Source organism: Mycobacterium europaeum, from assembly GCF_002102155.1.
In the GTDB taxonomy this organism is placed as follows: domain Bacteria; phylum Actinomycetota; class Actinomycetes; order Mycobacteriales; family Mycobacteriaceae; genus Mycobacterium; species Mycobacterium europaeum.
Window position 1 is genome coordinate 1 of sequence record NZ_LQOU01000012.1, and the last position, 57671, is coordinate 57671.

52 protein-coding genes and 3 pseudogenes (1 of these 55 running past the window's edge) are annotated in these 57671 nt (G+C 68.8%); 35 read left to right on the forward strand and 20 right to left on the reverse strand.

Features of this window, described 5'->3' with window-relative positions; genetic code table 11:
* From AWC03_RS05840 to AWC03_RS05880, 9 genes and pseudogenes are all read left to right on the forward strand, one after another.
* Positions 1 to 347, forward strand: a pseudogene (locus AWC03_RS05840) (hypothetical protein); the annotation flags it as partial.
* 154 nt (positions 348 to 501) lie between these two features.
* Positions 502 to 2241: pseudogene (locus AWC03_RS05845) on the forward strand (DUF3556 domain-containing protein); the annotation flags it as partial.
* 119 nt (positions 2242 to 2360) lie between these two features.
* Positions 2361 to 3788 (forward strand): phytoene desaturase family protein, encoded by a 1428-nt coding sequence (locus AWC03_RS05850; protein ID WP_085239583.1) that lies wholly within the window; start codon positions 2361 to 2363, stop codon positions 3786 to 3788.
* A gap of 114 nt (positions 3789 to 3902) precedes the next feature.
* Complete coding sequence (gap, locus tag AWC03_RS05855; RefSeq protein WP_085239584.1) at positions 3903 to 4934, forward strand: type I glyceraldehyde-3-phosphate dehydrogenase; 1032 nt, start codon at positions 3903 to 3905, stop codon at positions 4932 to 4934.
* Between the two features lie 12 nt (positions 4935 to 4946).
* A complete protein-coding gene (locus AWC03_RS05860; protein ID WP_085239585.1) occupies positions 4947 to 6194 on the forward strand; it encodes a phosphoglycerate kinase in 1248 nt (415 codons plus the stop codon).
* Positions 6191 to 6976, forward strand: a complete 786-nt coding sequence (gene tpiA, locus AWC03_RS05865) for a triose-phosphate isomerase (RefSeq protein ID WP_085239586.1) — start codon at positions 6191 to 6193, stop codon at positions 6974 to 6976. The genes AWC03_RS05860 and tpiA overlap by 4 nt, the downstream gene beginning before the upstream one ends.
* 30 nt (positions 6977 to 7006) lie before the next feature.
* Positions 7007 to 7240: a preprotein translocase subunit SecG gene (gene secG / locus AWC03_RS05870; protein ID WP_040624202.1), complete on the forward strand. Its 234-nt coding sequence runs from the start codon at positions 7007 to 7009 to the stop codon at positions 7238 to 7240.
* A gap of 45 nt (positions 7241 to 7285) precedes the next feature.
* Complete coding sequence (gene ppc / locus AWC03_RS05875; RefSeq protein ID WP_085239587.1) at positions 7286 to 10093, forward strand: phosphoenolpyruvate carboxylase; 2808 nt, start codon at positions 7286 to 7288, stop codon at positions 10091 to 10093.
* Positions 10094 to 10109: 16 nt separating this feature from the next.
* On the forward strand, positions 10110 to 10919 hold the full coding sequence (locus AWC03_RS05880) for a DUF1206 domain-containing protein (RefSeq protein ID WP_085239588.1): 810 nt from the start codon (positions 10110 to 10112) through the stop codon (positions 10917 to 10919).
* 10 nt (positions 10920 to 10929) lie between these two features.
* Here AWC03_RS05880 and AWC03_RS05885 read toward each other — a convergent pair whose 3' ends face one another.
* Genes AWC03_RS05885 through tkt form a run of 6 tightly spaced genes read right to left on the reverse strand, consistent with a single transcriptional unit; the run spans position 10930 to position 17772 of the window.
* Positions 10930 to 11319 carry an ATPase gene (locus AWC03_RS05885; RefSeq protein WP_085239589.1) on the reverse strand — a complete coding sequence of 130 codons (390 nt, stop codon included), beginning with the start codon at positions 11317 to 11319 and terminating at the stop codon, positions 10930 to 10932.
* A gap of 27 nt (positions 11320 to 11346) precedes the next feature.
* Positions 11347 to 12102: a 6-phosphogluconolactonase gene (pgl, locus tag AWC03_RS05890; RefSeq protein ID WP_085239590.1), complete on the reverse strand. Its 756-nt coding sequence runs from the start codon at positions 12100 to 12102 to the stop codon at positions 11347 to 11349.
* Positions 12099 to 13010, reverse strand: coding sequence for a glucose-6-phosphate dehydrogenase assembly protein OpcA (gene opcA / locus AWC03_RS05895; protein WP_085239633.1), 912 nt, complete (start codon positions 13008 to 13010; stop codon positions 12099 to 12101). Before opcA ends, pgl begins: the two co-directional genes overlap by 4 nt.
* A complete protein-coding gene (zwf, locus tag AWC03_RS05900) occupies positions 13007 to 14551 on the reverse strand; it encodes a glucose-6-phosphate dehydrogenase (protein WP_085239591.1) in 1545 nt (514 codons plus the stop codon). The genes opcA and zwf overlap by 4 nt, the downstream gene beginning before the upstream one ends.
* Complete coding sequence (gene tal, locus AWC03_RS05905; RefSeq protein ID WP_085239592.1) at positions 14548 to 15666, reverse strand: transaldolase; 1119 nt, start codon at positions 15664 to 15666, stop codon at positions 14548 to 14550. Before tal ends, zwf begins: the two co-directional genes overlap by 4 nt.
* A gap of 15 nt (positions 15667 to 15681) precedes the next feature.
* On the reverse strand, positions 15682 to 17772 hold the full coding sequence (gene tkt / locus AWC03_RS05910; protein ID WP_085239593.1) for a transketolase: 2091 nt from the start codon (positions 17770 to 17772) through the stop codon (positions 15682 to 15684).
* A 256-nt stretch (positions 17773 to 18028) separates the two neighbouring features.
* Between tkt and AWC03_RS05915 the strand changes: the two genes are divergently transcribed.
* Positions 18029 to 18955, forward strand: a complete 927-nt coding sequence (locus tag AWC03_RS05915; RefSeq protein ID WP_085239594.1) for a heme o synthase — start codon at positions 18029 to 18031, stop codon at positions 18953 to 18955.
* A gap of 9 nt (positions 18956 to 18964) precedes the next feature.
* Here AWC03_RS05915 and AWC03_RS05920 read toward each other — a convergent pair whose 3' ends face one another.
* Positions 18965 to 19939 (reverse strand): quinone oxidoreductase family protein, encoded by a 975-nt coding sequence (locus tag AWC03_RS05920; protein ID WP_085239595.1) that lies wholly within the window; start codon positions 19937 to 19939, stop codon positions 18965 to 18967.
* Between the two features lie 19 nt (positions 19940 to 19958).
* On the opposite strand from AWC03_RS05920, the gene AWC03_RS05925 reads away from it, so the two are divergent.
* The gene (locus AWC03_RS05925; RefSeq protein WP_085239596.1) at positions 19959 to 20606 is read left to right on the forward strand and encodes a hypothetical protein; all 648 of its coding nucleotides are present in this window, start codon (positions 19959 to 19961) and stop codon (positions 20604 to 20606) included.
* Here the strand turns inward: AWC03_RS05925 and AWC03_RS05930 are convergent.
* The 4 genes from AWC03_RS05930 to mptB form a co-directional block, all read right to left on the reverse strand.
* Positions 20556 to 21509, reverse strand: a complete 954-nt coding sequence (locus AWC03_RS05930; protein ID WP_085239597.1) for a COX15/CtaA family protein — start codon at positions 21507 to 21509, stop codon at positions 20556 to 20558. The genes AWC03_RS05925 and AWC03_RS05930 overlap by 51 nt on opposite strands.
* Before the next feature lie 116 nt (positions 21510 to 21625).
* Positions 21626 to 22381, reverse strand: a complete 756-nt coding sequence (locus tag AWC03_RS05935; RefSeq protein ID WP_085239634.1) for an ABC transporter permease — start codon at positions 22379 to 22381, stop codon at positions 21626 to 21628.
* 20 nt (positions 22382 to 22401) lie between these two features.
* Entirely contained in the window at positions 22402 to 23337 is a 936-nt protein-coding gene (locus AWC03_RS05940; protein ID WP_085239598.1) for an ABC transporter ATP-binding protein, read from the reverse strand.
* Between the two features lie 73 nt (positions 23338 to 23410).
* On the reverse strand, positions 23411 to 25123 hold the full coding sequence (gene mptB / locus AWC03_RS05945; RefSeq protein ID WP_085239599.1) for a polyprenol phosphomannose-dependent alpha 1,6 mannosyltransferase MptB: 1713 nt from the start codon (positions 25121 to 25123) through the stop codon (positions 23411 to 23413).
* A gap of 130 nt (positions 25124 to 25253) precedes the next feature.
* Between mptB and AWC03_RS05950 the strand changes: the two genes are divergently transcribed.
* Positions 25254 to 26057 (forward strand): HugZ family pyridoxamine 5'-phosphate oxidase, encoded by an 804-nt coding sequence (locus tag AWC03_RS05950; protein WP_249025830.1) that lies wholly within the window; start codon positions 25254 to 25256, stop codon positions 26055 to 26057.
* An 82-nt stretch (positions 26058 to 26139) separates the two neighbouring features.
* Here AWC03_RS05950 and AWC03_RS05955 read toward each other — a convergent pair whose 3' ends face one another.
* Positions 26140 to 26430, reverse strand: coding sequence for a hypothetical protein (locus AWC03_RS05955; protein WP_085239601.1), 291 nt, complete (start codon positions 26428 to 26430; stop codon positions 26140 to 26142).
* 225 nt (positions 26431 to 26655) lie between these two features.
* On the opposite strand from AWC03_RS05955, the gene AWC03_RS05960 reads away from it, so the two are divergent.
* Genes AWC03_RS05960 through AWC03_RS05990 form a run of 7 tightly spaced genes read left to right on the forward strand, consistent with a single transcriptional unit; the run spans position 26656 to position 32951 of the window.
* Positions 26656 to 27465 (forward strand): helix-turn-helix transcriptional regulator, encoded by an 810-nt coding sequence (locus AWC03_RS05960; RefSeq protein WP_211279211.1) that lies wholly within the window; start codon positions 26656 to 26658, stop codon positions 27463 to 27465.
* A complete protein-coding gene (gene sufB, locus AWC03_RS05965) occupies positions 27462 to 28919 on the forward strand; it encodes a Fe-S cluster assembly protein SufB (RefSeq protein WP_085239603.1) in 1458 nt (485 codons plus the stop codon). The genes AWC03_RS05960 and sufB overlap by 4 nt, the downstream gene beginning before the upstream one ends.
* Complete coding sequence (gene sufD, locus AWC03_RS05970; RefSeq protein ID WP_085239604.1) at positions 28919 to 30106, forward strand: Fe-S cluster assembly protein SufD; 1188 nt, start codon at positions 28919 to 28921, stop codon at positions 30104 to 30106. The genes sufB and sufD overlap by 1 nt, the downstream gene beginning before the upstream one ends.
* Entirely contained in the window at positions 30103 to 30888 is a 786-nt protein-coding gene (gene sufC, locus AWC03_RS05975; protein ID WP_085239605.1) for a Fe-S cluster assembly ATPase SufC, read from the forward strand. The genes sufD and sufC overlap by 4 nt, the downstream gene beginning before the upstream one ends.
* A gap of 2 nt (positions 30889 to 30890) precedes the next feature.
* Positions 30891 to 32132 (forward strand): cysteine desulfurase, encoded by a 1242-nt coding sequence (locus AWC03_RS05980; RefSeq protein ID WP_085239606.1) that lies wholly within the window; start codon positions 30891 to 30893, stop codon positions 32130 to 32132.
* Positions 32129 to 32629 (forward strand): Fe-S cluster assembly sulfur transfer protein SufU, encoded by a 501-nt coding sequence (gene sufU, locus AWC03_RS05985; protein ID WP_085239607.1) that lies wholly within the window; start codon positions 32129 to 32131, stop codon positions 32627 to 32629. The genes AWC03_RS05980 and sufU overlap by 4 nt, the downstream gene beginning before the upstream one ends.
* Positions 32604 to 32951, forward strand: coding sequence for a metal-sulfur cluster assembly factor (locus AWC03_RS05990; RefSeq protein WP_055405537.1), 348 nt, complete (start codon positions 32604 to 32606; stop codon positions 32949 to 32951). The genes sufU and AWC03_RS05990 overlap by 26 nt, the downstream gene beginning before the upstream one ends.
* A 52-nt stretch (positions 32952 to 33003) precedes the next feature.
* Here AWC03_RS05990 and AWC03_RS05995 read toward each other — a convergent pair whose 3' ends face one another.
* From AWC03_RS05995 to AWC03_RS06005, 3 genes are all read right to left on the reverse strand, one after another.
* Complete coding sequence (locus AWC03_RS05995) at positions 33004 to 33738, reverse strand: DUF5666 domain-containing protein (RefSeq protein ID WP_142278331.1); 735 nt, start codon at positions 33736 to 33738, stop codon at positions 33004 to 33006.
* A 111-nt stretch (positions 33739 to 33849) separates the two neighbouring features.
* Complete coding sequence (locus tag AWC03_RS06000) at positions 33850 to 34632, reverse strand: DUF5666 domain-containing protein (protein ID WP_085239636.1); 783 nt, start codon at positions 34630 to 34632, stop codon at positions 33850 to 33852.
* A gap of 85 nt (positions 34633 to 34717) precedes the next feature.
* Entirely contained in the window at positions 34718 to 36544 is a 1827-nt protein-coding gene (locus tag AWC03_RS06005) for an acyl-CoA dehydrogenase (protein ID WP_085239608.1), read from the reverse strand.
* Between the two features lie 251 nt (positions 36545 to 36795).
* Here AWC03_RS06005 and trxA point away from each other — a divergent pair, with 251 nt between their 5' ends.
* The 4 genes from trxA to AWC03_RS06025 all read left to right on the forward strand — a co-directional run bounded on the left by trxA (position 36796) and on the right by AWC03_RS06025 (position 40426).
* Complete coding sequence (gene trxA, locus AWC03_RS06010; RefSeq protein ID WP_085239609.1) at positions 36796 to 37149, forward strand: thioredoxin; 354 nt, start codon at positions 36796 to 36798, stop codon at positions 37147 to 37149.
* Positions 37150 to 37668: 519 nt separating this feature from the next.
* On the forward strand, positions 37669 to 38478 hold the full coding sequence (locus AWC03_RS06015; RefSeq protein ID WP_085239610.1) for an enoyl-CoA hydratase: 810 nt from the start codon (positions 37669 to 37671) through the stop codon (positions 38476 to 38478).
* Positions 38479 to 38508: 30 nt separating this feature from the next.
* Entirely contained in the window at positions 38509 to 40137 is a 1629-nt protein-coding gene (locus AWC03_RS06020; RefSeq protein WP_085239611.1) for an ABC-F family ATP-binding cassette domain-containing protein, read from the forward strand.
* A gap of 91 nt (positions 40138 to 40228) precedes the next feature.
* The gene (locus AWC03_RS06025) at positions 40229 to 40426 is read left to right on the forward strand and encodes a helix-turn-helix domain-containing protein (protein ID WP_085239637.1); all 198 of its coding nucleotides are present in this window, start codon (positions 40229 to 40231) and stop codon (positions 40424 to 40426) included.
* A 13-nt stretch (positions 40427 to 40439) separates the two neighbouring features.
* Here AWC03_RS06025 and AWC03_RS06030 read toward each other — a convergent pair whose 3' ends face one another.
* Both AWC03_RS06030 and AWC03_RS06035 read right to left on the reverse strand, forming a co-directional pair.
* Positions 40440 to 41054: a TetR/AcrR family transcriptional regulator gene (locus AWC03_RS06030; RefSeq protein WP_085239612.1), complete on the reverse strand. Its 615-nt coding sequence runs from the start codon at positions 41052 to 41054 to the stop codon at positions 40440 to 40442.
* 20 nt (positions 41055 to 41074) lie between these two features.
* Entirely contained in the window at positions 41075 to 43894 is a 2820-nt protein-coding gene (locus tag AWC03_RS06035; RefSeq protein ID WP_169716509.1) for an aconitate hydratase, read from the reverse strand.
* Positions 43895 to 44095: 201 nt separating this feature from the next.
* Between AWC03_RS06035 and AWC03_RS06040 the strand changes: the two genes are divergently transcribed.
* The 6 genes and pseudogenes from AWC03_RS06040 (at position 44096) to AWC03_RS06065 (ending at position 50320) form a co-directional block, all read left to right on the forward strand.
* A complete protein-coding gene (locus tag AWC03_RS06040) occupies positions 44096 to 44638 on the forward strand; it encodes an Rv1476 family membrane protein (protein WP_085239614.1) in 543 nt (180 codons plus the stop codon).
* Positions 44639 to 44879: 241 nt separating this feature from the next.
* Positions 44880 to 46317 (forward strand): annotated as a pseudogene (gene ripA / locus AWC03_RS06045) (NlpC/P60 family peptidoglycan endopeptidase RipA).
* A 25-nt stretch (positions 46318 to 46342) separates the two neighbouring features.
* The gene (ripB, locus tag AWC03_RS06050; RefSeq protein WP_085239615.1) at positions 46343 to 47080 is read left to right on the forward strand and encodes an NlpC/P60 family peptidoglycan endopeptidase RipB; all 738 of its coding nucleotides are present in this window, start codon (positions 46343 to 46345) and stop codon (positions 47078 to 47080) included.
* A gap of 152 nt (positions 47081 to 47232) precedes the next feature.
* Entirely contained in the window at positions 47233 to 48366 is a 1134-nt protein-coding gene (moxR1, locus tag AWC03_RS06055) for a chaperone MoxR1 (RefSeq protein ID WP_085239616.1), read from the forward strand.
* A 38-nt stretch (positions 48367 to 48404) separates the two neighbouring features.
* Positions 48405 to 49316, forward strand: coding sequence for a DUF58 domain-containing protein (locus tag AWC03_RS06060; RefSeq protein ID WP_420845646.1), 912 nt, complete (start codon positions 48405 to 48407; stop codon positions 49314 to 49316).
* Positions 49313 to 50320 carry a VWA domain-containing protein gene (locus tag AWC03_RS06065; protein ID WP_085239618.1) on the forward strand — a complete coding sequence of 336 codons (1008 nt, stop codon included), beginning with the start codon at positions 49313 to 49315 and terminating at the stop codon, positions 50318 to 50320. Before AWC03_RS06060 ends, AWC03_RS06065 begins: the two co-directional genes overlap by 4 nt.
* A 62-nt stretch (positions 50321 to 50382) precedes the next feature.
* On the opposite strand, the gene AWC03_RS06070 is transcribed toward AWC03_RS06065, so the two are convergent.
* Complete coding sequence (locus AWC03_RS06070) at positions 50383 to 51222, reverse strand: type IV toxin-antitoxin system AbiEi family antitoxin (RefSeq protein WP_085239619.1); 840 nt, start codon at positions 51220 to 51222, stop codon at positions 50383 to 50385.
* Positions 51223 to 51314: 92 nt separating this feature from the next.
* Between AWC03_RS06070 and fabG1 the strand changes: the two genes are divergently transcribed.
* From fabG1 to AWC03_RS06085, 3 genes are read left to right on the forward strand one after another with little or no spacing between them, the layout of a single operon-like run.
* Complete coding sequence (fabG1, locus tag AWC03_RS06075) at positions 51315 to 52082, forward strand: 3-oxoacyl-ACP reductase FabG1 (protein ID WP_085239620.1); 768 nt, start codon at positions 51315 to 51317, stop codon at positions 52080 to 52082.
* A gap of 47 nt (positions 52083 to 52129) precedes the next feature.
* Entirely contained in the window at positions 52130 to 52939 is an 810-nt protein-coding gene (inhA, locus tag AWC03_RS06080; protein WP_085239621.1) for an NADH-dependent enoyl-ACP reductase InhA, read from the forward strand.
* A 22-nt stretch (positions 52940 to 52961) separates the two neighbouring features.
* Entirely contained in the window at positions 52962 to 53978 is a 1017-nt protein-coding gene (locus AWC03_RS06085; RefSeq protein WP_142278332.1) for a ferrochelatase, read from the forward strand.
* Between the two features lie 140 nt (positions 53979 to 54118).
* On the opposite strand, the gene AWC03_RS06090 is transcribed toward AWC03_RS06085, so the two are convergent.
* Together AWC03_RS06090 and AWC03_RS06095 are read right to left on the reverse strand one after the other, a co-directional pair.
* On the reverse strand, positions 54119 to 54811 hold the full coding sequence (locus AWC03_RS06090; protein ID WP_085239623.1) for a rhamnosyl O-methyltransferase: 693 nt from the start codon (positions 54809 to 54811) through the stop codon (positions 54119 to 54121).
* A 216-nt stretch (positions 54812 to 55027) separates the two neighbouring features.
* On the reverse strand, positions 55028 to 55954 hold the full coding sequence (locus tag AWC03_RS06095; RefSeq protein WP_085239624.1) for a hypothetical protein: 927 nt from the start codon (positions 55952 to 55954) through the stop codon (positions 55028 to 55030).
* A gap of 57 nt (positions 55955 to 56011) precedes the next feature.
* Between AWC03_RS06095 and AWC03_RS06100 the strand changes: the two genes are divergently transcribed.
* The 3 genes in view from AWC03_RS06100 to AWC03_RS06110 are tightly spaced (at most 36 nt apart) and all read left to right on the forward strand, a layout consistent with a single transcriptional unit that may run on beyond the window.
* Positions 56012 to 56449: an NfeD family protein gene (locus AWC03_RS06100; RefSeq protein ID WP_085239625.1), complete on the forward strand. Its 438-nt coding sequence runs from the start codon at positions 56012 to 56014 to the stop codon at positions 56447 to 56449.
* Positions 56450 to 56485: 36 nt separating this feature from the next.
* Positions 56486 to 57634, forward strand: coding sequence for an SPFH domain-containing protein (locus tag AWC03_RS06105; protein ID WP_085239626.1), 1149 nt, complete (start codon positions 56486 to 56488; stop codon positions 57632 to 57634).
* A 9-nt stretch (positions 57635 to 57643) separates the two neighbouring features.
* Positions 57644 to 57671, forward strand: the 5' end (the start) of a protein-coding gene (locus AWC03_RS06110) for a DoxX family protein (RefSeq protein ID WP_085239627.1). It continues 329 nt past the right edge of the window; only the first 28 of its 357 coding nucleotides appear in the window; its start codon is at positions 57644 to 57646; its stop codon lies beyond the right edge, outside the window.

Below are 57671 nucleotides of genomic sequence, written 5' to 3' on the forward strand. Positions count from 1 at the left end.
GCCCCACCCCGCCCCCCTCGCCGTCCGCCGACCGGCGAGCCGGTGACGTGGACCCGGCCGTCGCGGACGTGGCGGATCGTCGGCAGGCCGACTATTTCGTCCGGCTCCTCTCGCAGAACCGCAGGCTCATAGACCAGCGGATCGACGACTATCAGAAGGCGATCGCCACCGCGCAGGCCAACGGCGACGTCGATGCCGTCGGCAACCTCCGGCGCATGGCGCGAATCGAAGAACAGGACCGCGACAGCGTAGACGGCATGCTCGAGAAGCTGCGCCGCCGCTTCGCCCGCAGGTCCCCGGGCCAGCCGTCGGCCCCGCCTGCGCGGCCGCGCGCCGCGATCCGCTGACCCGGCCGGAATCAATCCACCGGGGGCGCAGCGGTTTTCGTCTCCCGCGCAGACCGCCGAAGGGTGCAGCGACCCGAATAGGCCACGCCCGCATCGCCGTCCCGATACATTTGACGGGCCAACTGGGTTCTTCCGACACCGAACGAGGCCGCCCATGGGATTCATGACCCCGGACATTCCCGACGTCGACCCGCGGAGTTGGCCCGGTTTGCCGCGATCGACCAGGCGGCAGATCATGACGCGGCACTGGGTCGAACACGGCTTCGGTTCCCCGTACGCGGTCTATCTGTTCTACATCGTCAAGATCGCGGTGTACGTCGCCGGCGCCGCCGCGATTATCTCCCTGACGCCGGGCTTGGGCGGCCTCGGGCGCATCGGCGACTGGTGGACGCAGCCGATCGTGTATCAGAAGGTGGTCATCTTCACGCTCCTGTTCGAGATCCTGGGCCTGGGCTGCGGATCCGGGCCGCTGACCGCACGGTTCTGGCCGTTGTTCGGGGGTTTCCTGTACTGGTTGCGGCCCAACACGATTCGGCTGCCGCCCTGGCCCGACAAGGTTCCGCTCACCGGTGGCGACAACCGCACCGTCGTCGACGTGGTGCTCTACCTGGTGGTGCTGGTCTCGGGCGCCTGGGCGTTGCTCTCGCCCGGGCGGGGCGGGCCGGTGACCGCCGGCGGCGACGTCGGCCTCATCGATCCCAGGCTGGTGGTGCCGACCATCGCCGCGCTGGCCCTGCTGGGGCTGCGCGACAAGACCGTCTTCCTCGCCGCCCGCGGCGAACACTACGGACTGACCCTGCTGGTCTTCTTCTTTCCCTTCACCGACCAGATCGCCGCCTTCAAGATCATCATGCTGGCGCTGTGGTGGGGGGCCGCGACGTCGAAACTCAACCACCATTTCCCCTACGTCGTGGCGGTCATGATGAGCAACAGCCCCGTGCTGCGCAGCCGGGCATTCAACTGGTTCAAGCGCAGGCTCTACCTCGACCCGGTCAACGACCTGCGCCCGTCGTGGATCCCGAAGGTGATGGCCCATGTCGGCGGGACGACGGCGGAATTCTTGGTGCCGCTCGTCCTGGTCTTCTTCGCCGACGGGCACAAGTGGGCATGGTTCCTCATCGGGTTCATGGTTCTCTTCCACCTCAACATCACCTCCACCATTCCGATGGGGGTTCCGTTGGAGTGGAACGTGTTTTTCCTGTTCTCGCTGTTCTACTTGTTCGGGCACTACGCCGGCGTCACCGCCACGGGGCTGAGCTCGCCGCTGCTGCTGGTCATCCTCATCGCCGCGCTCGCGGTGGTGCCGATCGTGGGAAACCTGTTCCCCAAGCAGGTTTCGTTTCTGCCCGCGATGCGCTACTACGCCGGCAACTGGGCCACCAGCTTGTGGTGCCTGCGGGACGGCGCGGAGGACAAGATCGACGCGAACATCACCAAGGCTTCCGCCCTCGTCCCCAAACAGCTTGCCCGCCTTTATGACCCGAACACCGCCGAGATGATGATCGACAAGCTGATGGGCTGGCGGTCCATGCACACGCACGGGCGCACGCTCAACGGGCTGGTGGCCCGCGCGCTGGACGGGCGCGACGAGGCGGACTACAAGCTGCGCGACGGTGAGATCATCGCCGGACCGCTGATCGGGTGGAACTTCGGCGAAGGCCACCTGCACAACGAGCAGCTGCTCGCGGCGGTGCAGCGGCGCTGCCAGTTCGACGAGGGCGACGTCCGGGTGATCATTCTGGAAAGCCAGCCGATCCACGTCCAGCGCCAGGAGTACCGCATCGTCGACGCCAAGACCGGCTTGATCGAAGAGGGTTACGTCGACGTGGAAAGCATGCTGGCGCGTCAGCCGTGGCCCGAGCCCGGCGACGAGTACCCGGTCCATGTCCTCGATGGCGGCGACCCGCCGCGCCCGGCTTCGCCGCGCTCGCGATCGCCGCGGCTCGATGGCGCCGACCCGCCGCGCCCGGCTTCGCCGCGCTCGCGATCGCCGCGGACGCGGCGCAGCGCTCGATGACCCGAGCGGTGGTGGTCGGCGGCGGCCCCAACGGCCTGGCCGCCGCGATCCACCTGGCGCGCAACGGCGTCGACGTGCAGGTGCTCGAGGCGAGCGACACCGTAGGCGGGGGAGCCCGCTCGGGCGAACTCACCATGCCCGGGGTCATCCACGACCACTGCTCGGCGTTTCACCCGCTGGGCGTCGGGTCGCCGCTGTGGAAGCAGATCGACCTGCAGCGCCATGGGCTGCGGTGGAAGTGGCCGGAGGTCGACTGCGCGCACCCGCTCGACGACGGCACCGCCGGCGTGCTCTACCAATCGATCGATGAGACGGTGGCCGCCCTGGGGCCCGACGGCGGCCGATGGCGGCGGGCGATCGGGGACCTCGCGGCGGGATTCGACGAACTGGCCGAGGATCTGCTCGGCCCGGTGCTGGGCGTCCCGCGGCACCCGATCCGCCTGGCCGGCTTCGGGCCGCGGGCGCTGCTGCCGGCCACCACGATGGCCCGCTGGTTTCGCACCGAGCAGGCCCGCGCGTTGTTCGGCGGCTCCGCCGCGCACATCTACACCCGGCTGGACCGCCCGCTCACCGCGTCCCTGGGGCTGATGATCCTGGCCAGCGGGCACCGGTACGGCTGGCCCGTCGCGGAAGGGGGATCCGGGTCGATCAGCCGGGCGCTCGCCGCCGCGCTCGCCGAGCACGGCGGCTCGGTGGCCACCGGGGTGCGGGTCACCCGCCGCAAGGACATCCCGGACGCCGATATCGTCATGCTCGACCTCAGCCCCGCCGCGGCGCTCGCCCTCTACGGCGACGCGATGCCGGCCCGCATCAGGCGGTCGTATCGGCGCTACCGGGAGGGCTCGTCGGCGTTCAAGGTGGACTTCGCCATCGAGGGCGACATCCCCTGGACCAACCCTGCCTGCGCCCGGGCCGGCACCGTGCACCTGGGCGGCACGTTCGCCGAGGTGGCGGACACCGAACGCCAACGCGCGCAAGGCAAGATGGTCGACCGGCCCTTCGTGCTCGTCGGCCAGCAGTACCTGGCCGACCCGTCCCGTTCGGCGGGCAACGTCAACCCGATCTGGGCGTACGCGCACGTGCCGTTCGGCTACGACGGCGACGCCACGGCGGCCGTCGTCGCCCAGATCGAGCGGTTCGCGCCGGGCTTCTCCGAGCGCGTCCTGGCGACCGTCACCAAGGGCACCGCCGATTTGCAGGCCTACAACGCCAACTTCATCGGCGGCGACATCATCGGCGGCGCCAACGACGGCCTGCAGGTCATCTTCCGCCCCCGCATCGCCATCGATCCCTACCCGCTGGGTGTGCCGGGCGTCTACCTGTGTTCGCAGTCCACACCGCCGGGGGCCGGCATCCACGGTCAGTGCGGTTACCACGCCGCCGAGTCGGCGCTGAAGTGGCTGAAGAAGCCGCGCCGCGGCTGACTCACATTGGTCGCGGGAACCGGGGCGGCAACCGCGCATCCTGCTGATCTAGGCTGACCACGAGCGCGTAATCAGCGGACTCACGAACGACATCAGCAGACAGGGAGACATCAAGTGACGGTCCGAGTAGGCATCAACGGCTTCGGTCGAATCGGACGCAACTTCTACCGGGCCCTTCTGGCCCAACAGGAGCAGGGCCCTGCCAGTTCCGGGGCCGACATCGAAGTGATCGCGGTCAACGACATCACCGACAACCACACGCTGGCGCATCTGCTCAAATTCGACTCGATCCTGGGCCGGCTGCCCTATGACGTCAGCCTGGAAGGCCAGGACACCATCGTGGTGGGTCCGCACAAGATCAAGGCGCTCGAGGTCAGAGAGGGCCCGGCGGCGTTGCCGTGGGGCGACCTGGGCGTCGACGTGGTCGTGGAGTCCACCGGGCTGTTCACCAACGCGGCCAAGGCCAAGGGCCACCTGGACGCCGGCGCCAGGAAGGTGATCATCTCGGCGCCCGCCACCGACGAGGACATCACCATCGTGCTGGGCGTCAACGACGACAAGTACGACGGCAGCCAGAACATCATCTCCAACGCGTCGTGCACCACGAACTGCCTGGGGCCGCTGGCCAAGGTCCTCAACGACGAGTTCGGCATCGTCAAGGGCCTGATGACCACCGTGCACGCCTACACCCAGGACCAGAACCTGCAGGACGGCCCGCACAAGGACCTGCGCCGCGCGCGGGCGGCGGCGCTGAACATCGTGCCGACCTCGACCGGTGCCGCCAAGGCGATCGGGCTGGTGCTCCCGGAACTGAAGGGCAAGCTCGACGGGTACGCGTTGCGGGTGCCGATCCCCACCGGCTCGGTGACCGACCTGACCGCCGAGCTGACCAAGGCCGCGAGCGCCGAAGACATCAACGCGGCGTTCAAGGCCGCCGCCGAGGGCCGGCTCAAGGGCATCCTGAAGTACTACGACGCGCCGATCGTGTCCAGTGACATCGTCACCGACCCGCACAGCTCGATCTTCGACTCCGGGCTGACCAAGGTGATCGACAACCAGGCCAAGGTGGTGTCCTGGTACGACAACGAGTGGGGCTACTCCAACCGCCTCATCGACCTGGTCGCGCTGGTCGGCAAGTCGCTGTAAGTTCAGCCAATCGTGACGATTCCAACTCTGAAAGACCTTCTGGACGAAGGAGTTTCGGGTCGGGGCGTGTTGGTGCGCTCCGACCTGAACGTTCCGCTCGACGACGGCGCCATCACCGACCCGGGCCGGATCACCGCGTCGGTGCCGACGTTGCGGGCGCTGGTCGACGCCGGCGCCAAGGTGGTGGTCACCGCGCACCTCGGCCGGCCGAAGAACGGGCCCGACCCGAAGCTGTCGCTGGCCCCGGTCGCCGCCGCGCTCGGTGAGCAGCTCGGCCGGCACGTCCAGCTGGCCGGCTCCGATCGTTCCCCCGTCGTGGGCGGCGACGCCCTGGCCCGAGCCGAGGGGCTCACCGACGGCGACGTCCTGCTGCTGGAGAACATCCGTTTCGATCCGCGCGAAACCAGCAAGGACGACGGCGAGCGGCTGGCCCTCGCCCGCGAGCTCGCCGAATTGGTCTCGCCCGGAGGGGCTTTCGTCTCCGACGGGTTCGGGGTGGTGCACCGCAAGCAGGCGTCGGTGTACGACGTGGCCACGCTGCTGCCGCATTACGCCGGCACGCTGGTGGCCGACGAGATCCGGGTGCTGGAGCAGTTGACCAGCTCGACCACCCGCCCGTACGCGGTGGTGCTCGGCGGATCGAAGGTGTCCGACAAGCTCGGCGTCATCGAGTCGCTGGCCACCAAGGCCGACAGCATCGTGATCGGCGGCGGGATGTGCTTCACCTTCCTTGCCGCGCAAGGTTTTTCGGTGGGGAAGTCGCTGCTGGAAGAAGAGATGGTCGACACCTGCCGTCGACTGCTGGACACCTACGTCGACGTGCTGCGGCTCCCGGTGGACATCGTGGTGGCGGAGAAGTTCGCCGCCGACGCGCCGCCGCAGACGGTGGCCGCCGACGCCATCGGAGACGACTTGATCGGGTTGGACATCGGATCCGGCTCGGTCAAACGCTTTGCGGCCCTGTTGTCCAACGCCGAGACCATCTTCTGGAACGGCCCCATGGGCGTGTTCGAATTCCCGGCGTTCGCCGCGGGCACCCGCGGCGTCGCCGAGGCCATCGCCGCGGCGACCGGCAAGGGCGCGTTCAGCGTGGTCGGCGGCGGTGACTCCGCGGCCGCGGTGCGCGCCCTGGGCATCCCGGAGGGCGACTTCTCGCACATTTCCACCGGCGGCGGCGCGTCGCTGGAATACCTTGAGGGCAAGACGCTGCCGGGCATCGAGGTGCTCGGGCAGCCGCAGCCGGGTGGAGGGGACGCGTGAGCCGCAAGCCGCTGATCGCCGGCAACTGGAAGATGAACCTCAATCACTTCGAGGCGATCGCGCTGGTGCAGAAGATCGCGTTCGCGCTGCCGGACAAGTACTACGACAAGGTCGACGTCACCGTCCTGCCGCCGTTCACCGACCTGCGCAGCGTGCAGACGCTGGTCGACGGCGACAAGCTGCGGCTGACGTACGGCGGACAGGACCTGTCCCAGCACGACTCGGGCGCCTACACCGGCGAGGTCAGCGGCGCGTTTTTGGCCAAGCTGGGCTGCAGCTTCGTCGTGGTCGGTCACTCCGAGCGCCGCACCTACCACGACGAGGACGACGCGCTGGTGGCCGCCAAGGCCGCCGCCGCGCTCAAGCACGAGCTCACCCCGATCGTGTGCATCGGCGAGCACCTCGAGGTCCGCGAGGCCGGTAACCACGTCGAGCACAACATGGAGCAGCTGCGCGGCTCGCTGGCCGGCCTGTCGGCCGAACAGATCGCGACCGTCGTCGTGGCCTACGAGCCCGTCTGGGCCATCGGCACCGGCCGGGTGGCCAGCGCCGCCGATGCCCAGGAGGTGTGCGCCGCGATCCGCGCGGAGCTCGCCTCGCTGACGTCGCCCCAGGTGGCCGACGCCGTGCGAGTGCTCTACGGCGGCTCGGTGAACGCCAAGAACATCGGCGACCTCATCGCCCGCGACGACATCGACGGGGCCCTGGTCGGCGGGGCGTCCCTCGACGGTGAGCAGTTCGCGACGCTCGCGGCCATCGCGGCCGGCGGGCCCCTGCCCTGAGCGCAGCGCACCACCGGTAAGCTGCCTGCCATGGAGTTGGCCCTGCAGATCACCCTGGTGGTCACCAGCGTGCTGGTGGTGTTGCTGGTGCTGCTGCACCGCGCCAAGGGTGGCGGCCTGTCGACGCTGTTCGGCGGCGGTGTGCAGTCCAGCCTTTCCGGCTCGACGGTGGTGGAGAAGAACCTGGACCGGTTGACGCTGTTCATCACCGGCATCTGGCTGGTCTCCATCATCGGGGTGGCGCTGCTGATCAAGTACCGGTGACCCGTCGGCGGGCGGACCACCTGATCCGCACCGATACTGGGACACATGGTTGACGTTTCCGACATCGCGCTGGAACCGATCGGCGCCGTGCAACGCACGCTGGTCGGTCGCGAGGCGACCGAGCCGATGCGCGCCGACATCAGGCTGCTGGGCGCCATTCTCGGCGACACCGTGCGCGAGCAGAACGGGGACGAGGTTTTCGACCTCGTGGAGCGCGCCCGGGTGGAATCGTTCCGGGTGCGCCGCTCCGAGATCGATCGGGCCGACCTGGCGCGGATGTTCGATGGCATCGACATTCACCGAGCGATCCCGGTCATCCGGGCGTTCAGCCACTTCGCGCTGCTGGCCAACGTCGCCGAGGACATCCACCGCGAACGCCGCCGCGCCATCCACGTCGCCGCGGGCGAGCCGCCGCAGGACAGCAGCCTGGCCGCGACCTACGCCAAACTCGATGGCGCCGAACTTGATTCGGCCACGGTGGCGACCGCGCTGCGCGGCGCCCTGATCTCCCCGGTGATCACCGCCCACCCCACCGAGACCCGGCGGCGCACCGTCTTCGTCACCCAGCACCGGATCACCCAGCTGATGCGGCTGCACGCCGAGGGCCACACCGAGACCGACGACGGGCGCAACATCGAGCGCGAGCTGCGCCGCCAGGTCCTCACCCTGTGGCAGACCGCGCTGCTCCGGTTGTCCCGGCTGCAGATCACCGACGAGATCGAGGTGGGACTGCGCTATTACGCGGCCGCGTTCTTCCAGGTCATCCCGCAGGTCAACGCCGAGGTAAGGGACGCGTTGCGGGCGCGCTGGCCCGACGCGGATCTGCTCGCCGCGCCGATCGTGGCGCCCGGTTCCTGGATCGGCGGCGACCGCGACGGCAACCCGAACGTGACGGGCGAGGTGGTGCGCCAGGCCACCGGCAGCGCCGCGTTCACCGCGCTGTCGCACTATCTGGCCGAGCTCACCGCCCTGGAACAGGACCTGTCGATGTCGGCGCGGCTCGTCCCGGTCACACCCGGGCTGGCCGAACTGGCCGAGGGCTGCGGCGAACAGGCCCGCGCCGACGAGCCCTACCGGCGGGCGGTCCGGGTGATCCGCTCCCGGCTCACCGCGACCGGCGCCGAGATCCTGGACCGCCGGCCACAGCACGAGCTGGACCTCGGCCTGCCGCCGTATGCCACCCCGGCCGAACTGCAACAAGACCTCGACACCATCGACGAGTCCCTGCGCGCCCACGGCAGCGCGCTGCTGGCCGACGACCGCCTGGCTCTGCTGCGAGAAGGCGTGAGCGTCTTCGGATTTCACCTGTCCGGTCTGGACATGCGGCAGAACTCCGACGTCCACGAGGAGGTGGTGGGGGAGCTGCTGGCCTGGGCCGGGGTGCACCCGGACTACGCCTCCCTGCCCGAGGAGGAGCGGGTCGCGCTGCTGGCCGGCGAACTCGGCACCCGCCGTCCACTCGTCGGTGATCGCGGACAACTATCGGAGCTGGCCCGCAAGGAGCTCGAGGTCGTCAGCGCCGCGGCGCACGCCATCGGGCGCTACGGCCCGGCCGCCGTCCCGAACTACGTCATCTCCATGTGCCGCTCGGTCTCCGACGTCCTCGAGGTGGCGATCCTGTTGAAGGAGTGCCGGCTGCTGGACGCCTCCGGGCCCGAACCGTACTGCCCGGTGGCGATTTCGCCGCTGTTCGAGACGATCGACGATCTGCACAACGGCGCGGCCATCGTGGACGCGATGCTGGAGCTTCCCCTGTACCGTGCGGTCGTCGACGCGCAGGGCGGGTGCCAGGAGGTGATGCTCGGCTATTCCGACTCGAACAAGGACGGCGGTTACCTGGCCTCCAGCTGGGCCGTCTACCGCGCCGAGCTGGCCCTGGTCGAGGTGGCCCGCAAGAACCGGATTCGGTTGCGGCTCTTCCACGGTCGCGGCGGTACCGTCGGTCGCGGCGGTGGGCCGAGCTATCAGGCCATCCTGGCGCAGCCGCCGGGCGCGGTGAACGGCTCGCTGCGCCTCACCGAGCAGGGCGAGGTGATCGCCGCCAAGTACGCCGAACCGCAGTCGGCGCGGCGCAACCTGGAAAGCCTGGTGGCCGCCACGCTGGAGTCGACCCTGCTCGACGTCGAGGGCCTGGGCGACGCCGCGGAGCCGGCCTACGCCGTGCTCGAGGAGGTGGCCACCCTGGCGCAGCGCGCGTACGCCGAATTGGTGCACGAGACACCGGGTTTCGTCGACTACTTCACCGCCTCCACGCCCGTCAGCGAGATCGGCTCGCTGAACATCGGCAGCCGCCCGACGTCGCGCAAACCCACCTCGTCGATCTCTGACCTGCGCGCCATCCCCTGGGTGCTGGCGTGGAGCCAGTCCCGGGTCATGCTTCCCGGCTGGTATGGCACCGGTTCGGCGTTCGAGCAGTGGATCGCGGCGGGGCCCGAAAGCGAAGACGAACGGGTGGGGATCCTGCACGAGCTGTACCAACGGTGGCCGTTCTTCCGCAGCGTGCTGTCCAACATGGCGCAGGTGCTGGCCAAGAGCGACCTGGGCCTGGCGGCGCGCTACGCGGAGCTGGTGGCCGACGAGGAACTGCGCGATCGGGTGTTCGGCAAGATCGTCGACGAGCACCGGCGGACGATCGCGATGCACAAGCTCATCACCGGTCACGAGGACTTGCTCGCCGATAACCCCGCACTGGCACGGTCGGTGTTCAACCGCTTCCCCTATTTGGAGCCGCTGAACCATTTGCAGGTGGAATTGCTGCGCCGATACCGTTCCGGCGACGACGACGAGCTGGTGCAGCGCGGCATCCTGCTCACGATGAACGGATTGGCGAGCGCGTTACGTAACAGCGGGTGACGGGCATCCATGAGGCATGTCCGACAGCGCTTCCCCCGTCGCCGCGGCCGAGTGGGCCCAGAACAGCGTCTTCGAGCGCCTGGCGCGCGTCGGCTACGTCGTGAACGGGATCCTGCACCTGATCGTCGGCTACCTCGCCATCCGTGTGGCGTGCGGCGACGGCGGCACCGCTGACCAAACCGGCGCCCTGGCGACGCTGGCGGCCAAACCGGGCGGCCCGCTCGCGCTGTGGATCGCCACGGCCGCGCTCCTGGCGATGGGCCTCTGGCGGCTTGTCGAGACCGCGCTCGGCCGATCGAGCGACCGTGAGTCACAGCGTCCGTCGGACGTCTCCTCGCGGGCGAAGGCCCTCGGGCTCGCCGCGGTGTACCTGGCCTTCGCGTACTCCGCGTTCGGATTCGCCCGGGGCGCCGGAAGGCCCGCGGATCAACAGAATTCGAGCATCAGCGCGCGGCTGATGGGATCGACGGGCGGGACCATCGTCCTGGTCGCCTCGGGCGTGGTCATCGTCGGGGTAGGGATCTACCACATCCACAAGGGCGCCAGCCGCAACTTCGTCGACGACCTGCAGGGCAAGTCCGGTGACCTGGTGCGGCGGCTGGGCGTGGCCGGGTACGTCGGCAAAGGGGCGGTGATCACCCTGACGGGCGCGTTGGTGATCGTCGCCGCGTGCCGCTCCGAGCCCAAGAAGGCGACCGGACTCGACGGCGCGCTCAAGACGCTCGGATCCCAGCACTACGGGGCAGCGCTGTTGATCGCCGCCGGCGCCGGGATCATCACCTACGGGCTCTACAGCTTCGTGATGGCCCGGTCAACCAAGATGTAGCCCGCGCCAGTCAGCGGTTGCGCAGCCGGTCGAGCGCACCGCGCACGGCGTTCTCGGTCATCGACAGCGGGGTCATCATCGTCTCGCCCACCTTCACCATGCCGTCGATCCGCCCGACGATCGCCTCCACCGGCTCGACCAGGACGATCAGTCGCCGCGCCAGGTCGTCCAGCCGCGACAGCGTGCCGTCCAGGTGATCCAGCCCTTTCTCCATCCGTTCCACCGTGGCGTTCAGGGCGGAAAGGGACGCGTTCAGCTCTTTCATGGTGGTGCTCAGGCCATCGAGGACGTCCTCGACCTGCTCCACCGTCTTGTCGGCATTCAGCGCTGCCTGGGTGAGAGTCTTGAGCCGGTTCCGCTCTTGCCCGCCACGCACGGTCCTGTCTGCCATGACCGTCATTATCACCCGGAACGATCCGGGCGGGGGCTAGCTTGGCTGACCCGGCCGGGAGGGGAGTTTGGCCGCGGCCTCCTCGTCCAGCAGCCACAGCGTGGTTTCCTGGCCGATCGCCCCGGCGGCGGGCACCGAGACGGGCGGGGCGCCGCCGATCGCGGCGGCCACCGCGTCGGCCTTCGAAGCGCCGGACACCATCAGCCACACTTCGCGCGAACGCTGAACTGCGGGCAGGGTCAAGGTGATTCGTTGGGGCGGCGGCTTGGGGGAGTCCTCGACCGGGACCACCATGCGGCTGGCCTCCAGCACGGCGGGGGTGTCGGGGAACAGGGAGTTGATGTGGCCCTCCGGGCCCATGCCCAACAGGTGCACGTCGAAATTCGGAACCCGTTGGCCGGGGGCGGCGTTGGCGGCCAGCAGCTGTTCGTAGGCCAGCGCAGCGGCCGCGAGGTCGGTTCCGAATTCGCCGTCGCTGGCCGGCATCGTGTGCACGTGGCTGCACGGAATGTCGATCCGGTCCAGCAGCGCCGCACGCGCCTGCTTGTCGTTGCGTTCGTCGTCGTCCTCGGGGACGTAGCGTTCATCCCCCCAGAACAGGTGCACCTTGGGCCACTCGATCTCGTGGCCCACCAGGGACTCGAGCAGGCCGATGCCGTTGCCGCCGCCCGTCAGCACGACCAGCGCTCGGTCGCGGGCCGCCACGGCCTCACCGATGGTGTCGGCCAGTCGGTTGGCCGCGGCCTCGACCAGGGCCTGAGTCTCGGGGAAAACTTCGATGATGGTGCTCACACGTACTGCACTTTCTCAATGCCTTCCAGCGCTGTCTGGTAAATCTCGTCGGGGTCGAGCCGCCGCAGGTCTTCGGCGAGGCACTCGCCGGTCTCCCTGCGCGCCAAGGGTAGTAGGGCCTCCGGCTTGGCGGTGCGGCTCAGTGTCGCCGTCCTGCCCTCCTGGGGCCGGCTCAACACGATGGTCTCGCTCTTGCGGACCAGCTCCACCTTGAGCTCGCCGACCGCCCGGCGCACCGGGCCGTCGATCCGGCTGGCCAGCCAGCCCGCGAGGATGTCAAGCGCCGGTTCGGTTTTCAGGCCGGACACCAGTGCCGACTCGATCGGTTCGTGCGGCGCCAGGTCCACGGCCGAGGTGAGCAGCGCCCGCCAATAGGTGATGCGCGCCCACGCCAGGTCGGTGTCTCCGGCGGTGTATCCGGACCGTCGGCCCTTGATCGCCGATAGCGGGTCGGTTCCCTTGGTGGCGTCGGTGATGCGCCGAATCGCCAACTTGCCCAACGGATCCTGGGCGGGAATCGCCGGGGCGATGTCCGGCCACCAGGCCACCACGGGAATGTCGGGAAGCAGGAACGGCGTCACGACGCTGGCGGCGTGCCCGGCGAGCGCCCCGGACAGGCTGAGGATCACCACCTCGGTGGCCCCGGTGTCACCGCCTGCGCGCAACTGCGCGTCCAGGCGCGGTTCGTCGGCATACGGGTCGCCCCGCATCGTGACGATGATCCGGCTGGGATGCTCGTGGCTGGCGTTGTTGGCCGCCTCGAGCGATTCCTCGAGGATGGCGTCGCTGTCCGGCGCGATGATGAGCGTCAGCACGCGGCCCATCGTCACGGCGCCGACCTTCTCCCGCAGTTCGTCGAGCTTCTTGTTGACCGCGGTGGTGGTGGTGTCCGGCATGTCGATGATCACGGCCGCCGCCATTCGCGACCGGTCCGGTGCAGCATCTCGAACGCGGACTCCGGGCCCCACGTCCCCGCCTCGTAAGGCTCGGGCTTGCCGTCGGCCGCCCAGTTGTCGAGGACGGGATCCAATATCTCCCAGGCCAATTCGACCTCCTCGTTGACAGGGAACAGCGACGGCTCGCCCAGCAGCACGTCGAGGATCAGCTGTTCGTAGGCCTCGGGCGACTCCTCGGCGAACGCCGAGCCGTAGGAGAAGTCCATGTTAACGTCGCGGACCTCCATCGCAGTACCGGGCACCTTGGAACCGAACCGCAGCGTGATGCCCTCGTCGGGCTGCACCCGGATGACCATGGCGTTGGTACCCAGCTCGTCGGTCATGGTGGCGTCGAACGGCAGGTGCGGGGCGCGTTTGAAGACGAGCGCGATCTCGGTGACCCTGCGGCCCAGCCGTTTCCCGGTGCGCAGGTAGAACGGCACGCCGGCCCAGCGGCGGGTGTCCACCTCCAGGGTGATCGCGGCGAACGTCTCGGTGGTGGAGTCCTTGGCGAACCCCTCCTCGTCGAGCAGCCCGACGACCTTCTCGCCGCCCTGCCAGCCGCCGGTGTATTGGCCGCGGCTGGTGGTCTCGTCGAGCGGCTGGGCCAGCTGCGTCGCGGAAAGCACCTTGATCTTCTCGGTCTGCAGCGCCGCCGGGTTGAAGCTGACCGGCTCTTCCATCGCGGTCAGCGCGAGCAGCTGCATCAGGTGGTTCTGGATGACGTCGCGGGCGGCCCCGATGCCGTCGTAATAGCCTGCGCGCCCGTCCAATCCGATGTCCTCGGCCATGGTGATCTGTACGTGGTCGACGTAGTGCGCATTCCAGATCGGGTCGAACAACTGATTGGCGAACCGCAACGCCAGGATGTTGCGGACAGTTTCCTTGCCCAGATAGTGGTCGATGCGGAACACCGCCTCTTCGGGGAAGACGACGTTGACCGAATGGTTGAGCGCCTGCGCGCTCTCCAGATCGTGCCCGAAGGGCTTCTCGATGACGACCCGGCTCCATCGATCGCCCTGCGGGCGGGCCAGCCCCGACCGGTGCAGCTGGTCGCACACCACGGGGAAGGACTTCGGCGGGATGGCCAGGTAGAAGGCGTGGTTGCCGCCGGTGCCGCGCTCGGCGTCCAGCTTGTCCAGGGTTTCGGCCAGCCGGCTGAACGACTCGTCGTCATCGAAAGAGCCTGGCACGAAACGGAATCCCTCGGCCAGCCGCTCCCAGTTCTCCTCCCGAAAGGGCGTCCGGCAGTGATCCTTGACGGCCTGGTAGACGACCTTGCGAAAGTCCTGGGTCTCCCAGTCCCGGCGGGCGAAGCCCACCAGTGAGAAGCTGGGCGGCAGCAGCCCGCGGTTGGCCAGGTCGTAGATGGCCGGCATCACCTTCTTGCGGGCGAGGTCACCGGTGACGCCGAAGATCACCATCCCGCAGGGGCCGGCGATCCTCGGCAGCCGCTTGTCGCGCTTGTCCCGTAACGGGTTTTGCCATTCTGCAGCGGTACGGGCCGGGCTCATTTGGAGGCGGAACCCAGCTGCTTCTGCGTCTCCTCCAGCAGCTCGGTCCACGACTCCACGAACTTGTCCACGCCCTCTTTCTCCAGCACCACGAACACGTCGGTGAGGTCGATCCCGACCCCGGCCAGCTTGTCGAACACCCCTTGCGCGGCCTGCGCGGTGCCGGTGACCGTGTCGCCCTTGATCTCGCCGTGGTCGGCGACGGCGTCGATCGTCTTCTCCGGCATGGTGTTCACCGTGTTGGGCGCGACCAGTTCGGTGACGTAGAGGGTGTCGGAGTAGTCGGGGTTCTTGACCCCGGTTGACGCCCACAGCGGGCGCTGCACGCGGGCCCCGTCACCCTTGAGCGCCTCGTAGCGATCGCCGCCCTCGAACACCTCCTGGTAGGCGGCGTAGGCGAGCCGGGCGTTGGCCACACCGGCCTGGCCGCGCAGCGCGAGCGCCTCCTCGGAGCCGATCTTCTCCAGCCGCTTGTCCACCTCGGTGTCCACCCGGGAAACGAAGAACGATGCCACGGAATGGATCTTGGACAGGTCGTGACCCGCCTCCCGGGCCTTCTCCAGGCCGGCCAGGTAGGCGTCCATCACCTGGCGGTGCCGCTCGACGGAGAAGATCAGCGTGACGTTGACCGAAATCCCTTCGGCGAGAACGGCCGTGATGGCCGGGATGCCCGCCTTGGTGGCCGGGATCTTGATGAACAGGTTCGGCCGGTCGACGATCTTCCACAGCTCGACGGCCTGCGCGACGGTCTTGTCGGTCTCGTCCGCCAGCCGCGGGTCCACCTCGATGGACACCCGGCCGTCGACGCCGTCGGACGCCTCCCACTGGGGCTTGAGCACGTCGCAGGCGTTGCGCACGTCGTCGGTGGTGACGGTGCGGATGGTGGCGTCGACGTCGGCGCCGCGCTCGGCGAGCTCGGCGATCTGGCCGTCGTAGGAGTCACCCTCGGCCAGCGCCTTCTGGAAGATCGACGGGTTGGTGGTCACGCCGACGACGCTCTTGGTGTCGATCAGCTCCTGCAGGTTGCCCGACTGCAGCCGCTGGCGCGACAAGTCGTCCAGCCAAACGGAAACCCCCGCGGCGCTGAGCGCGGCGAGGTTAGGGTTCTGGGTCATGTGAACCCCCCTTTCTCAGTTGTCCACTACCTGTTCCGCGGCGGAGGCGACGGCTTCTGCGGTGAAACCGAATTCACGGAACAACGTTTTGTAGTCGGCGGATTCGCCGTAGTGTTCGATCGACACGATCTTGCCGGTGTCGCCGACGAGCTTGTGCCAGGGCTGCGCGACGCCCGCCTCGACCGCCACCCGGGCCGACACCGACGGGGGCAGGACGCTGTCGCGGTAGTCCTCGGGCTGCGACTCGAACCATTCCACGCACGGCATGGACACCACTCGCGCGACGATGTCCTTGTCGGCCAACAACTTCTGCGCCTCCACCGCGAGCTGAACCTCCGACCCGGTGGCGATCAACACGACGTCGGGGTCCTCCGTGCCTTCGTCACCGAGGATGTAGCCGCCCTTGGCCACGCCCTCGGCGTTGGTGCCCTCGAGGATCGGCACGCCCTGCCGGGTCAGGATCAGCCCGACCGGGCCGCTGCCGTTGCCGCGGGCCAGGATCGTGCGCCAGGCGTAGGCCGTCTCGTTGGCGTCGGCCGGGCGCACCACCGACAGCTTCGGGATGGCGCGCAGCGCCGCGAGGTGCTCGATCGGCTGGTGCGTCGGCCCGTCCTCGCCGAGGCCGATGGAATCGTGCGTCCACACGTAGATGGTGTCGATGTCCATCAGCGCGGCCAGTCGCACCGCCGGGCGCATGTAGTCGGAGAACTGCAGGAACGTGCCGCCGTAAGCCCGGGTCGGGCCGTGCAGCACGATGCCGGACAGGATCGCGCCCATCGCGTGCTCGCGCACACCGAAGTGCAGCGTGCGGCCGTACCAGTCCGCGGTGTAGTCCTTGGTCGAAATAGAGGGCGGCCCAAAGGATTTGACGTTGTCCATGGTGGTGTTGTTGCTGCCCGCCAGGTCGGCCGAGCCGCCCCACAACTCGGGAAGTCTGGGACCCACGGCATTGAGCACCTTGCCGGACGCCGCGCGGGTCGCCAGCGCCTTGTCGCCGGGTTCCCAGCGCGGGATGTCGGCGTCCCAGCCGTCGGGCAGCTCCTCGGCGGTCAACCGGTCCAGCAGCGCCTTGCGGTCGGGTTCGCGCTGCGTCCACGCGTCAAAGTCCGCCTGCCACTTCTCGTGCGCTTCCTTGCCCCGGTCCACCAGCTTGCGGGTGTGGGCGATGACCTCGTCGCGCACCTCGAACGTCTTGTTGGGGTCGAAGCCGAGGATCTCCTTGACGGCCTCGACTTCCTCGTCGCCCAGCGCCGCGCCGTGCGCCTTGCCGGTGTTCATCAACTTGGGCGCCGGGAAGCCGATGATGGTCCGCAACTCGATGAAGGACGGCCGATCGGTGACCGCCTTGGCGTTGGCGATGGCCTCCTCGATCCCGACGACGTTCTCGCCGCCCTCGACCCTCTGCACGTGCCAGCCGTAGGCCTCGTAGCGCGCGGCGGTGTCCTCGCACAGCGCGATGTTGGTGTCGTCCTCGATCGAGATCTGGTTGTGGTCGTAGAAGACGATCAGGTTGCCCAGCTGCTGCACGGCGGCCAGCGACGACGCCTCCGAGGTGACGCCCTCCTCGATGTCGCCGTCGGAGGCGATCACGTAGATGAGGTGATCGAACGGGCTGGTCCCCGGGGCGGCGTCGGGGTCGAACAGGCCGCGCTCGTAGCGCGCGGCCATCGCCATGCCCACCGCCGAGGCCAGGCCCTGGCCCAACGGGCCGGTGGTGATCTCGACGCCCTTGGTGTGCCGGAACTCCGGGTGCCCGGGCGTCTTGGATCCCCAGGTGCGCAGCGACTCGATGTCGGAGAGCTCCAGGCCGAACCCGCCCAGGTACAGCTGGATGTACAGCGTCAGGCTGCTGTGGCCACACGACAACACGAACCGGTCGCGGCCCAGCCAGTAGGTGTCGCTGGGGTCGTGGCGCATCGTTCGCTGGAACAGCGTGTAGGCCAGGGGAGCCAGGCTCATCGCCGTTCCGGGGTGTCCGTTGCCGACTTTTTGGACCGCGTCGGCGGCCAGCACCCGGATGGTGTCGACGGCGGCCGAGTCGAGCTCGGACCAGTCGTCGGGGAGGTGCGGTTGGGTCAGCGTAGAGATCTCTTCGAGTGTGGTCACAGACTCAGTCCTAAGGGTCATCAAGCTGATCAATCCCACCCTAGTGCGGGATGGCCGGCTCTTGCAGTGCAGGTTTCGGGTACCCGCCGCCGGCTGGTGTGAAAATTACGCGGTGGCCCGCGACCCGTAACATTCAGTTCGGAAATCTGGGAGAAGCCTGGATGAATGGACCCTGCGGGCGGGCCATCACCGGCCCGCGGTCTACCATCGTGTGTAGTAGATGCTGCGCGCTGCTGCGACCCCGAGGAGTTATTGCGTGAGCGTTCGCGGGCGCGTCGCCCCGAGCCGGATACCGAGCCGAATACACGGCACGGTGCTGGCGTATTTGGCGCTGACCAAGCCGCGGGTCATCGAACTGTTGCTGGTGACCGCGATACCCGCCATGCTGCTCGCCCACCGCGGAGCGGTGAACCCGCTGCTGATCTTCAACACGCTGATCGGCGGCATGCTGGCCGCCGGGGGAGCCAACACGCTCAACTGCGTGGCCGACGCGGACATCGACAAGGTGATGAAGCGCACCGCGCGCCGCCCCCTGGCCCGCGCCGCGGTGCCGACGCGCAACGCGTTGGTGTTTGGTTTGGCGCTCACGGTGGGCTCGTTCTTCTGGCTGTGGTGGACGACGAACCTGCTGTCGGGTCTGCTGGCGCTGGCCACCATCGCCTTCTACGTGTTCGTCTACACGCTGCTGCTCAAGCGCCGCACGTCGCAGAACGTCGTGTGGGGCGGGGCGGCCGGCTGCATGCCGGTGATGATCGGCTGGTCGGCCGTCACCGGCACCATCGGCTGGCCGGCGCTGGTGATGTTCGCCATCATCTTCTTCTGGACGCCGCCGCACACCTGGGCGCTGGCGATGCGCTACAAGGACGACTACAAGGCGGCCGGTGTGCCGATGCTGCCCGCCGTGGCGACCGAGCGTCAGGTCACCAAGCACATCCTCGTCTACACGTGGCTGACGGTGCTGTCGACGCTGGCGCTGACCCTGGCCACCGGCTGGCTGTACGCGGCGGTCGCCGTCGTCGCCGGGGTCTGGTTCCTGGCGATGGCCCACCAGCTGTACACCGGGGTTCGCGCCGGCGAGCCCGTCAAGCCGCTGCGGTTGTTCCTGCAATCCAACAACTACCTCGCGGTGGTGTTCTGCGCGTTGGCGGTCGACTCGGTGATCGCGCTGCCGCACCTGTTCTGACGCCGCCGTTCAGGGCAGCAGCACGATCGAGCCGGCGGTCTTGCGGCCCTGCAGGTCCCGGTGGGCGCGCGCGGCCTCGGCGAGCGGATACCGCCCACCGACCTCGATGGTGATAACCCCGCCGGCGATCGCGTCGAACAATTCCTCTGCCCGCCAACTGAATTCCTGGCCGGTGCGAATGAAGTGCGCCAGCGACGGCCGGGTCAAGAACACCGAGCCGGCGGCGTTGAGGCGCTGAGGATCGAACGGCGGAACGGGTCCGCTGGCCGCCCCGAACAGCGCCAGTGTGCCGCGCACGGCCAGGCTGGCCAGGCTCGCGTCGAACGTGGTGGCGCCGACGCCGTCGTACACGGCCTCGACGCCGGCGCCGTCGGTGAGCCCGCGGATCCGCCTGCCGAACTCTTCGGCGTCCTCGGGGTAGGACAGCACCTCGTCCGCACCGGCCCGCCTGGACAGCCGCGCCTTCTCCGGGGTGGAGACCGTGGTGATGACCCGCGCGCCGAGCAGGTGCGCCCACTGCGTCAGGATCAGCCCGACCCCGCCCGCGCCCGCGTGCACCAGCACCGTGTCGCCGGCCTGCACCGGATACACCGAATTCAGCAGGTAGTGCGCCGTCAGGCCCTTCAGCAGCACCGATGCCGCCACGTCGGAATTCACCCCGTCCGGCACGTGTGCGGTCAAAAACGCTGGGGCGGTGGCGTACTCGGCGTAGCCGCCGGACGCCGACGCGCTGACCACCCGGTCGCCGACGCTGAAGCCGTCGGTGTCGTCACCGGTCGCGGCGACGGTGCCGCACAGCTCGGAGCCGAGGATGAACGGCAACTCGCGCGGGTACTGCCCCGAGCGGAAGTAGGTGTCGATGTAGTTGACGCCGACCGCGTCGGCCTTGATCAGCACCTCGCCGGGACCGGGCACCGGTTGTGGCGCGTCGACGTAGCGCAGCACCTCGGGGCCGCCGGTTTCCCTGACTTCGATTGCGTGCATGTGCTTATCATGCCCGGGCATGAAACTCGCCCGCCCGGACATCTTCCATCCCCGCATCGTGCTGGCGGGGCCCGGCGGCGATCCCGGCGACGCCGGCCTGGTCCCCGCGCTGCGGGCTCGCGGGCTGCACGCCCGCTGGCTGGCGTGGGACGACCCGGAGACGCTGCGCGCCGACCTGGTGATTCTGCGTGCCTCCGCGGACGGCGGCCGGCGTGACGAATTCCTGGCCTGGACCCGGCGCGTGCGCCACCTGCTCAACCCGCCCGACGCGGTCGCCTGGAACCTCGACGAGCGGTATCTGCGTGACCTCGATAACGACGGGGTGCCTACTCGGCCGGGCGGGGCGGCGGACGTGGCGCTGATCTTCCTGGGCGGCAAGCAGTCCCACGCCTGGCCGGTCGACCCGGACTTCGAGTGGTGGGACCTCGGTTACGCCGCGATCGCGTCGGCCGCCGAGCGCTCCGGAGTCGCTGTCCGCGAGTTGCTGTACGCGCGCGCCGACGTGAGCGGGGACGGGCTGGTGCGGCTGGACCTCGTCGCGCCGCCGCTGGGCTGGCAGCACCTGGACGCCGCCACCCGCGAGCGCGCCGAGCGCGACTTCGCGCTCGCCGTCGAGTCAGCCTGCGAGCGGCTGGGGCTCGGCCCGCTCTCGCATCGAGGCCCATAGCGCGGCCGTGGCCGCGGTGCACGCGGCGGCGCCGGCGACGTGCAGGGCGACCAGGGCGGCGGGCACCCCGGTGAAGTACTGGGCGGTGCCGACGGCGGCCTGCGCGCAGACCAGCGCGAGCAGCACGATCAGCCGACGCAGGATCGGCCGCGCGGCGTGCACGGCCAGCAGCCCGAAGCCGAGCCCGACCAGCAGGGCGAGGTAGGCGACCAGCAGCGACGAGTGCGCGTGCACCAGGGTCTCGACCGCGATTTCGAGGCGGGGCACCGTCCGGGTGGGGCTGCGGTCGCCCGCGTGCGGACCGGCCGCCGTCACCAGCGTGCCGGTGACCAGCACCACCGCCAGATCCAGGCCGATCAGTGCGGTCAGGGCGCGCAGCGGCTTGGGCACGCGCCGCTGCGGCACACCGTCGTCGGGCTCGCCGATCTTGACGTAGAGCAACACCGACAGCCACACCATCGTCATCGAGGTCAGCAGGTGGATGGCCACCGTCCACCACAGCAGCCCGGTGCGCACGGTGATGCCGCCGATCACCGCCTGCACCACCGTCGACACCGGCATGAGCCACGCATAGATCAGGACTTCCCGGCGCCGCCGGGCCCGGGTCACGGCCAGCACGGCCAGCGCCGCCGCGATGACCACCGCGAAGGTGATCATGCGGTTGCCGAACTCGACCGCCTGGTGAATGCGCGGCACCTCGGCGTGCGCGACCGGGGTGAAGCTGCCCGGAAAGCACTGCGGCCAGGTCGGACAACCCAACCCCGACGCGGTGACGCGGACGATCGCCCCGGTGACGGCGATGGTGCCCTGGGTGAGGACGACGGCCGCGGCGACGAGGCGCTGGGCGCGCACGCTCGGGTTGGGAAGCAGGTCCACCAACCGCATCAGCGTTCGTCCGGGCATGGCCCGATGGTAGGCCAACGAAAACTACGTCCTGTAGTAAGCCCTGCCGTCACCAGACATAAACCGAGCCGACCCCGAGCCGACCCCGAGCCGAGCCCCGCCGAGCCGAGCCCGCGTCAGGTGAACCGAAACCAGCGCCGCGCGGCGAGCGCGGCGAGCGCCCCCCACACGGCCAGGACGATTACCCCGAACCAATCCACCGACAGCGCCATCGCCCGCGACAGCGCCTCGGTGAGCGCGCCCGACGGGGTGAGCCGGGCCGCCCACTTGACCCCGGTCGGGATCATCCCGCTCTCCACCGTCAGCGCGCCGAGGCCGGCGAAGACGAACCACAGCAGGTTGGCGACGGCGAGCACGATCTCGGCCCGCAGCGTGCCGCCGAGCAACAGCCCGAGGGCCGCGAAACCCGCGGTGCCCAGCGCGATGACCGCCGCGCCCAGCGCCAGAGCGGCCAGGGCCGGCCGCCAGCCCAGCGCAAACCCGATGGCCCCCAACAGGATCGCCTGCAGGAACACCACCGTGACCACGGCCAGCAACTTTCCGGCGATGATGCCCCAGACCGGCAGCGGGGTCGCCCCCAGCCGTTTGAGCGCGCCGTAGCGCCGGTCGAAGGCGACCGCGATGGCCTGCCCGGTGAACGCGGTCGAGATCACCGCGAGGGCCATGATGACCGGGACAAAGGTGGCGGCGCGGTTGTGGCCGAACGACCCGAACGGCAAGAGGGTGAGCCCGACCAGCAGCGTGATCGGGATGAACATGGTCAGCAGCAGCTGCTCGCCGTTGCGGAGCAGCAGCTTGAGCTCCAGGCGGAACTGGGCGGCCAGCATCCGCGGGACGGGGGCCGGGCGCGGGTCGGGGGTGAAGGTTCCCATGGGGAAGACGCTCGATTCGGTCACTGCCGCAACTTCCTGCCGGTGAGGTCGAGGAACACGTCCTCGAGGCTGCGCTGCTCGACGCGCATGTCGGTGGCCAGCACGTCGATCCGCGCGCACCACGCCGTGACGGTGGCCAGCACCTGCGGGTCGACCGGGCCCTCGACCAGGTACTCGCCCGGCGTCACCTCGCTGGCCCGGTAGTCCTCCGGCAGGGCGGCGGTCAGCAGCGACAGGTCGAGCCGCGGCGGCGCGGTGAACCGCAATTCGTCCTTGGCGCCCGCGCGCATCAGCTCGGCCGGTGTGCCGGCGGCCACCGTCGCGCCGTGGTCGATGATGACCAGCCGGTCGGCGAGCTCCTCGGCCTCCTTGAGCTGGTGGGTGGTCAGCACCACCGTCACACCGTCGCGGCGCAGCGCGTCGATCAGTTCCCACACCAGCAGCCGGGCGTGCGCGTCCAGGCCCGCGGTCGGCTCGTCGAGGAAGACCAGCTCGGGCCGGCCGACCAGCGCGCACGCCAGCGCCAACCGCTGCTGCTGCCCGCCGGAGAGCCGGCGGTACGTGGTGCGCGCGGCGTCGGTGAGGCCCAGGGTGTCCAGCAGCCAGGCCGGGTCCAGGGGGTCGGCGGCGTAGGAGGCGACCAGCTCGAGCATTTCGCCGGCGCGCGCGGAGGGATAACCGCCGCCGCCCTGCAGCATCACGCCCATGCGGGTGCGCAGGCGGGCGTTGTCGGCGATCGGGTCCAGCCCGAGCACCTCGATGGTGCCGGCGTCCGGGCGCACGAAGCCCTCGCACATTTCGACCGTCGTGGTCTTGCCGGCCCCGTTGGGGCCCAGCAGGGCGAGCACTTCGGCGGCGTGCACCTCGAGGTCGAGATCGGCGACGGCCGTGGTGGATCCGTAGTGCTTGCTCACCCCGCGCAGTCGTACGACTGTTTCAGGAACGTCCGAGCTCACGAGCGCCGCTCTCCCCCGCTGGCGGGAGGTGCCCCCACCTCATCGCTTCGCTCTGCATCGTCGTCGGCGCGGCTCACGTGGAATCAGCGTAGGCGTCGGGCACCGCCTCGGAACGCGGGGTGGCCCGGGTGGTCTGGGTGGTCTCGGCCGCCGGGGCGGTCTCGACGGCGTCGGGAGGCGCTTCGGCGGCGTCGGCCGGCAGCCGCCGCCATGGCAGCCGGGTGTAGGTCAGCGCAATGAGCGCCGCCACGATGACGGTGCTGGCCAGGGTGGCGTCCACGATCTGGAACAGCGCGAAGCGGTCCCCGTTGGCCGTCGGGCCGAAGATCCCGACGACGAGGGTGATGACGATGACCGCCGCCCGGAACCCGCTGCGGGTCGCCCAGGCGGCCAGCGGGATGATCGCCCACAGCAGGTACCAGGGCTGCACGACGGGAAACAACAGCACGGTGACGCCCAGCGCCACGCCCAGGCCACCGATCGGGTGCAGGCGGCCGCGGAAGACGGCCACCAGCAGCCAGCCCACCATCACCGTGATGATCAGCACACCGATAAAACGGGTGAGCCCCAGCACCGCGGTGGTGTGATCGCCGAGCCCCAGCAGGATCCCCACCTGCCCGGTGCCCAGGGCCAGCAGCGTCGGCGGCGACAACCAGCTGCGCACGACGTTGGCGGTGCCGAGGGTGTAGATCCAGCCGAACCCGAGCCCGCTGGCCCAGCCGACGACCGCCATCACCGCCAACGACAGCGCGGTCATCGCACCGCCCGCCAGCAGCAGCGCCCGCAGGTTCCCCCCGCAGCGGTAGGCCAGGGCCATCGTGACGAACCCGAGCGCCAGCAGCGACGGCAGCTTCACCTGCGACGACAGCGTGATCAGGACGGCGCCGGCCAGCAGCATGCCCAGCGGTTCCCAGTCGGGGCCGGGCCGCCAGGAGGCGGGGAACAGCCGCGGCGCGTCGATGCCGCGCAGCGCGAACTCGGCCCCGGCCAGCATCAGCCCGAGCATCAGCGCCTCGTTGTGCACGCCGGCGACCAGATGCATGATCAGCAGCGGGTTGGCCGCGCCCAGCCACAGCGCGCTGACCTCGGCGACGCCGCAGCGCCGGGCCAGCCGCGGTGTCGCCCACACGATCAGTCCCACGCCGATCAGCTCCACCAGCCGGTGACACAGCACGGCGGCGACGATGTTCTCCCCGGTGATCGCCGAGATGCCGCGGCCGATCCACAGGAACAGCGGGCCGTAGGGCGCCGGCGTCTCCCGCCACAAGGTGGGCACCGACAGCGTGAACACGTGCGACAGGCCCAGGCCGGACGCCGGACCCACCCGGTAGGGGTCGAGCCCTTCCAGCGAGATCTGGCTCTGGGCCAGGTAGGAGTAGACGTCCTTGCTGTACATCGGCGGCGCGATCAGCAGCGGCAGCACCCACAGCAGCAGGGTGCGGTCCAGGTCGCCGCGCGACATCCGCCTGCTGCCCAACGCGAACCGGCCGAGCATCAGCCAGGCCAGCGCCATCATGACCGCGCCGGTCGTCGTCATCGTCAACGACACCGTCTGGATCCGGGACGGCAGGTTGAGCAACCGCACGCCGAAGGTGGGGTCCTGCACGACGGGCCGGGCTCCGGCGCCCAGCGCGCCGATCGCCATCAGGATGGTGCCGGTCGCCCCGAACAGGCGGGTGCGCTGCAGCGCGGTCAGCTCGGTATCGTTCAGCGGCGTGCCCACCGCCTGCTCGTCGCCATGCAGGCTGGCGATCGACGAGCTCAGCGCGTGGTGGCGGGCTGCCATCCGTGCAGCTTAGCTGCCGGGGGCTCGCCGCCCGCCGGCTCGCCCCGTCGCCATGACGTCCGCGGACGGCCACCCCGACGGTCGTCCCGGCGCCGTTGTCCGGGCCGTCCTCACGCGTAGCCTCGCGTTCGTGGCGATTCGCGACCATGGCGACCCCGGGGACCGACCCTCCGCACCCCCGCCCCTGCACCCACCGACCAACGACGCACGTCCGTCTGCGGCGGAACAGGCGCGCACCATCGCCGCCGCCACCAACGCCGCCACGATGGCCACCTTGACCGCTGATGGCGACCCGTGGGCGTCGCTGGTGGCTTACGGCCTACTGGATGGGATGCCGGTGCTGTGCGTCTCGAGCCTGGCCGAGCACGGCCGCAACCTCGTGGGCGACCCAAGGGCCAGCTTGTCGATCGTGGCGGCCGGCGGCGACACCGATCCGCTGGCCCGCAGCCGGATCACCCTGGCCGGGCTGGTCGCAAAGCCCACTGGGTCCGGGCGCGACAAGGCCCGGGCGGCATACCTGGACTCGGTCCCCGCCGCCCGGTCCTACCTGGACTTCAACGACTTCAGCCTGTGGGTGCTACTAGTTCACCGGGTGCGGTGGGTGGGTGGATACGGCCGGATGGACTCGGCCACCGGCGACCAGTATGCCGCCGCCTCCCCGGATCCGATTGCGCCGGCGGCCGCCCGGGCCCGCGCCCATCTCAACGCCGACCACGCCGACGCCCTAGCGGCTATGGCCCGGACCTTCGGCGGCTACCCCGACACCGACAGCGCAATGTGTACTGGCGTCGACCGCTACGGCCTCGATCTGCGGGTGGATACCCCCCGCGGAACCGCCTACGCCCGGGTCGGGTTTCCGGCAAGGCTGGACTCCGTGGACCAATTGCGTTCGGCCGCAGCGGATTTAGCCCGCGCAGCGGATCCCGGCTATTGACCAACTCGGCGGCTCACACGCAAGCGCATGATCCGTAACGTCGTTTGACGATGAGCCGTCAAAAGCCGGGACCGCGTCGTTGCTACTTCTCTTCGCCGTCGGCCTTGCTCAGGGCCCGGTCCGCGGTCGAAACCAGCTTGCGGTTGAACTGATATTGGGCGGCGACGAGCTTGTCGGCCAGTTCGATGGCGGCGTCGACGATCTTCGTGCGGAGCGGTTGGACCGCCTCCGGGATTGCGTCGTCAAGGGTCTTGTGGAACGCGCGGAGCGCTTCGACTGCAGCGTGCTGTCCGGCCTTTGCCGATTCACGTACTTCGTCGAGCAGGTCGGTCGAACGCGATGTGATGGACTTCGATTCAGTTGTCTCAGCCATGTCAAATCCTTCTGTGGGGGGTTTCAATACCACCGTCGACGCTATGGGGCGTGGAAGGCCCGGCACTACGGGCGAAGGTCCCATCGTGGCTGCCAATGGTCTTCGGCGTTGGCGAAGGCGCAGAGACGGGCCGCGACGAACATCCCGTCGGAACGCAAAGCGGCCGGTCCAGTAGCCTCGCTTTCGTGTGATTGACGAACCCGGGTCTGACCGGTCCAACGGCCACTGAGGGCACCCTTGGTGGACCGATCCCCGGAATTGCGTCACACTGGTGTTGTGAAATTCCGGACCGGCCTCGATGACGCTGCCGTCAGCACGGCGGCGGCGGTGCCGGATGGTCACACCCGCCGCGCCATCGTGCGCCTGCTGGTGGAGTCCGGATCGATCACCGCCGGCGAGATCGGCGGCCGGCTCGGGCTGGCGGCCGCTGGCGTGCGGCGCCATCTCGACGCCCTGATCGAGGCGGGCGACGCCGAGTCGGTGCCCGCCGCGTCCTGGCAGCAGGCGGGGCGCGGGCGTCCCGCCAAGCGGTTCCGGCTGACTGCGGCGGGCCGCGCCAAGCTCGAGCACGCCTACGACGACCTGGCGGCGGCGGCTATGCGCCAGCTCCGCGAGATCGGCGGGGAGGACGCGGTACGCACGTTCGCCCGGCAGCGCATCGACACGATCCTGGCCGGCGTGCCGGCCGCGGGCAGCGAGGACGACGCCGAAGTCGAGGCCGCCGCCGAGCGGGTGGCCGGCGCGCTCACCAAGGCGGGTTACGTCGCCACCACGGCACGCGTGGGCGGCCCGATCCACGGCGTGCAGATCTGCCAGCACCACTGCCCGGTGTCGCACGTCGCCGAGGAATTCCCGGAGTTGTGCGAGGCCGAGCAGCAGGCCATGGCCGAGGTGCTCGGGACCCACGTGCAGCGGTTGGCGACCATCGTCAACGGGAACTGCGCCTGCACCACCCACGTGCCTCTCACTGTCCCTAGTTCGAAGGCGCCCAGCCCGCGCCCCGACCCCACGAGCATCGAAGGAGCGTCGCTATGACCCTCACGCCCGAGGCCCAGCAGGCCATCAAGACGGCAGACGGGCCGTTGACCCAGGAGGAGGCCATCGCCTCCCTGGGCCGCTACGGCTACGGCTGGGCGGACTCGGACGTCGCGGGCGCCAGCGCACAACGCGGGCTGTCCGAGGCGGTGGTCCGTGACATCTCGGCGAAGAAGAACGAGCCCGACTGGATGCTGCAGATGCGCCTGAAGGCGCTGCGCATCTTCGACCGCAAGCCGATGCCGACGTGGGGCTCCAACCTCGAGGGCATCGACTTCGACAACATCAAGTACTTCGTGCGGTCCACCGAGAAGCAGGCCGCCACGTGGGATGACCTGCCCGAGGACATTCGGAACACCTACGACAGGCTGGGCATCCCGGAGGCCGAGAAGCAGCGCCTGGTCGCCGGTGTGGCCGCGCAGTACGAGTCCGAGGTGGTGTACCACCAGATCCGCGAAGACCTTGAGGCGCAAGGGGTTATCTTCGTCGACACCGACACCGGGCTGCGCGAGCACAACGACCTCTTCCAGCAGTACTTCGGCACGGTGATCCCGGCGGGGGACAACAAGTTCTCCGCGCTGAACACCGCGGTGTGGAGTGGCGGCTCGTTCATCTACGTCCCGCCGGGGGTGCACGTCGACATCCCGCTGCAGGCCTACTTCCGGATCAACACCGAGAACATGGGTCAGTTCGAGCGGACGCTGATCATCGTCGACGAGAACGCGTACGTGCATTACGTGGAGGGCTGCACCGCGCCGATCTACAAGTCGGATTCGCTGCACTCGGCGGTGGTGGAGATCATCGTCAAGCCCGGCGGGCGTTGCCGTTACACCACCATCCAGAACTGGTCGAACAACGTCTACAACCTGGTCACCAAGCGGGCCCGCGCGGAAGCCGGCGCCACCATGGAGTGGGTCGACGGCAACATCGGGTCCAAGGTGACCATGAAGTACCCGGCGGTGTGGATGACCGGGGAGCACGCCAAGGGCGAGGTGTTGTCGATCGCCTTCGCCGGCGAGGGCCAGCACCAGGATGCCGGAGCCAAGATGCTGCACCTGGCGCCGAACACGTCGAGCAACATCGTCTCGAAGTCGGTGGCCCGCGGCGGCGGCCGCACCTCCTACCGCGGCCTGGTGCAGGTGAACAAGGGCGCGCACGGCTCCCGCTCCAGCGTGAAATGCGATGCGCTGCTTGTCGATACGATCAGCCGCAGCGACACCTACCCCTACGTCGACATCCGCGAGGACGACGTCACCATGGGTCACGAGGCCACCGTGTCCAAGGTCAGCGACAACCAGCTGTTCTACCTGATGAGCCGCGGGCTGACCGAGGAAGAGGCGATGGCGATGGTGGTGCGCGGCTTCGTCGAGCCGATCGCCAAGGAACTGCCCATGGAGTACGCCCTCGAGCTCAACCGGCTGATCGAGCTGCAGATGGAAGGTGCGGTCGGCTAGTGACGGGATTGACTGAGGCGGTTGAGGGTTCGGCCCTCGCCGCAGCCAACAAAGGTGAGCTGTTCGCGTCCTTCGACGTGGACGCCTTCGAGGTGCCCGGCGGGCGCGACGAGATCTGGCGGTTCACCCCGCTGCGGCGGCTGCGCGGGCTGCACGACGGCTCGGCCCGGGCCACGGGCGCGGCGCGGATCGACGTCAGCGAACAGCCCGGCGTGCAGGTCGAGACCGTCCGCCGCGGTGACGAGCGGCTCGGCCGCGGCGGCGTGCCCACCGACCGTGTTGCCGCGCAAGCATTTTCGTCGTTCAATTCCGCGACGCTGGTGAGCGTCGGGCGGGACACGCAGGTCGCCGAGCCGATCAACATCGCCGTGACGGGTCCCGGGGCCGGCGCGGTTGCCTACGGGCACCTGCAGATCAGCATCGCCGAACTCGGCGAGGCCGTCGTGGTGATCGACCACCGGGGCAGCGGAACCTACGCCGACAACGTCGAATTCATCGTCGGCGACGCCGCCCGGCTCACCGTCGTGTGGGTTGCGGACTGGGCCGACGACATGGTGCACCTGTCCGCGCACCACGCCAGGCTGGGCAAGGACGCGGTGCTGCGGCACGTCGCCGTCACCCTGGGCGGCGAGGTGGTGCGGATGTCGGCCAACGTGCGGTACGCCGCCCCGGGCGGGGACGCGGAGCTGCTCGGGCTGTACTTCGCCGACGACGGGCAGCACCTGGAGTCGCGGCTGCTGGTCGACCACGCGCAGCCCAACTGCAAATCCAACGTGCTCTACAAGGGTGCGCTGCAAGGAGATCCGGCGTCGGAGCGGCCCGATGCGCACACCGTCTGGGTGGGTGACGTGCTGATCCGCGCCGAGGCCACCGACACCGAGACCTTCGAGGTGAACCGCAACCTGGTGCTCACCGACGGGGCGCGCGCCGACTCGGTGCCCAACCTCGAGATCGAGACCGGCGAGATCGTCGGCGCCGGACACGCCAGCGCCACCGGGCGTTTCGACGACGAGCAACTGTTCTACCTGCGGGCGCGCGGTATCCCGGAAGACCAGGCGCGGCGGCTGGTGGTGCGCGGCTTCTTCGGCGAGATCATCTCCAAGATCGCCGTGCCGGACATCCGGGAACGCCTGACCGTCGCCATCGAACACGAACTGGAAATCACGGAGAAGACAACGGACTCATGACCACACTCGAGATCAAAGACCTGCACGTCAGCGTCGAAGACCCCAACGCGCCGGAGGGGCACCGCGAGATCCCCATCCTCAACGGTGTCAATCTGACCGTTAATTCCGGTGAGACGCATGCGGTGATGGGGCCGAACGGGTCGGGCAAGTCGACGCTGTCCTACGCCATCGCCGGTCACCCGAAGTATCGGGTGACGTCCGGGTCGATCACGCTGGACGGCCAGAACGTGCTGGACATGAGCGTCGACGAGCGCGCCCGTGCCGGACTGTTCCTGGCGATGCAGTACCCCGTCGAGGTGCCGGGGGTGTCGATGTCGAACTTCCTGCGCAGCGCCGCCACCGCCGTCCGCGGCGAGCCGCCCAAACTGCGGCACTGGGTCAAGGAGGTCAAGGCCGCCATGGCCGATCTCGACATCGACCCGGCGTTCGCCGAACGCAGTGTCAACGAAGGATTTTCGGGCGGCGAGAAGAAGCGCCACGAGATCCTGCAACTGGGACTGCTCAAGCCCAAGATCGCCATCCTCGACGAGACCGACTCCGGCCTGGACGTCGACGCGCTGCGCGTGGTCAGCGAGGGCGTCAACCGCTACGCCGAGGCCGAGCACGGCGGCATCCTGTTGATCACCCACTACACCCGGATCCTGCGCTACATCCGGCCGCAGTTCGTGCACGTCTTCGTCGGCGGCCGGATCGTCGAATCCGGCGGTCCGGAGTTGGCCGACGAACTCGAGGAGAACGGCTACGTGCGCTTCACCGAAGCGGCGGCGGCCGCAGGGGCGTAGGCATGAATGCACTGGACGTCGACGCCATCCGCGCTGACTTTCCGATCTTGAAGCGCGTGATGCGCGGCGGAAAGCAGTTGGCGTACCTGGATTCCGGCGCGACGTCGCAGCGACCGCTGCAGGTGCTCGACGCCGAGCGGGAGTTCTTGATCACCTCCAACGGCGCGGTGCACCGTGGGGCGCATCAGCTGATGGAGGAGGCGACCGACGCCTACGAGCAGGGCCGCGCCGACATCGCGGCGTTCGTCGGTGCCGGTGCAGACGAGCTGGTGTTCACCCGCAACGCCACCGAGGCGCTCAACCTGGCGTCGTACGTGCTGGGGGACAACAGGTTTGACCGTGCCGTCGGCCAGGGTGACGTCATCGTCACCACCGAGCTCGAGCACCACGCCAACATCGTCCCGTGGCAGGAACTCGCCCGCCGCACCGGTGCCACGCTGCGCTGGTACGGCGTCACCGACGACGGGCGCATCGACCTGGACTCGCTGGAACTCGACGAGCGCGTGAAGGTCGTTGCCTTCAGCCATCACTCGAACGTGACCGGTGCGGTGGCGCCGGTGGCCGAACTGGTCGGCCGCGCCAAGGCGGTGGGGGCCGTGACGGTGCTGGACGCCTGCCAGTCGGTGCCGCACCAGCCCGTGGACCTGCACGCGCTCGACGTCGACTTCGCCGCGTTCTCCGGACACAAGATGTTGGCCCCCAACGGGGTAGGCGTGCTCTACGCCCGTCGCGAGGTGCTTTCGGAGCTGCCCCCCTTCCTCACCGGTGGGTCGATGATCGAGACCGTGACCATGGAGACGTCCACCTACGCGCCCGCACCGCAACGGTTCGAGGCCGGCACGCCGATGACCTCCCAGGTGGTCGGGCTGGGCGCCGCGGCGCGGTACCTGAATGCCATCGGCATGGACGCGGTCGAGGCGCACGAGCGCGAGCTGGTCGCCGCGGCCATCGACGGGCTCTCGCGCATCGACGCCGTGCGGATCGTCGGGCCCACCACGATGGAGAACCGGGGCTCGCCCGTCTCGTTCGTCGTGGACGGCGTGCACGCGCACGACGTCGGGCAGGTGCTCGACGACGGCGGCGTCGCGGTGCGGGTGGGGCATCACTGCGCGATGCCGCTGCATCGCCGGTTCGGCGTGGCGGCGACCGCCCGGGCGTCGTTCGCCGTGTACAACACCCTCGACGAGGTCGAGCGTCTGGTGGCCGGCGTGCGACGCGCGCTCGATTTCTTTGGGAGCGAATGACCGTGCGCATGGAGCAGATGTATCAGGACGTGATCCTCGACCATTACAAGCATCCGCAGCACCGCGGGCTGCGGGAGCCGTTCGGTGCGCAGGTGCATCACGTCAACCCCGTCTGCGGTGACGAGGTGACCCTGCGGGTCGCGCTCTCCGACGACGGTCAGCGCGTCGCGGACGTCTCCTACGACGGCCAGGGCTGCTCGATCAGCCAGGCGGCCACCTCGGTGCTGACCCAGCAGGTGATCGGTCAGACGGTGCCGGAGGCGCTCAACACCATCGCGGCCTTCACCGAGATGGTGTCCTCACGCGGCACCATCGAGGGCGACGAGGACGTCCTCGGCGACGGCATCGCGTTCGCCGGGGTGGCCAAATACCCGGCCCGGGTGAAATGCGCGCTGCTGGGCTGGATGGCGTTCAAGGACGCCCTGGCCCAGGCTTGCGCGGACAGGGACGCGGACTTCGAGGAGGAGAAGGATGAGCGAGACCGCCGCACCGGGTGACGAATTTCTTGCCGACCTCGAGGAGGCGATGCGCGACGTCGTCGACCCCGAATTGGGCATCAACGTCGTGGATCTCGGGCTGGTGTACGGCCTCAACGTGGAAGAGGGCGACGAGGGAACCGTCGCCCTGCTCGACATGACGCTGACCTCAGCCGCCTGCCCGCTGACCGACGTCATCGAGGACCAGTCCCGCAGCGCGCTCGTCAGCAGCGGGCTGGTCGACGACCTGCGGATCAACTGGGTGTGGAACCCGCCGTGGGGCCCGGACAAGATCACCGAGGACGGACGCGAACAACTGCGCGCCCTCGGCTTCACCGTCTAAAGGCTGCCCCGGCGACCCGCTGCGCCCGGCTTCGCCGCGCTTGCGATCGCCGCTAGAGGTGGAAGGGCAGGTGTGGCAGGTGCAGGTGGTGGTGCGGGCGCCCCATCGGCGGGCAGGTCTGCAGGCTGATGGTCGTGGCGTGCAGCACGCCGGCGTCCTCAATTCCCTGCGCTCCCATGCATTTTCCGTTCGCGATGGCCTGGGCGTCCGACGCCGTCTGCAGTTGGTATGAGGTCGAGTTCGCGACCGTCACGTTGGTCGGGGTCGCTTGCGCACCCATGCCGTTGACCGCGATGGTGTCGCCGGAGACCGACGTGACCGTGCCGTAGAAGCCGGCCGGCGGCGGGCACTTGCCGTCGACGGCGGAGGTGATCGTCACCGCCTGCGCCTCGATCGCGCCACGGCTGGGCGCGCTCTGCGGGGTGGCGCGCACGTTGACGCAACTGCCGGGGGTGACGTCGGCCAGCTTGGCCGGGGTGACCTGCACGACCCGCGTCGACGGGGCGAAGTCCACCGTCGCGCTCCCGGTCCGTGTCCTGAGCCGGATCGTGCCGTCCGACACCGACTGGATCAGGCCCTCGACGTAATCCTTGCCCACGGGCGGGGGCGCCGGCGCCGCGCTGGGCGGCGCCGCGCTGGGCGGGGCCGCGGCCGCCACCGTCGGTTTAGCGGTATGGCCGGTCGTCGTGTCGCTCGACCGGCACATGGCGACGCCCAGCAGGACCACCGCGACGACGGCGACGAGCGCGAGCCGCGCCAGCCGCGGGTTCACCGAAGTCGCGGGCATCGACACACCTCCGAATGCGGGCTGGCCATCGCCAGCGAATACCCAGGCGAGCGCGGTGGTCACGTCCGCGCTCGCCTGGTGTGACGGTTGTCTCGGCGGGTTCGGCGGCGGTCAGCCGTGGGCGTGCGGCAGCCCGGCCGGGCCGCCGCATTTCCCGTCGTTGGCCGCCCGGACGTTGATGCTGGTCGCCTGCAGCGCGCCGCTGTTGTCCTTGGTGCCGCGCGCGGTGAGGCACTTGCCCTGCGTGATCGCGTCCGTGGTGGCCGACGACTGCTTGGTGTACCTGGTCTTGTCGTCGACTGTCACGGCCGTCTGAGTGGTGTTGCCGCTCGGGTCGGTGCCCGTGACGTTGATGGTGTTACCCGTCACCGAGGCCACCGAGCCCTGCACGGGCGCGGGCTTTGCCGGCGGTGGCGTCGGCGCCCCCGACGGGGCGGGGCCGGGTGAACCGCCGGGCGCGGCCGCCTTGGGCTTCGGGCAGGTGCCGTTGACCGACGGGCTGACCTTCACCGACGCCGCGGTCACCGGCTGCCCGCCTTGCCCCTGGTTTGCGGGCCGGACGGTGACGCAGTTGCCCGCGGTGACGTCGGTGAGCGCGGCGGGGGTGACCTCGGTGACCTTGGTCGTGGCCGTGAAGTTCACGGTGGCGGTGGCGTTGTCCTCTTGGGTCACCTGAACGGAGTTGCCCGCGACCGAGGCGATCAGGCCGCTGACGCGGGCCTCACCGGCGGCGGGCACCGGCGACGTGGTGGTCGAGGTGACGGTGGAGGTGGACGTCGACGGCGGACTGGACTTGTTGGACGAGCCGCAGGCGGCGATGGACAGTGCGGTGGTTCCCGCGACGGCGACTACCGCGACGCGGGTGAACAGAGGCGTACGACTGCCGGCAGACATCAACGTTTCTCCAATCGTGGTCAGCACCAACGAAAGGGTTTACCCGCCGAACCTGTACCTAACCTGTGTGTAATCGCGGAGGCGCTCAGAATGCGTTTTCGGAAACGCGCATCACCTCGTCGTCGATGGACTCGAGGACTTTGCGCAGGGAGGCGAGTTTGGGAAGCATGTTCTTGGCGAAAAACGCCGCGGTCGCGACTTTGCCCTGATAGAAGGCCACGTCGTTGCCGGCCGCGTCCGCCAGCGCGGCGTGGGCGACGCCGGCCTGCACCAGCAGCCGCCAGCCGATGAGCAGGTCGCCCACCGCCAGCAGGTACCGCACCGATCCGAGTCCGACTTTGTAGATTTCACTCGGATGTTGCGCGGCGGACATCAGGTATCCGGTCAGCGCGGCCGTCATCGCCGTGACCTCGTCGAGCGCGGCCTGCAGCAACTGGGCCTGCGGTTTGAGTGCCTCGTCGCAGGAGTCGATCGTCGCGGTGATCTGGGCCGTCACGAACTGCAGCGCCTGGCCGCGGTCTCGAACGATCTTGCGGAAGAAGAAATCGAGCGCCTGGATCGCCGTGGTGCCCTCGTAGAGCGAGTCGATCTTGGAATCACGGATGTACTGCTCGAGCGGGTAGTCCTGCAGGAAGCCCGAACCGCCGAGCGTCTGCAGCGACTCGGTCAGCACTTCGTAGGCCCGTTCGGAGCTCACGCCCTTCACGATCGGCAGCAGCAAGTCGTCCACCCGGTGCGCCATCTCGTGATCGGCACCCGAAACATGTTGCGCCACAGTGTCTTCCTGGTGCGCGGCGGCGTACATGTACAGCGCCCGCAGGCCCTCGGCGTAGGCCTTCTGCGTCATCAGGCTACGACGCACGTCGGGGTGGTGCATGATGGTGACCCGCGGCGCGGTCTTGTCGGACATCTGCGTCAGGTCCGCACCCTGCACCCGCTCCTTGGCGAAGGCCAGCGCGTTGAGGTAACCGGTGGACAGGGTCCCGGCGGCCTTGACGCCGATCGTCATGCGCGCGTGCTCGATCACGGTGAACATCTGCGCGATCCCGTTGTGCACGTCACCCACCAGGTAGCCGACCGCGGGCACATCCGTTGCGCCGAAAGTCAATTCGCACGTGGGGGAGGACTTGATCCCCATCTTGTGTTCCAGGCCCGTGGTGAAAACGCCGTTGCGGGGCCCGAGTTCGAACGTGTCCGGGTCGAAGAGGTACTCGGGCACGTAGAACAGGCTCAGCCCCTTGGTGCCCGGTCCCGCCCCCTCCGGTCGGGCCAGCACCAGGTGGAAGATGTTCTCGGCGGTGTCACCCACCTCGCCGCCGGAGATGAATCGCTTGACGCCCTCGATATGCCAGGTGCCGTCGGGTTGCTCGATGGCCTTGGCGCGGCCCGCGCCGACGTCGGAGCCGGCGTCGGGTTCGGTGAGCACCATGGTGGCCGCCCATCCGCGCTCCACGCCCTCGGCGGCCCACCGCCGCTGCTGTTCGTTGCCCTCGACGTACAGCGCCTGGGCCATCAACGGGCCGAGGCAGAAGAAGTTGGCAGAGGGGTTGGCGCAGATGATCATTTCGTTCACCGCCCACGCCAGCGGGGGCGGCGCGGCCATCCCGCCGATCTGTTCGTCGAGCATCAGCCGCCACCAGCCGGCCTCCTTGATCGTCTCCACCGTCTTGGCCAGCTCGGGTGCCACGCTGATGGTGTGGGTGGCCGGGTCGAACACCGGGGGGTTGCGGTCGGCGAAGGCGAAGGTTTCGGCGACCGGGCCTTCGGCCAGGCGGGCGGCTTCGTCCAGGATCGTCCGGACCGTGTCCTCGTCGAGGTCGCCGTAGGGGCCGGTGCCCAGGACGGTGCCCACACCGAGGACCTCGAACAGGTTGAACTCGATGTCGCGGACGTTTGCGATGTAGTGGCCCAACGCGATTCCCTCACTGGTCCTCGAGGCGGCGGCTCGTCCGCATCAGTGTCTCCGACGTGGGAAAACGTACGCAACCGTAACCTACGGCGGGCCGCAAGCAGGTTACGCGCCGATGTCGTCGTTCCGAACCGACGCGTGCGCTTGCGTTGGCGGTAGGCCGACTCGGCGAGGCGGCGACGACGACCGGGCGGACCCGGCTCGGGCCTCACCGCCCGGGAACATCACGCCGGGTTTCGGCGTTGTGAGCAAATGTGACAACAGTCGATCTCACTGCTGAGAAATTCAACGAAACCATCGAGGGCAACGACATCGTGCTCGTCGATTTCTGGGCGTCGTGGTGCGGACCATGCCGCCAGTTCGGACCCACATTCCAGGCGTCGTCGGAGAAGCATCCCGACATCGTGCACGCCAAGGTCGACACGGAGGCCGAACAGCAGCTGGCCGCTGCCGCCCAGATCCGGTCCATCCCGACGCTGATGGCCTTCAAGAAGGGCAAACTGCTGTTCAACCAGGCCGGCGCGCTACCGCCCGCGGCCCTCGAAGACCTGGTCCAGCAAATCAGGGCATTCGACGTGGACGCGGCCCAGGCCGGCCAGGCCGAATAGCCCCGGCCCCGGTCCCGGTTGCCTGCCGTCGGAGCGAATCGCCGAAGCGAACGTTCAGGGAGCCGCGACTGGCGTGCCTTCCGGCGGCGCGACGTGCGCCGGGCCTTGCGCAGGTATGCCATGTGGTCCGGGATCACGGCGCATCCACGCCGCCGCCGGTGTGTTCGTGGGGGTGGTGACCCACGCACCCACGGCCGCCGGGGCGGGCGGCGGCGCTACATCGAGAGCTGACTCGCGAAGCGGTGCGTCCCTGTCTCCTGGCTTGGGCAAAGGGTACCTGAGGCCCGATTGCGAGGCGGGTAGAGCGGCCAGCGTGCCCAGGAACAGAAGACAAGCTTCTTTGAAGTCGTTGATGCGCGCTCTGAGCATTAGCTTTCCTAAACCTTCAAGACGAGGGGGCGGTGTCCTTTACCCGCGTACCCTGGTCGACAAACTTGGATTTTTCTCCAAAGTCCGACCCCGAAACTAGAGGATCCCGCCAGCGTCGGGATTGCGGACCCCACGCGCTAGGTTGCTTGGGTGAGCTTGGTACTGGTAGAACACCCGCGGCCCGGCGTCGCGCTGATAACGCTCAATCGCCCCGAGCGGATGAACTCCATGGCGTTCGACGTCATGGTGCCGCTCAAAGAGGCCCTCGAGAAGGTCCGGTACGACAATTCCGTGCGCGTGGTCGTGCTGACCGGGGCGGGCCGCGGGTTCTCCTCGGGCGCCGACCACAAGTCGGCGGGCTCGGTGCCGCATGTCGAGGGGCTCACCCGTCCGACCTACGCGTTGCGCTCGATGGAGGTCCTGGACGAGGTCATCCTGGGGCTGCGGCGCCTGCATCAGCCGGTGATCGCCGCGGTCAACGGCCCGGCCATCGGCGGTGGGCTGTGCCTGGCGCTGGCCTGCGACATCCGGGTCGCCTCGACCGGGGCGTACTTTCGCGCGGCCGGCATCAACAACGGCCTGACCGCCAGCGAACTGGGGCTGAGCTACCTGTTGCCCAGGGCCATCGGATCGTCGCGGGCGTTCGAGATCATGCTGACCGGCCGCGACGTCACCGCCGAGGAGGCCGAGCGCATCGGGCTGGTGTCGTGCCAGGTGCCCGACGAGCAGTTGTTGGACACCTGCTACGCCGTCGCCGCGCGCATCGCGGCGTTCTCGCGGCCGGGAGTCGAGTTGACCAAGCGCACACTGTGGAGTGGACTGGACGCCGGTAGCCTGGAAGGGCACATGCAAGCCGAAGGCTTGGGTCAGCTGTTCGTTCGTCTGCTCACCGCCAACTTCGAAGAGGCGGTTGCCGCGCGCGCGGAGCGACGCCCCGCGGTGTTCACCGACGACAAGTAGCCACGACAAGGGAAGCGCAAGGGAGCAAATGTGATCACGGCCACGGACCTCGAGGTCCGCGCTGGCGCGCGCATTCTGCTCTCACCGGATGGCCCGGATCTGCGCGTGCAGCCCGGCGACCGCATCGGGCTGGTCGGTCGCAACGGCGCGGGCAAGACCACCACCCTGCGCATCCTGGCGGGCGAGACCGAACCGTATGCGGGATCCGTCGCCCGCGCCGGTGAAATCGGTTATCTGCCACAGGATCCCAAAGAGGGCGACCTGGAAGTCCTGGCCCGCGATCGCGTTCTGTCTGCCCGCGGTCTGGACGTGCTGCTCACCGACCTGGAAAAGCAGCAGGCATTGATGGCCGAGGTCGCCGACGACGACGCGCGCGACCGCGCGATCCGCCGCTACGGGCAGCTCGAGGAGCAGTTCGTCGCGCTGGGCGGCTACGGCGCCGAGAGTGAAGCCAGCCGCATCTGCGCGAGCCTCGGCTTGCCGGACCGGGTGCTGACGCAGAAGCTGCGCACGCTGTCCGGCGGGCAGCGCCGCCGGGTGGAGTTGGCGCGCATCCTGTTCGCCGCGTCCGACACCGGCGCGGGGTCGTCGACCACGCTGCTGCTCGACGAGCCCACCAACCACCTCGACGCGGATTCGATCGGCTGGTTGCGCGATTTCCTGCGGGCCCACACCGGCGGGCTGGTGATCATCAGCCACAACGTCGAACTGCTCGCCGATGTCGTGAACCGGGTCTGGTTTCTGGACGCCGTGCGCGGCGAGGTCGACGTCTACAACATGGGCTGGCAGAAGTACCTGGACGCCCGGGCCACCGACGAGCAGCGCCGCCGCCGCGAACGCGCCAACGCCGAACGCAAGGCCGCCGCGTTGCGCACGCAAGCCGCCAAGCTGGGCGCCAAGGCCACGAAAGCCGTTGCGGCCCAGAACATGTTGCGCCGCGCCGACCGGATGATGGCCGCGCTCGACGAGGAGCGGGTGGCCGACAAGGTGGCCCGCATCAAGTTCCCGACCCCCGCCCCGTGCGGTCGCACGCCGTTGGTCGCCAAGGGGCTGAGCAAGTCCTACGGCTCGCTGGAGGTGTTCACCGGCGTCGACCTGGCCATCGACCGCGGCTCCCGGGTGGTGGTGCTGGGCCTCAACGGCGCCGGCAAGACCACGCTGCTGCGACTGCTGGCCGGCACCGAGCAGCCCGACACCGGCGGGCTGGAGCCCGGACACGGTTTGCGCATGGGCTACTTCGCGCAGGAGCACGACACGCTCGACAACGACGCCAGCGTCTGGGAGAACATCCGGCACGCCGCACCCGATTCGGGGGAGCAGGACCTGCGCGGGCTGTTGGGCGCGTTCATGTTCAGCGGGCCGCAACTCGACCAGCCGGCGGGCACGCTGTCGGGTGGGGAGAAGACCCGCCTCGCGCTGGCCGGTCTGGTGGCCTCCACCGCGAACGTGCTGCTGCTCGACGAACCGACGAACAACCTGGATCCCGCCTCGCGCGAACAGGTGCTCGACGCGCTGCGCAGCTATCAGGGTGCGGTGGTGCTGGTGACGCACGACCCCGCAGCGGCCGAGGCGCTGGACCCTCAGCGCGTGGTGCTGCTGCCCGACGGCACCGAGGACTTCTGGTCCGACGAGTACCGGGATCTCATCGAGCTCGCCTGACTTCGGTCAAATCGCCCCGCGGGCGGCGGCGGCTTCCTACTCTTGTGCTTGCGATCGTGTTCGGGCGCGGAGGGCATCCATGAAAAGGACGCTGCAGAGGTCGAAGAAGACCCGCGAGCAGTTGTTGTTCGAGCTGCGTAACGCCTACGAGGGCGGGGCCAGCATCCGCACGCTGGCGGCCAGCACCGGAAGATCGTACGGCTCGGTTCACGCCATGCTGCTTCAGGCGGGCACCACGTTGCGCGGCCGGGGTGGGCCCAACCACACTTCGCGGACCGCGCGAGCGTAGCGTCGCGGCGAACTCACGCCTTCTTGTTCACAGCGGCGTCGGGCTCGCGGGCCGCATCGCCGGATCCGTTGCGGCGCACCGACTTTTCCACCAGGTCGAGCACGGCGGACAGCCGCCGCGGGTCCTCGCCCGAGGCCAGCCGGGCCACCAGGCCGTCGAGCACCAACTCCAGGTAGCACTGCAACACGTCGCCGGGTACGTCGTCACGGACCCGTTGCGCCTCCTTCTGCCGGCGCAACCGATCGGTCGTCGCCGCCGCCAGTTCGGCGGACCGCTCCGCCCAACCGCGGTTGAAGTCGGGGTCGTTGCGCAGCTTGCGCGCGATCTCCAATCTGGTGGCCAGCCAGTCGAACTGGTCGGGGGCGGCGAGCATGTCGCGCATCACCTGGATGAGGCCCTCGCGCGACGCCACGTCGGCCATCCGCTCGGCGTCCTCGTGCGCCAGCGCGAAAAACAGCGCGTCCTTGTCGCGGAAGTGGTGGAAGATCGCGCCGCGCGACATCCCGATCGCCTGCTCCAGCCGCCGCACCGTCGCCCTCTCGTAGCCGTATTCGGCGAAGCAGCGGCGGGCGCCGTCGAGGATCTGGCGGCGGCGCGCCGCCAGATGGCCCTCACTGACTTTTGGCATGGGCCGGGTTGGCCGGCTTCCTAACCGGACTTCAGCATGTTGCGCAGCACGTACTGCAAGATGCCGCCGTTGCGGTAGTAGTCGGCCTCGCCCGGGGTGTCGATCCGCACCACCGCGTCGAACTCGATCGGATCGCCGGACTCCTTGGCCGCCTTCACCCGTACCGTCTTGGGCGTCTTGCCGTTGTTGAGCGCCTCGATGCCGGTGATGTCGAACACCTCGGTGCCGTCCAGCCCCAATTCCTTGGCGGACTTGCCCTCGGGGAACTGCAGCGGGATGACGCCCATGCCGATCAGGTTGGAGCGGTGGATGCGCTCGAAGGACTCGGCGATCACCGCCCGCACACCGAGCAGCAGGGTGCCCTTGGCGGCCCAGTCCCGCGACGAACCCGAGCCGTATTCTTTGCCGCCCAGCACCACCAGCGGAATGTTCTGCGCCGCATAGTTTTGCGCGGCGTCGTAGATGAACGCCTGCGGCGCGCCGTCCTGGGTGAAGTCGCGGGTGTAGCCGCCGGAGACGTCGTCGAGCAACTGGTTGCGGAGCCGGATGTTGGCGAACGTGCCGCGGATCATCACCTCGTGGTTGCCGCGCCGCGAGCCGAAGGAGTTGTAGTCCTTGCGTTCCACGCCGTGCTCGTCGAGGTACTGCGCCGCCGGGGTGCCCGGCTTGATCGCCCCGGCCGGGGAGATGTGGTCGGTGGTCACCGAGTCGCCCAGCAGCGCCAGCACCCGGGCGCCGGTGATGTCGCGGACCGGCTCCGGCTCGGCCGACATGCCCTCGAAGTACGGGGGCTTACGCACGTAGGTCGAGTTCTGGTCCCACTCGAAGGTGTTGCCGCTCGGCGTGGGCAGGTTGCGCCACCGCTCGTCACCCTTGAACACGTCGGCGTAGTTCTTGGTGAACATCTCCTGGCTGATGGCCGAGGCGATGGTGTCCGAGACGTCCTTCTGCGACGGCCAGATGTCTTTCAAATAGACGTCGTTGCCGTCCTTGTCGGTGCCCAGGGGCTGGTTCTCGAAGTCGAAGTCCATGGTCCCGGCCAACGCGTAGGCGACCACCAGCGGCGGCGACGCCAGGTAGTTCATCTTCACGTCGGGGTTGATCCGACCCTCGAAGTTGCGGTTACCGGACAGCACCGCGGCCACCGACAGGTCGTTGTCGTTGATCGCCTTGGAGATCTCCTCGGGCAGCGGGCCGGAGTTGCCGATGCACGTGGTGCAGCCGTACCCCACGAGGTAGAAGCCGAGCTTCTCGAGATACGGCCACAGGCCGGCCTTTTCGTAATAGTCGTGGACCACCTGCGAACCGGGCGCCATCGTCGTCTTCACCCACGGCTTGGCGGTCAGGCCTTTCTCGACGGCGTTGCGGGCCAGCAGCGCCGCACCCAGCATCACCTCGGGGTTGGAGGTGTTGGTGCACGACGTGACCGCCGCGATCACCACCGCGCCGTGGTCGAGCACGAACTCGCCGCGGTCGGCCGACTTCACCGTCACCGGGGTGCTCACCCGGCCCTTGGCATGCTTGGCGGCCGACTCCACCTTCGGGGCGTCGTCGGCGTGGCCGTTCTCCAGCGCCCCGGGGTCACTGGCCGGGAACGTCTCGTCGACCGCCTCGTCGAGCTTGGAGTACTCCGTCTTGTCGGGGTCGTCGCCGACGTAGTCGCCGATCTGCGCGCGGAAGGTGGACTTGGCGTCCGACAACGCGATCCGGTCCTGCGGGCGCTTGGGCCCGGCGATCGAGGGCACCACGTCGGAGAGGTTGAGTTCGAGGTATTCGGAGAACGCCGGCTCGTGCTTGGGGTCGTGCCACATGCCCTGCGCTTTGGCGTAGGCCTCGACCAGCGCCAGCTGCTCCTCGGAGCGGCCGGTGAACCGCAGGTAGGAGATGGTCTCCTCGTCGACCGGGAAAATCGCTGCGGTGGAACCGAATTCGGGGCTCATGTTGCCCAGGGTGGCGCGGTTGGCCAGCGGCACCTCGGCCACGCCCTCGCCGTAGAACTCGACGAACTTGCCGACCACGCCGTGCTTGCGCAGCATCTCGGTGACGGTCAGCACCACGTCGGTCGCGGTGACGCCCGGCTGGATCTCACCGGTGAGCTTGAAGCCGACCACCCGCGGAATGAGCATCGACACCGGTTGGCCCAGCATCGCGGCCTCGGCCTCGATGCCGCCGACGCCCCAGCCCAGCACGCCCAGGCCGTTGACCATGGTGGTGTGCGAGTCGGTGCCCACGCAGGTGTCCGGGTAGGCCACCCCGTCGCGTTCCATCACCACGCTGGCCAGGTACTCGATGTTGACCTGGTGCACGATGCCGGTGCCCGGCGGCACCACCTTGAAGTCGCGGAAAGCGCCCTGGCCCCAGCGCAAGAACTGGTAGCGCTCGCCGTTGCGCTGGTATTCGATCTCGACGTTGCGCTCGAAGGCGTCGGCGGTGCCGAACAGGTCGGCGATCACCGAGTGGTCGATCACCAGGTCGGCCGGCGCCAGCGGGTTGACCTTTTCGGCCTTGCCGCCGAGGTCGCCGATGGCCTCCCGCATGGTGGCCAGATCGACGATGCACGGCACCCCGGTGAAGTCCTGCATGACGACGCGGGCGGGCGTGTACTGGATCTCAATGCTGGGTTCCGCCTTGGGATCCCAGTTGGCGATGGCCTCGATGTGGTCCTTGGTGATGTTGCTGCCGTCCTCGTTGCGCAGCAGGTTCTCGGCCAGGACCTTCAGGCTGTAGGGGAGTTTCTCGGTGTTGGGGACGGCGTCGAGGCGGTAGATCTGGTAACTCTTGTCGCCGACCTCGAGGGTGTCGCGTGCTCCGAACGAGTTCACAGAATCTTCTTTGCTCACTTCAACTCCCGAGGATTAAGTTCTTCCACCGACGGGCCGTGTCGGCGGTGCGTCATACGAGTACAGCCACTTTAACAGTACGCTTGTCCTGCATTAAGGCGGGGCGTCCGTAGTCCCAGTCTTGTCGTCTGAGCCGACGGTTTAAACCCCCCGCAACGAAGTCGCGTACGGTGCCACTAGCGCTACGGCAGGAGGGACATCATGACCTTGCACCCGGCCCTACCCGTCTACATCCCGCAGGACGTCGACATGACCGCGGTCAAGGCTCAGGTCGCCGCCACGGGCGTCAGCGCGCCGGCGGCGGAGATGCCGGGCCTGCTGCACATCGTCGACGAAGCCCATGCGCACGGCATCAACCTCAAGATCGTGCTGCTCGACCACAACCCGCCGAACGACACCCCACTGCGCGACATCTCCACGGTGGTCGGCGCCGACTACCACGACGCCACCGTCCTGACGCTGAGCCCCAGTTACGTCGGGAGCTACAGCACGCAATTCCCGCGCGTCACGCTGGAGGCCGGCGAGGACATCGCCAAGACGGGCAATCCGATGGTCTCGGCGCAGCACTTCCTGAACGAGCTGAATTCCCCGGAATTCCCCTGGACGGGTCTGACGATCTTCCTGTTGCTCGCCGTGCTCGCGGCGGCCGTCGGGACCCGATTCCTGCAGGTGCGCAGCAAGCTTTCGGCACCCCCGGCGGGTTCGGCGGGGGCGGAGGAAGTCACGCCCACCAACACGGCCTAGCCAGGCGCGTCCGGCTCGGCCGGAACTTCCGCACCCGGGTCGCCCCGCCGCCGCGCGGCAAACCCGTAGGTCACCGTTCGGTCACATTAAACGCACGTAGAGAGTGCGATTTCGGCGGAGCGTTTGCGCGCCCAAAACTGTGACGTACGGTGCAAATGATGCTGCTGTTGCCTTTGGCGCCCTTGGTGAACTTCGTGGCCGGCGCCGCCCGTCACGTTGAGCCGTAGGAGACCTGAGTCGGATGACACGCATACGCCGGGGCTCCGCTGCCTGGCCGGTCGCGAGGCTGGTTCGGCCGGTCGTGCCGTCGGTGCTGAGCGTGGCTTTTCTGCTCTGCACGCCGGGGCTCGCACACGGCGACACCGCCGCCGACAGCTTGGCCGGTTTGATCGCCAACGTCGCCAAGGCCAACCAGCGGCTGGAAAACCTGAGCGCAGAAATCCAGACCGAACAGGAGAGCGTCAACAAGGCGCTGGTCGACGTCGAGACCTCCCGGGACAACGCCGCCGCGGCCCAGCACGACCTGGAGACCAGCCAGCAGGCGGTCAACGACGCCAACGCCGCGATCGCCGCGGCGCAGCGGCGGTTCGACACGTTCGCGGCCGCCACCTATATGAACGGCCCCTCGAGCGGTTACCTGACGGCCAGCAGCCCGGAGGACATCATCGCCACCGAGGCCGCCGCCAAGACCCTGTCCGCGAGTTCCCAGACGGTGATGGCCAAGCTGCAGCGGGCGCGCACCGAACAGGTGAACAAGGAGTCGGCGGCGCGGCTGGCCAAGCAGAAGGCGGACAAGGCCGCCGCCGACGCCAAGGGCAGCCAGGACGCCGCGGTGGCGGCGCTGACCGAGTCCAGGCGCAAGTTCGACGAGCAGCGCGAACAAGTCACTCGCCTGGCCGCCGAACGCGACGAGGCGCAGGCGAAACTCGAAGCGGCCAAACGGCAATGGTCTCTCGCTCCGGGCGGGCCCGCCGCTCCGGCGTCGGGTGACCGGTGGGAGACCGGTTCCCCGGGCGCGACGGGCACCGCAGGGCGGCGCCCGTCGCTGGGACGGCGCCTGGGACCCCACGCTGCCGATGATCCCCAGCGCCAACGTCCCGGGCGACCCGATCGCCGTCATCAACCAGGTGCTGGGCATCTCCGCCACCTCGACGCAGGTCACCGCGGGCCTGGGCCGCAACTTCCTGCAGCAGCTCGGCATCCTCAAGCCCGACGACACCGGCATCACCAACGCGTCCCCCGGTGCGACGGCCGGCCGCATCCCGCGGGTCTACGGGCGGCAGGCCAGCGAATACGTGATCCGGCGCGGCATGTCGCAGATCGGCGTGCCCTACTCCTGGGGCGGCGGCAACGCGGCCGGGCCGAGCAAGGGCATCGACTCCGGGGCCGGCATCACCGGCTTCGACTGCTCGGGCCTGGTCCTCTACTCGTTCGCCGGCGTGGGCATCAAGCTGCCGCACTACTCGGGGTCGCAGTACAACCTCGGCCGCAAGATCCCGTCCTCGCAGATGCGCCGCGGCGACGTCATCTTCTACGGGCCCGGCGGCAGCCAGCACGTGACGATCTACCTCGGCAACGGCCAAATGCTCGAGGCCCCCGACATCGGCCTGAAAGTCCGCGTTGCGCCGGTGCGCACCAGCGGTATGACGCCCTACGTGGTCCGCTACATCGAGTGGTGAACGAATGAGAACTGAACGGAAAACCATGCGCCGTAAGCGGATTCGTCTGATCAACTTCGCCTGGATCACCACCGTGGTGACCGGGCTGATGTTGTCTGTGGCCTACTCCGGGACCGCCCCGGCCGCGGCCGACCCCGGCGGGTGGGACCCGACGCTGCCCGCCACGATCAGCGCCGGCGCTCCCGGCGACCCGCTCGCGGTCGCCAACGCCTCGCTGCAGGCCACCGCGCAGGCCACCCAGACCACGTTCAATCTGGGCAGGCAATTCCTCGGCGGGCTCGGCATCAACATCGGCGGCAACGACGCCCCCACCGCGGCCACCCCGACCAACCCCGGCGGCAAGATCCCCCGCGTCTACGGCCGGCAGGCCATCGAGTACGTGATCAAGCGGATGGGATCGCAGATGGGCGTTCCCTACTCCTGGGGTGGTGGCTCGCTGGACGGTCCCAGCAAGGGCGTCGGCGACGGCGCCAACATCACCGGCTTCGACTGCTCGGGCCTGATGCGGTACGGCTTCGCCGGCGTCGGCGTGCTGATCCCGCGGTTCTCCGGTGACCAGTACAACGCCGGCCGCCACATCCCGCCGGACCAGGCCAGGCGCGGCGACCTGATCTTCTACGGCCCGAACGGCGGCCAGCACGTCACGATGTATCTGGGCAACGGGCAGATGCTGGAGGCGTCCAGCCTCGCCGGCAAGGTGACCGTCAGCCCGGTTCGCAAGCCCGGCATGACGCCGTTCCTGACTAGGATCATCGAGTACTGATCCGGGTGCGGTCAGCCGTACCGGTTCGCGGGGCGAACCACCAGCGTCGACGGAATCCGGCGGGCCTGGAATAGTTGGACGCGGGCACGTCGCGGCCCCACGGCAGTGGTGTTGCAAGCAGTCGTGTCCGAATGAGCTGTGGAGGGTTATTGATGACAGCAGCAGGTGGGCCGCCCCCGGGCGCCAGCGGTTACCCGGGCCCGGGCGGGCAGTCCGGCCCGCCGGCCCAGGAAGCGCCGTCCGGCGGCGGTAACGGCCTGGCCGCCGAGGTCCACACCCTGGAGCGGGCGATCTTCGAGGTCAAGCGGATCATCGTCGGGCAGGATCAGCTCGTCGAGCGGATGCTGGTCGGTCTGCTCTCCAAGGGGCACGTGTTGCTCGAGGGTGTTCCCGGCGTGGCCAAGACGCTGGCCGTCGACACCTTCGCCAAGGTCGTGGGCGGCACGTTCGCCCGCATCCAGTTCACGCCCGACCTGGTGCCCACCGACATCATCGGTACCCGCATCTACCGGCAGGGCAAGGAGGAGTTCGACACCGAACTCGGCCCGGTGGTGGTGAACTTCCTGCTCGCCGACGAGATCAACCGCGCGCCCGCCAAGGTGCAGTCCGCGTTGCTGGAGGTCATGCAGGAACGCCACGTGTCGATCGGCGGCAAGACCTTCGATCTGCCCAACCCGTTCCTGGTGATGGCGACGCAGAACCCGATCGAGCACGAGGGCGTGTACCCGCTGCCCGAGGCCCAGCGGGACCGCTTCCTGTTCAAGATCAACGTCGGCTACCCCTCGCCGGAGGAGGAGCGCGAGATCATCTACCGGATGGGCGTGAAGCCGCCGCAGCCCAAGCAGATCCTGAACACCGGCGACCTGTTGCGGCTGCAGGACATCGCGGCCAACAACTTCGTCCACCACGCACTGGTCGACTACGTGGTGCGCGTCGTCATGGCCACCCGCTATCCCGAGCAGCTCGGGATGAACGACGTCAAGACGTGGATCTCGTTCGGCGCGTCCCCGCGTGCCTCGCTGGGCATCATCGCCGCGTCCCGGTCGCTGGCGCTGGTGCGTGGCCGCGACTACGTGATCCCGCAAGACGTCGTCGACGTCATTCCCGACGTGCTGCGGCACCGCTTGGTGCTCACCTACGACGCGCTCGCCGACGAGATCTCGCCGGAGATCGTCATCAACCGGATCCTGCAAACGGTCGCCCTGCCCCAGGTGAACGCCGTTCCGCAGCAAGGGCAGTCGGTGCCCCCGGTGATGCAGGCCGCCGGCGCGGCCAGCGGTCGGTGACCGACCCCCAGCATCCGGCGGTGCCACATCCGCCATCGATGCAGCGCGGGCAGATCGTCGACCCGAAGCTGGCGGCGGCGCTGCGGCAGCTCGAGCTGACGGTCAAGCGCAAGCTCGACGGCGTCCTGCACGGCGACCACCTCGGCCTGATCCCCGGTCCGGGTTCGGAGCCGGGGGAGTCGCGCGAGTACCAGCCCGGCGACGACGTCCGGCGGATGGACTGGGCCGTCACCGCGCGCACCATGCACCCGCACGTCCGGCAGATGATCGCCGACCGCGAGCTGGAAACCTGGCTGGTGGTCGACATGTCCGCCAGCCTGGATTTCGGCACCGTCGGATGCGAGAAGCGGGACCTGGCGGTGGCGGCCGCGGCCGCGATCACGTTCCTCAACAGCGGCGGCGGCAACCGGCTCGGCGCGCTGATCGCCAACGGGGAGACGATGACGCGGGTCCCGGCGCGCTCCGGGCGCCAGCACGAGCAGACGCTGCTGCGCACCATCGCCACCACCCCCCGGGCGCCGGTGGGGGTGCGCGGGGATCTGGCGACGGCCATCGACGCGTTGCGCCGACCGGAACGCCGGCGCGGCATGGCGGTGATCATCAGCGACTTCTTGGGCCCGATCAACTGGATGCGCCCGCTGCGGGCGATCGCGGCTCGTCACGAGGTGCTCGCCATCGAGGTGCTGGACCCCCGCGACGTCGAACTGCCCGACATCGGCGACGTCGTGCTGCAGGACGCCGAGTCCGGCGTCACCCGCGAGTTCACCATCGACGCCCAGCTGCGCGACGACTTCGCCAAGGCCGCCGCGGCGCACCGCGCCGACGTGGCGCGCACCGTCCGCAGCTGCGGGGCCCCGCTACTGACGCTGCGCACCGACCGCGACTGGATCGCGGACATCGTCCGGTTCGTCGAGTCCCGCCGGCGCGGTGCATTGGCGGGGCGGCAGTGACGTTGCCGCTCCTCGGCCCGATGTCGTTGTCGGGCTTCGAACATCCGTGGTTCTTCCTCTTCCTCCTCGTCGTCGTCGGGCTGGCCGCGCTCTACATCGTGATGCAGTTGGCGCGGCAGCGGCGCATGCTGCGGTTCGCCAACATGGAGCTGCTGGAAAGCGTCGCGCCGGAGCGGCCTCCCCGCTGGCGGCACCTGCCGGCGATCCTGCTGGTGGCGTCGCTGGTGTTGTTCACGATCGCGATGGCCGGCCCGACGCACGACGTGCGGATCCCGCGCAACCGCGCGGTGGTGATGCTGGTGATCGACGTGTCGCAGTCGATGCGGGCCACCGACGTGCAGCCGAACCGGATGGCGGCCGCCCAGGATGCGGCCAAGCAGTTCGCCGACGAGCTGACCCCCGGCATCAACCTCGGGCTGATCGAGTACGCGGGCACCGCGACCGTGCTGGTGCAGCCGACGACCAACCGGGACGCGACGAAGAACGCGCTGGACAAGCTGCAGTTCGCCGACCGCACGGCGACCGGCGAAGGCATCTTCACCGCGTTGCAGGCCATCGCCACCGTGGGCGCGGTGATCGGGGGCGGCGACACGCCGCCGCCGGCGCGCATCGTGTTGTTCTCCGACGGCAAGGAGACGATGCCGACCAATCCGGACAACCCCAAGGGCGCCTTCACCGCCGCGCGCACCGCCAAGGATCAGGGCGTGCCGATCTCGACGATCTCCTTCGGCACGCCGTACGGCTTCGTCGAGATCAACGACCAGCGCCAGCCGGTGCCCGTCGACGACTCGACGATGAAGAAGGTCGCCGAGCTCTCGGGAGGCAGCTGGTACAACGCCGCGAGCCTGGCCGAGCTGAAGGCCGTCTACGCGACGCTGCAGCAGCAGATCGGCTACGAGACGATCAAAGGCGATGCCAGCATGGGCTGGGTGCGGTTGGGTGCGCTGGTCTTGGCGCTTGCGGCCCTGGCGGCGTTGCTGATCAACCGCCGCCTCCCGACCTGACGGCTTCTTTTCTCGCGTGCCTGACCTGGCTGCGATGTTCCGCCCCGGATTTCGCAGCCTGGTTAAGCTCGCGAGGCCCGCGCCTCGCGCACCCGGTAGATGACGTCCTGGGGATGATCCTCAGCTACGACCCGGACCACGATCCATCCGAGCCGCTCCAGTTTTTCTAGTCGCCGGATGTCCTTGACGTACTGGTAGCGGCTCGACCGGTGTTGGTCTCCGTCATACTCGGCGGCGACCTTGAGGTCTTCCCAGCCCATGTCCAAATATGCTTCGGCCCAACCCCATTCATTGCGGACTGCGATCTGTGTCTGCGGACGCGGAAACCCGGCGCGAATCAACAGCAGGCGCAGCCAGGTCTCCTTGGGTGATTGCGCGCCGCCATCGACCAGGTCGAGGGCAGCCCTCGCGGCTTTCATACCCCGACCACCCCGGTAGCGCTCGGCCAATCGCTCGACGTCGGCTGGTTTCACATGCGTCGCCTGAACGAGGGCGTCGACCGCGGCGACGGCCTGGTCCCGGGGAAAGCGACGGGCCAGATCGAGCGCCGTTCGCTCCGGGGAGGTCACCCGCATGCCCTCCACGATGCACACCTCGTCGGCCTCAATGCGGTCCTCCCAGACCTGGACGCCGGGTTCGCGGCGGGCGTTGGTGTCGATGACGGCGGCGGGAAGACTCGCATCGATCCACTTGGCGCCGTGCAGCGCCGAAGCGGAGTAACCGGCCAGAATGCCGCGGCGACGAGAGCGTAGCCACAGCGCTTGGGCACGCAGTCGCGCGGTGAGCTCTGCATCACGCGCCACGTAGACGTCTTTGTGCAGGGCGACGTACCGACTGCGCAGCCGATAGGGCGTCAGCAAGCCGGCAGCCAGGGCCTCGCTGCCCAGGAAGGCGTCTGTCATGGCGGAAGTGTGCCGACGACCACCGACAACGCGCGTGAGCGCGAAAGGGGGGACATTACGGGAGGCGCAACCCGAGGCGATAGGTTGACGGGGTGACTGACACGGCCACCGAGAACACCACCGAAAGTACCGCCACCGGCGGCAAACCCGCCTTCGTATCGCGCTCCGTTCTGGTGACGGGCGGAAACCGGGGGATCGGTCTGGCGATCGCGCAGCGACTGGCCGCCGACGGCCACAAGGTGGCCGTCACCCACCGCGGATCCGGGGCGCCCGAGGGGCTGTTCGGCGTCGTGTGTGACGTCACCGACAACGAAGCCGTCGACCGCGCCTTCAAAGAGGTCGAGGAGCACCAGGGTCCGGTCGAGGTGCTGGTGTCCAACGCCGGCATCTCCAAAGACGCCTTCCTCATCCGGATGACCGAGGAGCGGTTCGAAGAGGTCATCAACGCCAACCTCACCGGGGCGTTCCGGGTGGCCCAGCGCGCATCGCGCAGCATGCAGCGCAAGCGGTTCGGGCGGATCATCTTCATCGGGTCGGTGTCCGGCATGTGGGGAATCGGCAACCAGGCCAACTACGCGGCCGCCAAGGCCGGCCTGATCGGCATGGCGCGCTCGATCTCCCGCGAGCTGTCCAAGGCCGGGGTCACCGCCAACGTGGTCGCGCCCGGCTACATCGACACCGAGATGACCCGCGCGCTCGACGAGCGGATCCAAGCGGGTGCACTGGAATTCATTCCGGCCAAGCGGGTCGGCACGGCCGAGGAGGTCGCCGGGGCGGTCAGCTTCCTGGCGTCCGAGGATGCGAGCTACATCGCCGGGGCGGTCATCCCGGTCGACGGCGGCATGGGCATGGGCCACTGAAAGCGCCCGGGACACAACGACTTCAACCACGACATTTAAGGACGGACATGGCAGGACTGCTCGAGGGCAAACGGATCCTGGTCTCCGGGATCATCACCGACTCGTCGATCGCGTTTCACATCGCCAAGGTGGCCCAGGAGGCGGGCGCCCAGTTGGTGCTGACGGGCTTCGACCGCTTGCGGCTGATCCAGCGCATCGCGGACCGGCTGCCGGAGAAGGCCCCGCTGGTCGAACTCGACGTGCAGAACGAGGAGCACCTGAGCACCCTCGCCGAGCGGGTCACCGCCGAGATCGGCGAAGGCAACAAGCTGGATGGCGTGGTGCACTCCATCGGCTTCATGCCGCAGACCGGGATGGGCATCAACCCGTTCTTCGACGCGCCGTATGAGGACGTCTCCAAGGGCATCCACATCTCGGCGTATTCGTATGCCTCGCTGGCCAAGGCGCTGCTGCCGATCATGAACCCCGGCGGGTCGATCGTCGGCATGGACTTCGACCCCAGCCGGGCCATGCCCGCCTACAACTGGATGACCGTGGCCAAGAGCGCACTGGAATCGGTCAACCGGTTCGTCGCCCGCGAGGCCGGCAAGTTCGGGGTGCGCTCGAACCTCGTTGCGGCGGGCCCCATCCGGACGCTGGCCATGTCCGCGATCGTCGGCGGCGCGCTCGGCGAGGAGGCCGGCGCGCAGATGCAACTGCTGGAAGAGGGCTGGGACCAGCGCGCACCGATCGGCTGGAACATGAAGGACCCCACGCCGGTCGCCAAGACGGTGTGCGCCGTGCTCTCGGACTGGCTGCCGGCAACCACCGGCACCATCATCTTCGCCGATGGTGGCGCCAGTACGCAGTTGCTCTAAAAGCGGAATTGCTCTAGCCCCAATGGAATTCGACGCCGTCCTGCTGCTGTCCTTCGGCGGTCCGCAGGGCCCCGAGCAAGTGCGGCCGTTCCTGGAGAACGTCACCCGCGGGCGCAACGTGCCCCCCGAGCGCCTGGACGACGTCGCGCAGCATTACCTGCATTTCGGCGGGGTATCGCCGATCAACGGCATCAACCGCGCCCTGATCGCCGAGCTCGAGGCGGTGCAGGGCCTGCCGGTCTACTTCGGCAACCGCAACTGGGAGCCCTACGTCGAAGACACCGTGAAGACCATGCGCGACAACGGTGTTCGTCGTGCCGCGGTGTTCACTACGTCGGCGTGGAGCGGCTACTCGAGCTGCACGCAGTACACCGAGGACATCGGTAGGGCGCGAACGGCGGCGGGGCCCGAGGCGCCCGAGTTGGTGAAGCTGCGGCCCTACTTCGACCACCCGCTCTTCGTCGAGATGTTCGCGGGCGCGGTCACGGCCGCGGCCGAGAAGATGCCCGCCGGCGCCCGGCTGGTATTCACCGCGCACTCGGTCCCGGTGGCCGCGGATCAGCGTCTCGGCCCACGGCTCTATAGCCGTCAAGTCGCTTATGCCACAAGGCTTGTCGCGGCCGCGGCGGGTTACGCCGATTACGATCTGGCCTGGCAGTCGCGTTCGGGTCCGCCGCAGGTGCCGTGGCTGGAGCCCAGCGTCGAGGACCACCTCGCCGCGCTGGCCGCGTCGGGCACCGAGGCGGTCATCGTCTGTCCGATCGGGTTCGTCGCCGACCACATCGAGGTGGTGTGGGATCTCGACGAGGAGTTGCGCACCCAGGCCGACGCGGCCGGGCTGGCGTTCGCGCGGGCCGCCACGCCCAACGCCGACCGGCGATTCGCCCGGCTGGCCGCCGATCTGATCGACGAACTGCGCACCGGCCGAGAGCCGGCCCGGGTGGCCGGCCCGGACCCGGTGCCCGGCTGTCTGGCCAGTGTCGACGGCGCGCCGTGCCGGCCACCGCACTGCGCGCGGGAAGAACGCAGCGGCGAGTAATCGGGATACGCGGCGGGGTGGCGGTGCCGAGTTCGATACGACCGCACAAAGCGGTAACTCCCTGACACCGGGCCGCGCTTCCGTGGCCGGCACCTCAGCAGCGAGGCCTCAGTCGAGCGTCTTTTGCGGCAGCGGCGCTCTCACCTGCGGATGAGGTATCCATTGGGCGCCAGCGTCCACCCAAATTTGTTCTCACGCACACAGTCGTGGTCGTAATCGTTTGGGAACTCCTGCTCGTACGCTTCGATGGCCTCGTATGGGCCCGGGCCAAATCCGGGCATGATCGGATGTCCGTTCACGCAGGAATCTTCCACCACAAGATAGTCGCCGGCGGATAGCAGCGGCCGCAGTAGTTTCATCTCGGCGAGTACATGATCCTTTGAGTGGTCGCTATCCAGGATTGCAAAGACCTTGCCCGGGAACTCGGCTTTCAGCTGGCGAATACGCTCCCCGATGGCGGGCTCCGTAGACGACGATTCAACGAACTCGATCTCGGGGTAGCGGCGAGCTGCAGGATCAAGACCGCCGCAGGAAATATCCACCGACAAGACTTTGAACGGTCGATCAATTAGACGCAGAATACTGGCGTAAAACACAGCCGAGCCGCCGTAACGTGTGCCGAATTCAACCACCAGCGATGGCTTGAGATCGAATAGGATCTCTTGGTAGTTCCACAGGTCGGTGACCGACTTCCAGCAGCTGATGCCCAGCCACGTGGTCCGCTGCCACACCAGATTACCGAAATACCACTTCAGGTATTCTTCAGCTGCCTCACCGGATGGTCGGCGGAGCCGCGTCACGAGGAAGCTGACCTTCTCCCGCCAGTCCGTCATCGCTTTTGCTTATCACAAGAATTCTCGCCGTGTTGTGATTTTCTTTACTTATCGCGAGACCGGCCCTATCGGAGGCAGGTGATAATGACTGTTCCGACCAAGCACTGGGGACCTCGAAATTGGCTGGGAGCCTTGGTGCCTCGTCGCTACGATCGTAAACGCCGCGTAGCCGGGCGAAGCTGGTCGCCACCTCTCCAAGGCAAGGCGCGACGAGGCCTAGTCAGCCCACGCCGAGTGCAGGATCGCGGTGACGGCGGCCATCCGCGCCGAACGCACCACGGCGGTCAGTGGCCGCAGCGCGTCGCCGGCGATGCGCGCCTCCGAGGACGATTGCGTCCCGAACGGCTCGGGGCCGGCGACGATGGGCGCGGCGAAACGCTCCGGCGAGTCGGCTGAGCGGCTGAGCCCGGAGCTGACCGCGATGATCGCGTCGACGTGCGCGGCGTTCTCCAGCACCCGCAGCGCGCGGGTCGGCGCGTGGTCGGGAACCCGGTGCTGCCGTGCGGATTCCAGCAGTTGCTCGACGAGGCCCCGGGGGTCGTCGACGTCGGTCGCGGCCGACCCCAGCCCGATGGCGCCCAGCGCGTCCGCGGCCGACCGCACCGCCGACCGCAGCGTGTATTCGGCATCGCCGAGCTCGTAGTGATCGAGCACCGGCACGCCCGGCAGCGAGTACACCGTCCAGGCCAGCGCGTACGGCTCGGGGAAGTCGTCCGGCTCATCGTCGTAGGAGAACTCGGGAACCAGCCCGACGGCGGTGGCGGGATTGGCCGGGTTGGCGATGATGATCGCCTCGCCCGCGGCCAGGGCGTCACGTTCGAACTGCGTTCCGGGGGCGAGCCCGCGCACGTCGCCGGGCACGGGCAAAAGCACGTTGATCGTTCCGCGCAGCGGGCCCGGGCCGCCCGGAGTGGGCGACGGCCGGCCAACCGCGGCGCGCAGCGTCTGCAGCAGCGTCACCGTCCCGGCGTCGTGCACATCGGGCCACGGCAGCCCGGTATGGCCCGCGGCGACCGCATCATACGCGGTGACCGATTGCTTTGGCGCCCATAGCGATAACGCGTCCAAGACGTCGTCGGGCGCGGCCTTGCCCGCGAGCCAGGCATTGGCCCACAGGGACAGCGAGACACTGGGACACCACACGATTCCGCAGTGTAGTTGTTTTGTCCGGCAAAGGCCGATCACGCGTATTCTGGCCGCATGCCCGCGGCGGTGCTTTGGCTAATATTCGCGCTGGTGCTGGCCGGTGCCGAAGCGCTCACCGGCCATCTGTTCCTGGTGATGCTGGGCGGCGGCGCGCTGGCCGCGGCGGTGACCAGCTGGCTGACGAACTGGCCGGTGTGGGCGAACGGGACGGTGTTCTTGATCGTCTCGGTGCTGCTGCTGGTGCTGGTCCGGCCCCCACTGCGGCGGCGCCTGACGCCCGCCCAGATACTGCAGACCGGCATCGAGGCGCTGGAGGGCAAGAAAGCGCTGGTGCTCGAGCGGATCAGCCGCGACGATGGCCGGGTGAAGCTCGACGGCGAGGTGTGGACGGCGCGTCCGCTCAACGAGGACGACATCTACGAACCGGGGGAGGCGGTGACCGTCATGCACATTGACGGCGCTACGGCGGTGGTCTTCAAGAGCGGTCTGTGAAGGCCGCGAGAGGCGCTGTGAGAGAAAGGAACTCGCGTGCAAGGTGCGGTTGCTGGTTTGGTGTTGTTGGCGGTCTTGGTGATATTCGCCATCGTTGTGGTGGCCAAGTCGGTTGCGCTGATCCCGCAGGCGGAGGCCGCGGTGATCGAACGGCTGGGCCGCTATAGCCGGACGGTCAGTGGTCAGCTGACGTTGTTGGTGCCGTTCATCGACCGGGTGCGCGCCCGGGTGGACCTGCGTGAGCGGGTGGTGTCGTTCCCGCCGCAGCCGGTGATCACCGAGGACAACCTGACCCTCAACATCGACACGGTGGTCTACTTCCAGGTCACCGTCCCGCAGGCGGCCGTCTACGAGATCAGTAACTACATCGTCGGCGTGGAGCAGCTGACCACTACCACGCTGCGCAACGTGGTGGGCGGCATGACGCTGGAGCAGACGCTGACCTCGCGCGACCAGATCAACGGTCAATTGCGCGGTGTGCTCGACGAGGCGACCGGCCGCTGGGGCCTGCGGGTCGCCCGGGTCGAGCTGCGCAGCATCGACCCGCCGCCGTCGATCCAGGCCTCGATGGAAAAGCAGATGAAGGCCGACCGCGAGAAGCGGGCGATGATCCTGACCGCGGAAGGGAACCGGCAGGCTGCGATCACCCAGGCCGAAGGTGCCAAGCAGGCGCAGATCCTGGCCGCCGAGGGTGCCAAGCAGGCCGCGATCCTGGCCGCCGAGGCCGACCGGCAGTCCCGCATGCTGCGCGCACAGGGTGAGCGCGCCGCGGCCTACCTGCGGGCGCAGGGGCAGGCCAAGGCCATCGAGAAGACGTTCGCCGCGATCAAGGCCGGCCGGCCGACCCCGGAGATGCTGGCCTACCAGTACCTGCAGACCCTGCCGGAGATGGCGCGCGGTGACGCCAACAAGGTGTGGGTGGTGCCGAGCGACTTCAATGCGGCCCTGCAGGGGTTCACCAGGATGCTGGGCACCCCGGGCCAGGACGGGGTGTTCCGGTTCGAGCCCTCCCCGGTCGACGACACACCCCAACACGCCGCCGAATCCGACGACGCGGACGTCGCCGACTGGTTCTCCACCGAGACCGATCCCGCGATCGCCCAGGCGGTGGCCAAGGCCGAAGCGAGCGCCCGCCAGCCGGTCGACGGCACACCGCCGGGGACGCCGCCGCAGTTGGCCCAATAGGATTGCCGCATGAGCCTTTTCACTTCGCGCAAGACCT

Bases quoted from the DNA above. Each gene is read 5' to 3' on its own strand.
- AWC03_RS05850 (WP_085239583.1), top strand. From the start codon at position 2,361: ATGACCCGAGCGGTGGTGGTCGGCGGCGGCCCCAACGGCCTGGCCGCC.
- secG (WP_040624202.1), top strand. From the start codon at position 7,007: ATGGAGTTGGCCCTGCAGATCACCCTGGTGGTCACCAGCGTGCTGGTG.
- ppc (WP_085239587.1), top strand. From the start codon at position 7,286: ATGGTTGACGTTTCCGACATCGCGCTGGAACCGATCGGCGCCGTGCAA.
- AWC03_RS05880 (WP_085239588.1), top strand. From the start codon at position 10,110: ATGTCCGACAGCGCTTCCCCCGTCGCCGCGGCCGAGTGGGCCCAGAAC.
- AWC03_RS05885 (WP_085239589.1), bottom strand. From the start codon at position 11,319: ATGACGGTCATGGCAGACAGGACCGTGCGTGGCGGGCAAGAGCGGAAC.
- zwf (WP_085239591.1), bottom strand. From the start codon at position 14,551: ATGAGCCCGGCCCGTACCGCTGCAGAATGGCAAAACCCGTTACGGGAC.
- tal (WP_085239592.1), bottom strand. From the start codon at position 15,666: ATGACCCAGAACCCTAACCTCGCCGCGCTCAGCGCCGCGGGGGTTTCC.
- AWC03_RS05920 (WP_085239595.1), bottom strand. From the start codon at position 19,939: ATGCACGCAATCGAAGTCAGGGAAACCGGCGGCCCCGAGGTGCTGCGC.
- AWC03_RS05925 (WP_085239596.1), top strand. From the start codon at position 19,959: ATGAAACTCGCCCGCCCGGACATCTTCCATCCCCGCATCGTGCTGGCG.
- AWC03_RS05930 (WP_085239597.1), bottom strand. From the start codon at position 21,509: ATGCCCGGACGAACGCTGATGCGGTTGGTGGACCTGCTTCCCAACCCG.
- AWC03_RS05935 (WP_085239634.1), bottom strand. From the start codon at position 22,381: ATGGGAACCTTCACCCCCGACCCGCGCCCGGCCCCCGTCCCGCGGATG.
- mptB (WP_085239599.1), bottom strand. From the start codon at position 25,123: ATGGCAGCCCGCCACCACGCGCTGAGCTCGTCGATCGCCAGCCTGCAT.
- AWC03_RS05955 (WP_085239601.1), bottom strand. From the start codon at position 26,430: ATGGCTGAGACAACTGAATCGAAGTCCATCACATCGCGTTCGACCGAC.
- sufB (WP_085239603.1), top strand. From the start codon at position 27,462: ATGACCCTCACGCCCGAGGCCCAGCAGGCCATCAAGACGGCAGACGGG.
- sufC (WP_085239605.1), top strand. From the start codon at position 30,103: ATGACCACACTCGAGATCAAAGACCTGCACGTCAGCGTCGAAGACCCC.
- AWC03_RS05980 (WP_085239606.1), top strand. From the start codon at position 30,891: ATGAATGCACTGGACGTCGACGCCATCCGCGCTGACTTTCCGATCTTG.
- sufU (WP_085239607.1), top strand. From the start codon at position 32,129: ATGACCGTGCGCATGGAGCAGATGTATCAGGACGTGATCCTCGACCAT.
- AWC03_RS05990 (WP_055405537.1), top strand. From the start codon at position 32,604: ATGAGCGAGACCGCCGCACCGGGTGACGAATTTCTTGCCGACCTCGAG.
- AWC03_RS05995 (WP_142278331.1), bottom strand. From the start codon at position 33,738: ATGCCCGCGACTTCGGTGAACCCGCGGCTGGCGCGGCTCGCGCTCGTC.
- AWC03_RS06000 (WP_085239636.1), bottom strand. From the start codon at position 34,632: ATGTCTGCCGGCAGTCGTACGCCTCTGTTCACCCGCGTCGCGGTAGTC.
- AWC03_RS06030 (WP_085239612.1), bottom strand. From the start codon at position 41,054: ATGCCAAAAGTCAGTGAGGGCCATCTGGCGGCGCGCCGCCGCCAGATC.
- AWC03_RS06040 (WP_085239614.1), top strand. From the start codon at position 44,096: ATGACCTTGCACCCGGCCCTACCCGTCTACATCCCGCAGGACGTCGAC.
- ripB (WP_085239615.1), top strand. From the start codon at position 46,343: ATGCGCCGTAAGCGGATTCGTCTGATCAACTTCGCCTGGATCACCACC.
- moxR1 (WP_085239616.1), top strand. From the start codon at position 47,233: ATGACAGCAGCAGGTGGGCCGCCCCCGGGCGCCAGCGGTTACCCGGGC.
- AWC03_RS06060 (WP_420845646.1), top strand. From the start codon at position 48,405: ATGCAGCGCGGGCAGATCGTCGACCCGAAGCTGGCGGCGGCGCTGCGG.
- AWC03_RS06070 (WP_085239619.1), bottom strand. From the start codon at position 51,222: ATGACAGACGCCTTCCTGGGCAGCGAGGCCCTGGCTGCCGGCTTGCTG.
- inhA (WP_085239621.1), top strand. From the start codon at position 52,130: ATGGCAGGACTGCTCGAGGGCAAACGGATCCTGGTCTCCGGGATCATC.
- AWC03_RS06085 (WP_142278332.1), top strand. From the start codon at position 52,962: ATGGAATTCGACGCCGTCCTGCTGCTGTCCTTCGGCGGTCCGCAGGGC.
- AWC03_RS06090 (WP_085239623.1), bottom strand. From the start codon at position 54,811: ATGACGGACTGGCGGGAGAAGGTCAGCTTCCTCGTGACGCGGCTCCGC.
- AWC03_RS06100 (WP_085239625.1), top strand. From the start codon at position 56,012: ATGCCCGCGGCGGTGCTTTGGCTAATATTCGCGCTGGTGCTGGCCGGT.